Source organism: Mycolicibacterium sp. XJ1819 (genome assembly GCF_053483675.1).
The window spans coordinates 115,344-172,300 of record NZ_JBEFST010000004.1; the positions used below are offsets into that span (position 1 = coordinate 115,344).

Here is a 56,957-nt window from a genome sequence, read left to right on the forward strand (position 1 = left end):
TCTGGTCGGCCTCGCCGTGCACGCCGCGGTGGCCCGCCGCGCCCGCACCCCGGGTTAGAGTCACCGACATGGCGACAGCCGCGGCGGTGGTGGCCGATCTGCGTGCCGAGAGCGACGACCTCGACGCGCTGGTCGCCGACCTCACGCCCGACCGCTGGGCAACGCCGACCCCCGCCGCGGGCTGGACGATCGCCCACCAGATCGCTCATCTGTGGTGGACCGACCGCGTCGCGCTGACCAGCGTCACCGACGAGGCCGGGTTCGCCGCGGTGCTCGCGGAGGCGGCCAAGGACCCGACCGGGTTCGTCGACGCGGCCGCCGACGAACTGGCGACCACACCGCCCGACCGACTGCTCGCCGGATGGCGTGCCGACCGCACCCGCCTGCATGACGAGTTGCTCAACGTGGCTGAGGGCCGCAAGCTGCCGTGGTTCGGGCCGCCGATGAGCGCCGCGTCGATGGCGACCGCCCGGCTGATGGAGACCTGGGCGCACGGCCTCGACGTCGCCGACGCCCTGGGCGCGCGTCGGCCCGCCACCGCGCGGTTGAAGTCGATCGCGCACATCGGCGTGCGCACCCGCGATTTCGCGTTCACCATCAACGGGCTGACTCCCCCGCCGGAGCCGTTCCGGGTGGAGTTGCGCGCACCGGACGGTTCGACATGGACCTGGGGACCCGACGACGCTCCGCAACGGGTCACCGGATCAGCCGAGGACTTCTGCCTGCTCGTCACCCAGCGGCGGCCGCACACCGAACTGGACGTGACGGCCACCGGCGCGGACGCGCAGACCTGGCTGGGCATCGCGCAGGCGTTCGCCGGCCCGCCGGGGCCTGGTCGCTGAACCGCGCCGAGATTGCATCTACGCAGGAAAAGTTCGAGTAGCGGCCTGCTGGAATGCAATCTCGCGCGCGGTCAGAGTTCGTCGGCTCCGTCGGCCCTGCCGTCGCCGTCGCTGTCGGTCAGTTTGAGGTCCCAGCGGCCGTCGCCGTCGGTGTCGACGTAGGCGTGTGCGCCGGTCAGCGCCCGATCGGCCAGCCCGTCGCCGTCGACGTCGACCAACCTGTCGCTCTGGCCGTCGGCATCCACGTCGATCATCGGCCCGCCGTGGTGCTCGACCCCGTCGAGGCCGAACCACCGCAATCCCGGCCCGGCGCGGTCCACGCTGACCGCCCAGGTGCCCGTGCCGTCGTCGGAGAAATAGGCGACGCCCGAACCGTCCTGGGGGGAGAAATCCCGCACCAGGTGGTCGGCCACGCCGTCGGCGTCCAGGTCGGCCATCGCGTCGTCGACCAGGCCGTCATCGTCGAAATCCAGCCCCACCGCGTCGAACACGCCGTCGCCGTCCACATCGATATCCGGTGGCGCGGTCCAGATCGTGGCCGCGCCGTCCCCGTCGGCCAGGCAGTAGTCCATAACTTTCAGACGCGGCGCTACTGCCGGGCGTTCCACCACTTCATCAATTCGTCGACGGCCTCGTCGTGCGACAGCGGCCCCCGATCCAGCCGCAGCTCCTTGAGATACCGCCACGCCTCACCCACCTGTGGTCCCGCCGGGATCCCGAGGATCCGCATGATCTCGTTGCCGTCCAGATCCGGGCGCACCCGGGCGAGGTCCTCCCTCTCGGCCAGCTCCTCGATGCGGCGTTCGAGGTCGTCATAGGCCGCCCGCAGCCGGGCCGCGCGGCGCTTGTTGCGGGTGGTGCAGTCGGCGCGCACCAGTTTGTGCAGCTTGGGCAGCAGCGGGCCCGCATCGGTGACATAGCGGCGTACCGCCGAGTCGGTCCACTTGCCGCCGCCGTACCCGTGGAACCGCAGATGCAGGTACACCAGTTGGGAGACGTCCTCGATCATCTGCTTGGGGTACTTCAGCGCACGCAGCCGCTTGCGGGCCATCTTCGCGCCGACCACCTCGTGGTGGTGAAAGCTCACCCCGCCGTCGGGTTCGTGCCTGCGGGTGGCGGGCTTGCCGATGTCGTGCAGCAGCGCCGCCCACCGCAGCACCAGATCGGGGCCGTCGGGACCCTCCAGATCGATCGCCTGCCGCAGTACCGTCAGCGAGTGCCAATAGACGTCCTTGTGCTGGTGGTGCTCGTCGATGGCCATCCGCATCGCGCCTACCTCCGGCAGCACCACCTCGCCGAGGCCGGTCTGCACCATCAGGTCGATCCCCGCGACCGGGTCGTCGCCGAGGAGCAGCTTGTCCAGTTCGGCGGCCACCCGCTCGACGGAGATCCGACCCAGTTGCGGGGCCATCTCCACCAGTGCCTCGAGCACCCGCGGCGCGACGTCGAACTCCAGTTGTGAGACGAACCGCGCCGCGCGCAGCATCCGCAGCGGATCGTCACCGAACGACACCTCCGGGGCCGCCGGGGTGTCGAGCACCCTGGCGCGTACCGCGGCCAGGCCGCCGAGCGGATCGTGGAATTCGGTCGGGCCGTCGGCGGTGACCTGCACGGCCATCGCATTGACCGTGAAATCGCGTCGCACCAGGTCGCCCTCGAGCCGCTCGCCGAACCGCACCTCGGGATGGCGCGTCACCTGGTCGTAGGTGTCGGCGCGGAACGTGGTGATCTCCAGGCGGTGCTCGCCCCTGCCGACGCCGACGGTGCCGAACTCGATGCCGGTGTCCCACAGCGCGTCGGCCCACGGCCGCAGGAAGCGCTGCATCTGCTCGGGGGTGGCGTCGGTGGTGAAGTCCAGATCGCCGCGGGTCCGGCCGAGCAACGCGTCGCGCACGCTGCCGCCGACGAGGTAGAGCTCATGGCCGGCGTCAGCGAACACCCGGCCCAGGTCGCGCAGCAGGTCGCCATACCGGTTCAGCGCAACCTGCGCCGCGGCAAGCAGTTCGGCGTCGGAAGCTGTTTCGGGCACGTTCGGACAGCCTAATGTGCAACGGCTGCGTCACGACCGGTGAGTGCGGCGGGAGCGAATCGGCATGGCAGCTACTATCGCTTGGGTGTCGGACGGCGAACAGGCCAAACCACGACGGCGCCGCAGGCGCCGCCGCGGCCGACGCTCGGCAGGTCCGCCCGAAGCATCCACTGAGCTGGGCGTGTCGCCCACCCCGAACACCGTCCAGAACGGCCACAACGGCCACTCCCACGCCGCAGCCACCGACGGCCAACCCACCCCACAACCCAGCCGCCGCGGACAGCGGTCGCGGCCCCGCCGCCCACCCGACCGCCTGCGCACCGTGCACGAGACGTCGGCCGGCGGCCTGGTCGTCGACGGCATCGACGGCCCCAAGGACGACCAGGTGGCGGCCCTGATCGGGCGCCTGGACCGCCGCGGGCGGATGCTCTGGTCGCTGCCCAAGGGTCACATCGAACAGGGCGAAACCGCCGAACAGACCGCGATCCGCGAAGTCGCCGAGGAGACCGGGATCCGCGGCGACGTGCTGGCCGCCCTCGGCAGCATCGACTACTGGTTCGTCACCGAGGGACGCCGCGTGCACAAGACCGTGCACCACTATCTGTTGCGCTTCCGCGGCGGCGAGCTGTGCGACGAGGACGTCGAGGTCACCGAGGTGGCGTGGGTACCGCTCAAGGAGCTGCCGACCCGGCTGGCCTACGCCGACGAGCGCCGCCTCGCCGAGGTCGCCGACGAGCTGATCGACGTGTTGCACACCGACGGGCCGGGCGCGCTGCCGCCGCTGCCACCGACCTCGCCGCGGCGGCGGCCGCAAACGCATTCGCACACCCGCAACCGCCGTCGCGACGACCAGCCCACTCGGCGCACGAACGGTTGCGGCCAAGGACCGTGACTACCGCGGCGCGCCTACTCGTCGCGATCGGGCTGTTGGCGCTGTCGGTCGTGCCGATGGCGTGGCCCCGGCCCGCCGCGGCCCAGCCCGCGGAGACACCGTTTCTGCAGGTACGCATCGATCACGTCGATCCCGAGGTGGTGACCACCACCAGTGAGCCGCTGGTGACCATCACCGGCGCGGTGCTCAACGTCGGTGACCGCCCCGTGCGCGACGTGATGGTGCGCGTCGAGGACGCCGACGCGGTGACGTCGTCGACCGGGCTGCGCACCAACCTCGCCGGCAATGTGGACCAGTTCCAGCCGGTGGCCGATTTCGTCACGCTGGCACCGGAACTGGCTCGCGGACAAGAGATTCCGTTCCGGTTGAGTTATCCCCTGCGGTCCTCGGACCGGCCGTCGTTCAGCATCGACGAGCCCGGCGTGTACCCGGTGATGGTCAACGTCAACGGCACCCCCGACTACGGCGCGCCCGCCCGCCTCGACGACGCCCGCTTCCTGCTTCCGGTGCTCGGCGTGCCCGCCGATCCCGCCGACACCGCCGATTCGCTGACCGCGGTGGTGCCGCCCGACATCACCAAGCCGGTGCGGCTGACCATGCTGTGGCCGATCGCCGACGCGCCCAGGCTGGCGGCCGGGGTGCCGGGCGGCACCACACCGGTGCGGCTCGTCGACGACGAACTCGCGACGTCGCTGGCCACCGGAGGTCGGCTCGACACCCTGCTGTCGGCCGTCGAGTTCGCGACCAGCCCACCCGTCGACCCCGAGGGGGCCACCCGGATGGCCACCTGCCTGGCCGTCGACCCCGACCTGCTCATCACCGTCAACGCGATGACCGGCGGCTATGTCGTCAACGACGGTCCCGACGCCGGACCGGCCACCCCCACCCGGCCCGGTGCCGGCATGGACGCGGCGATCGCGTGGCTGGGCCGCCTGCGGGCGCTGGCCCAGCGGATGTGTGTGGCGTCGTCCCCGTATGCGCAGGCCGACGTCGATGCGCTGCACCGGGTCGGCCAACCGCAGCTCAACGCCATCGCCACCCGCACCGCCGGCGACATCGTCGACCAGATCCTCGGCGTCGCCTCGGTGCGCGGCGCGAGCCTGCTCGGGGCCGGGCCGCTGACCGGGCCCGCCGTGCAGCTGTTGTCCGCGCAGGGACCGACGGTCGCCGTCGGCGCCGCCGACCTGCCGGTGTTTGGTGACTCCGACGACGGCGGGTTCGTGGGGGCGCCGCAGACCGCCGACGTGACGCCGGTGCGCTACACGCCGCAGGTGGTCAGCGCCCCGTTCGACCCTGCGGTGGGCGCCGCGCTGGCCGCGATGGGCGCCGACCCGATCACCCCGTCGTATCTGGACCCCGCGCTCGACATCGCGCTGCAACACGATTCCCCGGTGGCGCGGCGCCAGTCCGCGGTCGGCGCGGTGCTGTGGCGGGTCCTGCGGCCCGACCTGGCGCCGCGCACGCAGATTCTGATGCCGCCGCCGACGTGGAGCGTGGGCCCCGAGGACGCGCAGGCGATCCTGACGACGGTGGCCACCGCGTTCAACGCCGGCCTGGCCCAACCGCGACCGCTGACCGAGGTGATCGCCGGCGGCAACGCCGTACCGCCCGGTGACGCCGCCCCGCTGCCCGACGCGGCACTGGGCAACCCGCGCGGCCATTTCGACGACGCGGTGGTGTCGGGCATCGGGACGGTCACCGACCGGCTGGCGGGCCTCACGGCCGCACTGACCACCGATGTGCGCACCGGTCTGACCGGTCTGGGCTACACCGCGCCGCTGCGCGAGGACATGCTGCGCGCGCTGAGCCAGTCGGTGCCCCCGGACGCCAGGAACGGCCTGGCCCAGCAGCGGCTGACGACCGTGGGCCGCACGGTCGACGATCTGTTCAACGCGGTGACCATCGTCAACCCCGGCGGGTCCTACACGCTGGCCACCGAGCGCAGCCCGTTGCCGTTGGCGCTGCGCAACAACCTGCCGGTGCCGATCCGGGTGCGCCTCGACGTCGCCGCACCACCGGGGATGACGGTCACCGACATGGGCGTCATCGAGTTGCCGCCGGGCTACCTGCCGCTGCGGGTGCCCATCGAGGTGCACTTCACCCAGCGCGTGGCCGTGGACGTGGCGCTGCGCACCGCCGAGGGGCTTCCGCTGGGCGAACAGGTGCGGTTGTCGCTGCACTCCAACGCCTACGGGCAGGTGTTGTTCATCATCACGCTGTCGGCCGGGGCCGTGCTGGTGCTGTTGGCGGGCCGCCGGCTGTGGCACCGGTTCCGCGGCCAACCCGACCGTGCCGATCTGGACCGTCCCGATCCGCTCGAGGTCGCGATGCACTTCGACGACGACGCCCGCGAGAGCGGCTCGCAGACGCCCTCGTCCGGCGGTAAGCAATGAGCACCTCGAGCCGGCGCAGCCGGCCGGCGCCCCCGCCACCCGCAGCCCCACCGCGGCTGCCCCGCGGGCCCGCACCGCGCCGCCGCGCCGGGCGGCCCGAACTGTCCGACGCCGCAGTGGTGTCGCGGTCGTGGGGGATGGGGCTGGCCACCCTGGTCAGCAGGCTCACTGGGTTCGCGCGCATCGTGCTGGTGGCGACCATCCTGGGCGCGGCGCTGTCCAGCGCGTTCTCGGTGGCCTACCAGTTGCCGAACCTGATCGCCGCGCTGGTGCTGGAGGCGACCTTCACCGCGATCTTCATTCCCGTGCTGGCGCGCGCCGAACGCGACGACCCCGACGGCGGTGCGGCGTTCGTGCGCCGCCTGGTCACCCTGGCCACCACGCTGCTTCTGATCACCACCGCGGTGTCCATCGCGACGGCGCCCACGCTCGTCGGGCTCATGCTGGGCAGTGAACCCGAGGTCAACCGGGCGCTGACCATCGCGTTCGCCTACCTGCTGCTGCCCCAGGTGTTGTTCTACGGGTTGTCGTCGGTGTTCATGGCGATCCTCAACACCCGCAACGTGTTCGGGCCGCCCGCCTGGGCGCCGGTGTGCAACAACATGGTGGCGTTGGCCACCCTCGGTTTGTATCTGGTTGTGCCCGGCAAGCTTTCGGTGGACCCGGTACAGATGGGCAATCCGAAGCTGCTGGTGCTCGGCCTCGGGATGACGCTGGGCACGGTCACCCAGGTGGTGGTGCTGCTGGTGGCCATCCGGCGGGAACGGATCAGCCTGCGGCCGATGTGGGGTATCGACGAGCGCCTCAAACAGTTCGGCGCGATGGCCGCGGCGATGCTGCTCTACGTGTTGATCAGCCAGGCGGGGCTGATCGTGGGGAACCGGATCGCCAGTGGCGCCGCGGCTTCCGGGCCGGCGATCTACAACTACACCTGGCTGATCCTGCAGTTGCCGTTCGGGATCATCGGCGTCACGGTGCTGACGGTGGTGATGCCGCGGCTGAGCCGCAACGCCGCCGCCAACGACACCGGTGCGGTGCTCGCCGACCTGTCGCTGGCCACCCGGCTGACGATGGTGACGTTGATCCCGATCGTGGCGATGATGACCGTCGGCGGCCCCGCCATCGGCAGCGCACTGTTTGCCTACGGCAACTTCGGCGAAACCGACGCCGGCTACCTCGGGATGGCGATCAGCCTGTCGGCGTTTACGCTGATCCCGTACGCCCTTGTGCTGCTTGTGCTTCGGGTGTTCTACGCCCGCCAGCAGCCGTGGATACCGATCGCGCTGATCGTGGTCATCACGACCGTGAAGATCGCCGCTTCGCTGGTCGCGCCGCACCTCACCGACGACCCCGACCTGGTGGCCGGCTACCTCGGAACGGCCAACGGCCTCGGCTTCTTGTCCGGCGCCACGGTCGGCTACGTGCTGCTGCGCAAAGCCCTCGACCCGCCGGACGGCCGGCTGATCAGCCTGCAGGTGGTGCGCACCATCCTGGTCACCATCGCGGCCTCGCTGGGCGCGGGTCTGCTCGCCCATGTCGCCGATCAACTGCTCGGGCTGGAGTCGCTGACCCGCAATTGGGGCGGTGCCGGTTCACTGCTGCGCCTGCTGGTGCTCGGGGTGATCATGGTGCCGATCATCGCCGGGGTCATGGTGGCCGCCCGGGTGCCCGAGGCGATGGCCGCGGTCGCGTTCGTCCGACGCCGCTTCGGTGCCGAGACGACGGTTGCCACCACCACCGCCGGACCTTCCGACAGCCCTCCGTCTACAGGCGCGCTCACGTACCCTGATCAGAGGAATTCGTCCGCGCACGGACGTCGGCACAGCCCGCCGGCCGTCCGGCGCGGACCCCCCGGCGCCATTGCCGGGGAGCCGACGCGGAAAGGACCAGCGGTGAGCGACGAATCCGCGGGCGACGCCGCGCCCCGTCCCGACGGCACCGCCACCACCAAGCTCCCGAGGTCGCGCGCCGACGACTTCGCACCCGACGTCCCCGCTGACGCCGCGTCGACCGCGGCCGGTGGCGACACCACCGAGTTCGCGGCCGAGGTGGCCAACGGCACCACACCGATGCCGGTGTCCGGCCGCCCGCCCGCCGATTACGGCGGGGACCCCACCCGCGAGTCTTTGCCGTTCGAGATCGCGCGTGAACCCGACATCGAGACCGCCACCTCCGACGAGGACGTCCACCTCATACCTGGGGCCAGCATCGCGGGCGGGCGTTACCGGTTGCTGGTGTTTCACGGCGGCCCGCCGACCCTGCAGTTCTGGCAGGCGCTGGACACCGCGCTCGACCGGCAGGTCGCGCTGACCTTCGTCGACCCGGACGCCACGCTGACCGACGACCAACTGCGGGAGATCTTGGCGCGCACGCAGAAGCTCGGCCGCATCGACATGCCCGGCATCGCCAGGGTGCTCGACGTCGTCAACACCGGATCGGGCGGTCTGGTGGTCTCGGAGTGGGTCCGGGGCGGGTCATTGGCCGAGGTGGCCGACACCGCGCCGTCGCCGATCGGTGGCGCCCGCGCGATCCAATCGCTGGCCGCAGCGGCCGAGGCGGCCCACCGCGCCGGTGTCGCACTGTCGATCGACCATCCCGGCCGAATCCGGGTCAGCATCGAGGGCGACGTGGTGCTGGCCTTTCCCGCCAGCCTGCCGGGCGCCAACCCCGACGACGACATCCGTGGGATCGGCGCGGCGCTCTACGCCCTGCTGATCAACCGCTGGCCGCTGCCGGAGACCGGGGTGCGCAGCGGGCTGGCACCCGCCGACGTCGACGCGGCGGGCCAGGCCGTCGAACCGCGCGTCGTCGACCGGCGCATCCCGTTTCAGATCTCGGCCGCCGCGGCCCGCGCCGTGCAGGAGGGCGGCGGCATCCGCAGCGCCCCGACGCTGCTGAACCTGCTGCAGCAGGCCACCGCGATCGCCGACCGCACCGAGTTGATCTCCCCGGTCGACGAGTCCGAGCCCGAACCCGAACCGGCCGCCTCCCGGTTGCTTCCGGACGACGACGACCCCGACGTCAGGGCACGCCGCCAACGGGCCCTGATGATCGGCCTCGGCGTCGGCGGTGCGGTCGTCGTCGTCGCGTTGATCGTGCTGGCCACCGTGCTCAGCCGGATCTTCGGCGACGTCGGTGACGGCCTGGGCGGCGATCAGCTCGGACTCAACCCGCCGACCTCCGCCGAAGCGGGTTCCGGTGGCAAGGTCGTCAAACCCGTTCAGGCGACGGTGTTTTCGCCGGAGGGTGAGGCCGATGCCCCGGCGATGGCGGGGCTGGCCATCGACGGCAACACGGCCACGGTGTGGCCCATCGACACCTACACCGACCCGGTGCCGTTCCCGAACTTCAAGAACGGCGTCGGCCTGATGTTGCAGCTGCCGCAGCCGACGACGCTGGGCGAGGTGACGATCAATCTGAACAGCACCGGCACCGCGGTCGAGATCCGCTCGGCGGACACCCCCAATCCGACGTCGCTGGCCGACACCACGGTGTTGACGCCGGCCACTCAGCTGCGGCCGGGCTCGAATACCATCAAGGTCGACAGCGCCTCGCCGACCTCCAACGTGCTGGTGTGGGTGTCGACGCTGGGCACCGTCGGCGGCGAGAGCCGCTCGGACATCGCCGAGATCACGCTGAAGGCCGCCGACTGAGTCTCGGCCATCCCCAGGCCCGCGAGAATGTGTCCGAAGGCACCCCCGGCGCCGTTTAGTGTTCGGCTGTGGGCACCTTCGGGGGGCAGGCCGAACACCATCGCAGCGACTCGGAGTTGCTTGCCGCCCACATCGCCGGCGACCGGTACGCCTTCGAGGAACTGTTCCAGCGCCACCAGCGTCAGCTCTACCGGCTGGCCGTGATCACCAGCCGTGACCTCGACGACGCCGCCGATGCGCTGCAGGACGCGATGCTCTCGGCGCACCGCCGGGCGCGCACTTTCCGTCACGACGCCGCGGTGAGCAGCTGGCTGTACCGCATCGTGGTGAACGCCTGCCTGGATCGGTTGCGGCGCAAGTACGCACGGCCCACGGGCGTGCTGCCCGACGACCGTCCCGGCGCCGACCCGACCTCTCAGGTGGACACCGCGATCGTGGTGGAACGTGCGCTGATGCGGCTGCCCGTCGAACAACGCGCGGCGGTGGTCGCGGTGGACATGCAGGGCTACTCCGTCGCCGAGACCGCCCGTATGCTCGGCGTTCCCGAGGGCACGGTGAAGAGCCGGTGCTCGCGGGCCCGCGCCAAGCTGGCCGACTCCCTGGGATACTTCGCACTGGCAGAGGGAGCCGCCGCGTCGGCGTCGTCGTCTCCCCGACCGTGATGGACACTGGCTGACGTCGAGGCGATCGGCGGGAGCAGCGATGGACAACGGCACGGACGACATCGATCCGGTCGTGCTCGAACGTGTCCGCGACGACCTGCAGACGCTCGGCGCCGGCGAGTCCAGCGCCCCTGACGTACCGCCGGCACTCACCGCCCGCATCCTTACGGCGCTGCGCGCTGCGCCAAACCCGGGCGCCGCGCCGGCCCATGCCCTGCCCCGGCCCCGGCTGCGTCGGGTGCAGTCGATCGGGCTCGTCGTCGGCATCGGCGCCGCGGTGCTCGGCGCGGTCATCGGTGTGCTGATGCTGGTCCACGAACCGGCTCCGCCTCCGCCGCGGACGTCCGGGCCGACGGCCGAACAGATCACCGTGTCCCGCCCGCCGCAGCCGATCCCCCTCGACGAGGCCCAGCTTGCGGCGTTGCTCACCCAACCGCCCGACTACGGCCCGCTCACCGATGCCCAGCGTCGCGCCTCGTGCCTGACCGGGCTGGGCTATGCGGCCACCGCCCCGGTGCTCGGGGCGCGGCAGGTGGACATGCACGGCAGGCCCGCCGTGCTGCTGTTGCTGCCCGGCGAACACGGCGAAGACGGCGAGGCGCAGACGGTGGTGGCCAAGGCGGTCGCGCCGACCTGCAACGCGGCGAGCACGGGGCTTCTGGCCGAAACCGTGGTCGCCGATCCGTAGTCTGTCCTGCGGGCCGCTGCGGGAACACGCAGGCCTACGCTGATGTTTGTACACATTGCCGGTGACAAGCGGCAGAAAGGGCCCCATGACCTCCTCATCCACGGTTCATGACGTGATCATCATCGGATCCGGCCCTGCCGGATACACCGCCGCGATCTACGCGGCCCGTGCGCAACTGGCTCCGCTGGTGTTCGAGGGCACCCAGTTCGGCGGTGCGCTGATGACCACCACCGAGGTGGAGAACTACCCCGGTTTCCGCGACGGCATCATGGGCCCCGAACTGATGGACCAGATGCGTGAGCAGGCTTTGCGGTTCGGCGCCGATCTGCGGATGGAGGACGTCGACGCCGTCGACCTGACCGGGCCGATCAAGTCCGTCACGGTCGCAGACGAGACCCACCGCGCCCGATCGGTCATCCTCGCGATGGGTGCGGCGGCGCGACACCTCGGTGTGCCCGGCGAGGAGGACCTGATCGGCATGGGGGTGAGCACGTGCGCCACCTGCGACGGGTTCTTCTTCCGCGACGAGGACATCATCGTGGTCGGCGGCGGCGACTCCGCCATGGAAGAGGCCACGTTCTTGACCAAGTTCGCCCGCAGCGTGACCATCGTGCACCGCCGCGAGGAGTTCCGCGCCTCCCGCATCATGCTGGACCGGGCGCGCGCCAACGAGAAGATCGCCTTCTTGACCAACACCCAGGTCGTCGCGATCGAGGGTGATCCGAAGGTCAGCGGGGTGCGGTTGCGCAACACCGTCACCGGTGAGGAATCCAAGCTCGACGTCACCGGGGTGTTCGTCGCGATCGGCCACGATCCCCGTTCCGAGCTGGTGCGCGGTCAGGTCGACCTGGATCCCGACGGCTACGTGCAGGTACAGGGCCGCACCAGCGCGACGTCGGTGGAGGGCGTGTTCGCTGCCGGCGACCTCGTCGACCGCGTGTACCGACAGGCCATCACCGCGGCGGGCACCGGCTGCTCGGCATCCATCGACGCCGAACGCTGGTTGGCCGAAATCGGTTCGGCCCCAAGCGATGAGGCTACCGAGACCCCTGTGAGTTAGGAGATTGATCATGGCAGAGACCAGCGCCAACACCGCGACGGTCACCGTCACCGACGACACGTTTTCCAGCGAGGTGCTGTCCAGCGGCACCCCCGTTCTGGTCGACTTCTGGGCCACCTGGTGCGGACCATGCAAGATGGTCGCGCCGGTGCTCGAGGAGATCGCCAAGGACAAGGCCGGTGCGCTGACCGTCGCCAAGCTCGACGTCGACGCCAACCCCGCCGCCGCGCGCGACTTCCAGGTGGTCTCGATCCCCACCATGATCCTGTTCAAGGACGGCGCCCCGGTGAAGCGGATCGTCGGCGCGAAGGGCAAGGCCGCACTGCTGCGCGAGCTCGAGGACGCCCTCTAGCGTCGTTCGGCGCTGTGGCCAGGTGCCGAGCGTGGAGAAGACGACGGGAATCGGCCCGTTTTCGTCACATCGGCCACGCTCGGCGGCCCTTGGCCGGACTCGGGCAACCGCCCAACATCCGCCCTGGGGTTTTCATGTTTCACCACGGTGTCTGAGACAATGCTGCCTAGCCTTGCTATGCCTCGTCGACGCAGATTCACCGTCGGCGACCAGTGACCGAAAGGCCGTCTATGTCGAGTCTGCGTCGCGGTGACCGTGGGGGTACGGTCACCGAGATCAGGGCTGCGCTTGCCGCGTTGGGGATGATCAGCAGCCCCGACGAGGATTTGACCACCGGAAAGCATGTCGCGGTCGATGTCTTCGACGACGAACTCGACCACGCGGTGCGCGCGTTCCAGCAGCACCGCGGTCTGCTGGTTGACGGCATCGTCGGCGAGGCCACCTACCGCGCGCTCAAGGAGGCGTCGTATCGGCTTGGTGCCCGCACGCTGAGCCATCAGTTCGGTGCGCCGATGTACGGCGACGACGTGGCCACGCTGCAAGCCCGGTTGCAGGATCTCGGGTTCTACACCGGCCTGGTCGACGGGCACTTCGGGCTGCAGACCCACAACGCCCTGATGTCCTACCAGCGCGAGTACGGGCTGTACCCCGATGGCATCTGCGGCCCAGAGACGTTGCGCTCCTTGTACTTTCTGGGCTCGCGGGTCACCGGCGGATCACCACATGCGATCCGCGAGGAAGAACTCGTGCGGCGCTCGGGCCCGCGGTTGTCGGGCAAGCGGATCATCGTCGACCCGGGCCGCGGCGGCGACGATCACGGGCTGATCATGCAGGGGCCCGAGGGGCCGATCAGCGAGGCCGACATCCTGTGGGATCTGGCCGCCAGGCTGGAGGGCCGGATGACCGCGATCGGCATGGACACCTTCCTGTCCCGGCCGGCGAACCGGGCGCCGTCGGATGCCGAACGTGCCGCGACCGCCAATACCGTCGGCGCCGATCTGATGATCAGTCTGCGTTGCGCCACTCAGGCCACTCCCGCCGCAAACGGGGTCGCCTCGTTCCACTTCGGCAACTCACACGGTTCGGTGTCCACCATCGGTCGCAACCTCGCCGATTTCATCCAACGAGAAGTGGTGGCGCGCACGGGATTGCGGGACTGCCGCGCACACGGCCGCACGTGGGATCTGCTGCGGCTGACCCGGATGCCCACGGTGCAGGTCGACGTCGGTTACATCACCAACCCCCACGACCGCGCCCTGCTGCTGGCCCCCCAATCCCGCGACTCGATCGCCGAGGGCATCCTGGCCGCGGTCAAGCGCCTCTACCTGCTCGGTAAAAACGACCGGCCCACAGGCACATTCACCTTCGCTGAACTACTCGCGCACGAACTGGCCGTGGAGAAGGCCGGCGGACGGGTCAGCCCGACCTGAGCTGAGCTCGGCTAGCAGCGGCCGGATCCGGCGCCGACCGGTTGCGGTAGTTGGGCGGTCTCCAGCAGTCGCTCCAACGCCGCCTCGACGTCGGCCTTCCAGCCCAGGCCCTGCTCGAGTTCCAGCCGCAGCCGCGGGAAGTACGGATGTGGCGCCACCACCTCGAAGCCGGCATCCTGCAACAGGTCGGCGTCGAGCACGCACTGCTCGACCGAACAGTCCCCGAGCACCTCGACCAGCGGACGCAGGACAGGTGAGATGACCCGTGGGTCATGCAGATCCGCCACATCTGCGGTGCGTCCGAACGCTTCGAGCGCCCGCACCCCGCGCCGCACGAGGTCGCCGACTACCCCCGCGAGCAGCGCGCGCGACAAATCGTCGATACCGTCACCGGATTCCACGCCCAACGTGGTGAGAAGCACCGCGTCGGCGCTGACCGGGCCGCTGGGAAAGTGCCGGGCCCGCGGCACCGCACCCGGCGGCGCATAGAACGCGTACCCGAGACAGTGCTCGTCACCGGTCAGCGTCACCGGCTCATCGGGGTCGGTCGAGTCCGGACATTGCACGGCCACCTGACCGCAGGCACCCCACTCCAGCATGACCATCGACAGCCAGGCCTCTTTCTCGAACTCGGGGTCCGACAACTGGTCGGACTGCGAGCCGCTCAGGGTCGACGGATCGACCTCCCAGTACACGCATCTGCGGGCGTGCTTGGGCAGCTGCTCGAACGCCTCGAGCCGCATTGGCGCAATTCGTGCCGACACTAAACTCCCCGGTCTCCGCGCGGTGCTGACGCGCACGGCTGCCACTCCAGGATAGAAGCCCGCGGCGAAGCTGGCTCGCTTTCGGCCCCGCGACGGACCTTCGGGCGTGCTGTCAGCGAAAGCCATTGGTGCACAAGGGGATTGCGTCGACAAGGCGCGCTTGTCGACGGCCGGTGCGGACCATCTGTCACAGTGACGTAATTACCGCGTGTGGTAGGTCACCGGTCTGCAGGGGCCATCAAGTCGACGAGCCGTTGCAAGTCGTCGACCGACCCGAACTCGACGACGATCTTGCCTTTGCGTTTGCCAAGGCTCACCGTGACCCGGGTGTCGAACGCTGTCGACAGCCGCTCAGCAACGTCCTGGAGGCCGGGCATCTGGATCGGCTTGCGCCGTGGCGCGGGGGGCGCTCCCCCGTCGCCGCGGTTGGCGAGGGTGACCGCCTCCTCGGTGGCCCGCACCGAGAGGCCCTCGGCGACGATGCGCGCCGCGAGTTCCTCCTGCAGTTCCGGACCGCCTTCGAGGGCCAACAGCGCCCGCGCATGCCCGGCCGACAGCACCCCGGCGGCCACCCGGCGCTGGACGGCAATGGGCAGCCGCAGCAGCCGGATCATGTTGGTGATCAGCGGCCGCGACCGCCCGATACGCGCGGCGAGTTCATCGTGGGTGACGCCGAACTCGTCGAGCAACTGCTGATAGGCGGCCGCCTCCTCCAAGGGGTTCAGCTGCACGCGGTGGATGTTCTCCAACAGGGCGTCGCGCAGCATGCTGTCATCGGCGGTCTCGCGCACGATCGCGGGAATGGTCGCGAGCCCAGCCTGCTGCGCCGCACGCCAGCGCCGCTCCCCCATGACGAGCTGATACTGCGGCGGAGCCGCTCCCGGGAGGGCGCGCACCACGATCGGCTGCATGAGGCCGAACTCCCGGATGGAGTGCACGAGTTCAGCGAGCGACTCCTCATCGAAGACCTGCCGGGGCTGCCGTGGGTTGGGCTCGATGGCCCCCGGATCGATCTCGCGGTACACGGCGCCGGCCGGGTTGGCCTCCGCTCCCCCGCCGATCACCACATCCGCGGCGGCCGTACCCATCCGCTGCCCAAGAGCGGACTGGTCGCTGTCCCCCGGCCCCGTGGGAATGAGCGATGCCAAGCCTCGGCCGAGGCCGCTGCGCTTGCGTGTCGGCTGGGTCATCTCGGTCTCCTTTGGGCGCGAGCACTCACCTGGGATGGTCCCGTCACCGGAGTGCTCATCGGTTGTCGGGTCCCTGCTGTCCGCGTTCGGCGATCTCGCGACTCGCGTCGAGGTAGCTCATCGCTCCCCGCGATCCGGGATCGTAGTCAATGATCGTCATGCCGTAGCCCGGTGCCTCGGACACCTTGACGCTGCGCGGGATCACCGTCCGCAGCACCTTGTCGCCGAAGTGGGCGCGGACGTCGTCGGCCACCTGATCGGCGAGTTTGGTGCGCCCGTCGTACATCGTCAATATCACGGTGGTGACGTTGAGTTCCGGGTTGAGATGCGACTTGACCATCTCGATGTTGCGCAACAACTGACCGACGCCTTCCAGCGCGTAGTACTCGCACTGGATCGGGATCAGCACCTCCGGCGCCGCGACCAGAGCATTGATGGTGAGCAGGCCCAGCGACGGTGGGCAGTCGATGAAGACGTAGTCGAAGTCGTAGTCCTGGAGCGAGGCGAGCGCATTGCGCAGGCGGCCCTCCCGGGCGACCATGCTGACCAATTCGATCTCCGCGCCCGCGAGATCGATCGTCGCGGGGACGCAGAACAGCCGCTCGCTGTGCGGGCTGCGCTGGAGGGCGTCGCGCAGCGGGATCTCACCGATCAGCACTTCATAGGAGGACGGGGTGCCCTCGCGATGCTCGACGCCCAACGCGGTGCTGGCATTGCCCTGCGGGTCGAGGTCGACGACCAGAACGTTGAGCCCCTGCAGGGCGAGCGCGGCGGCGATGTTCACGGCGGTGGTCGTCTTCCCGACACCGCCCTTCTGGTTGGCGATCGTGAAGATGCGCTGACGCCTGGGTCGCGGCAGGCCGGCCTTCGCGGCGGCGTGCAACAGTCGCACGGCGCGTTCGGCCTCGGCGCCGATCGGGGTGTCCACAGCGGGCTGCGGACCCCAGTCCTCGTTGGGAACGGGCGCGGCTTGTTGCCATGTTTCACGTGAAACATCGCGGCCGTCGGGGTCCATCGGGCGACTGCCCTCGGTGCTCGGCGTCATCGCCGCCTGCCGCCCTTCCGCCGGTCCGCGACCGGCGTCCGGCGTCGCGCCACGACGACGGTCGCGGGCGGGTCCAAGTACTCCGCGCAACATTGCACCACCCTTACATCCGTGGCCCCGAACGACGCCATCACACGCCGGTGCTCGCGGACCTCCTCCTCGGCGCGGGCCCCCTTCATGGCGAGCATCAGCCCCTCCGGGCGCACGAGCGGAATGCTCCACTTCGTGATCTTGTCCAGAGCCGCCACCGCCCTGGAGACCGCCGCGTCCATCTGCCCTACCTGCCGTCGTACCGCGGCGTCCTCGGCACGCCCGCGGACCACCGTCACCGCCGTCGGATCGAGATCGAGCTCCTCGATGACCTCGCGGAGGAACTCGCTTCGACGCAGCAGCGGTTCGATGAGGGTGACACGTAGATCTGGTCGCGCCAACGCCAACGGTATCCCCGGCAGGCCCGCTCCACTGCCGATGTCGGCGACTCGCGCGTTCGGTTCGAGAAGCTCACCGATCGCCGCGGAGTTGAGTAGGTGGCGTTCCCAGATTTTGTCCACCTCGCGCGGCCCGATCAGCCCGCGCTCGACCCCGGCCCCGGCCAGGATTTCCGCGTAGCGACGGGTGACGTCCAGACGAGCCCCGAACAGCGCCTCGGCCCCTGCAGGCGCCGCGGAGACCACGTCATGTTTCACGTGAAACATCCTCCGGATCTTCGCGACGACGGGCTGGTCGAATCACATGCGTGTAACTCTCAATCGCGGATGACGACCACGCGGCGCGAGGGCTCCACGCCCTCGCTCTCGCTGTGCACCCCGTCGACCGCAGCCACCGCGTCGTGCACGATCTTGCGCTCGAAGGGCGTCATCGGGGACAGCTCCTCGCGTTCACCGGTGTCGAGCACGCGGCGGGCCACCTTGTCGCCCAGCGCCGCCAACTCTTCCCGGCGGCGCCGGCGCCACCCGGCGATATCGAGCATCAACCGACTGCGGTCGCCGGTCTTCTGGTGCACCGCCAGCCGGGTCAGCTCCTGCAGCGCGTCGAGCACCTCGCCCTTGCGTCCCACCAGCTTGGTCAGATCGGTGCCACCGTCGATGCTCACCACCGCGCGGTCGCCCTCGACGTCCAGGTCGATGTCGCCGTCGAAGTCCAGGAGGTCAAGCAGCTCCTCGAGATAGTCGCCGGCGATCTCGCCCTCGGCGACCAAGCGCTCCTCCTGATCGTCCTCGGTGTCTTCGGGTTCGGTCTCGTCGATGGCCTCCGCGGTCGTCTCCTCGGGGGCATCCGCCGCCGACGAATCCGAAGTCGCCTCGTCGCTGCGCTCGCTGGTCTCAGCGTCCGTCATGTCTGTCTCCCTCATCCGCCGGAGATGGTTCCGGTCAACGTTTGCGTTTCTTCGGGCGCGCTCCCGGCCGGGGTGCGGCCCCCGGGCGAGGCGCGCGGTTGTTCGCGCTCGGTGCGGTCTTCTTCGGCCGTGCCCCGCCCGGCTTACCGTCGGTGGTCGCGTCAGAAGACTCCGAGGACTCGCCGGTCTCCGAAGACTCCGAAGACTCCGCCGCGGTCGCCTGGGCCGCGCCGGCAGGTCGGGCGGCACCGGCGCCCGGCGCCTTGCGCTTGCGCTTGGGCTTGGCCCCCGGCGGCGGCGCGTTCTGGGCGCGCCGTTCCAGCGCCTCCTGCTTCTTGGCTTCTTCTTCCTTGGCGATCATGCCGAACACGTAATGCTGCTGACCGAACGTCCAGATGTTGTTGGCCAGCCAGTACATGATGATGGCCAGTGGCAGGAACGGACCGCCGACGACGACGCCCAGCGGGAACACGTACAGCGCCAACTTGTTCATCAGCGCGGTCTGCGGATTCGCGGCCGCTTCCGGGCTCTGCCGGGCCACCGACGCCCGGCTGTTGAAGTAGGTCGCGATACCGGCCAGGATCATGATCGGCACCCCGACGGCGATCACCGCGCCGCGGTTGAAGACGGTGAACGCGTCCAGGCCCGTGTTCTGAATCATCCAGGCACCGATCGGGGCGCCGAACAGATTGGCGTCCAGGAAGTGCCCGACATCGGTGGCGCTGAAGACGTAGTTGGCCAGCGTCCGGTTCACCTCGGGGTCGAGATGCTGGGCACCGATGCCGTAGCCGCCGGTGCGGTTGAACGACCTCAGCACGTGGAACAGCCCGATGAACACCGGGATCTGCGCCAGCATCGGCAGACACCCGAGGATCGGGTTGAATCCGTGCTCGCGCTGCAGCTTCTGCATCTCCAGCGCCATCCGCTGGCGGTCCTTGCCGTACTTCTTCTGCAGCGCCTTGATCTGCGGCTGCAACTCCTGCATCTGCCGGGTGGTGCGGATCTGCTTGACGAACGGCTTGTAGAGGATCACGCGCAGCGTGAACACCAGGAACATCACCGACAGCGCCCAGGCGAAGAAGTTCGACGGCCCCAGCACGAAGGCGAACAGCTTGTACCAAACCCACATGATCGCCGAGACGGGGTAATAGATGATGTCGAGGCTGAACCAGTTAAACACGCGTCTCGCTCTCTTCTGGTGGCGCCGGGATGCCCCCGCTGCCGCCTGCGATGTTCGGATCGTCGGAGTTCTCGCCTGCGGCCGCGCACGATTCGGCCTCGCCGCCCTGACGCTCCGGTATCGGGTCCCATCCTCCCCTATGCCAGGGACCACACTTCAAAAGCCTCACCACCGCCAGCCATCCACCCTTGACCAACCCGTACTCACCGAGTGCGTCGACCGCGTACTGGCTACAGGTCGGGGTGAACCGGCACGTCGGCAACCGCAACGGCGAGATCGTATTGCGGTAGAGCTGGATGACGAAGATCAGCGCCCGTGCCGCCGTCGACCCCACTGACCGTGTCACTGCGACGCCTGGCTTCGGGATCTGGTGCGCCGCAGGGCCGTTCGCAGTTCCTGCTCGAGTCGAGCCGAGATTGCGTCGCGACTGCCGGGCAGTGCGCGGATCACCACCCGGTCGGCGGGGTCCAGATCTTCGATCACCGTGCGCGCGACATGGCGCAGCCGACGGGCCACTCGGTGCCTTTGCACCGCGCTGCCAACGGATTTCGACACCACCAGGCCGATCTTCGGGCCGTCCGTGCCGGCCTCCGGCCACCGCATCTTGTGCACGACGAGGTCGGGCTGCACTGCACGCATCCCTTGTCTGACGGTGGCACCGAATTCAGTCGATCGCGTCATCCGGTACCGCGCCGGAAGCACCGCCTCAGGTCCTGAGTCGACTCAGGCACTCAGTGAACGGCGGCCCTTGCGGCGACGACTCGACACGATCGCCCGGCCCGCCCGGGTCCGCATCCGCAGCCGGAACCCATGCACCCGCGCGCGGCGCCGGTTGTTCGGCTGGAAAGTCCGCTTGCCCTTGGCCACGGCTGTCTCTCCTCAATCCAGTGGCGTCCACGCCCCACCAGATGAAGCCTCATCCGAGTGGAACGCATTCGCCGCTTGTAAGCTCTGCGTCTCGCTTGCTAACCGGCGCGGTCCCCGGTCTCCGCCGGGTCGCAGCCGTGCCGCCACGTTCGGGCGACTGTTCGAGGGTACTGACGAGTTTTGCCTGGGTCAAACCTGATCAAACCACCCCGATGCGCACCGCAAACGGTTGACAACTGCCACACCTGTCACGCCGTCGTCGCCCGGCAAAATCTACCCCCAGGCAATGTTGCCGAACGGTTGGCACCCGCCCAGAAAACTGTTAGCTTCTGCCAATGCCGATTCGATAACGAAACGGCGACGGACCACGAAGCGAGGGTGACTTCAAGTCGCGAGCCCACAGATTTTTCAGCACTGTGACGAGCCCCGGCCCACGGTTACCCCGCCGGTAGACAACAGAACGACGACGACTGTCGGTTATCCACAGCTTGTGGATAACTATGTGGACAGTTCGTCATCGTTCCTTTGGTCGTCTTCATATCGACTCAAAGGGGGCACGTGTCATTGACAACTGACCCCGATGCCCCGTTCGTCGCCGTCTGGAACACCGTCGTCGCCGAACTCAACGGAGACATTCGCCCGGAGACTCCGCACAACGGCGACACTCCCACCCCACCACTGACCCCCCAGCAAAGAGCGTGGTTGAAGCTGGTCAAACCCCTCGTCATCACCGAGGGCTTTGCCCTGTTGTCGGTGCCGACCCCGTTCGTCCAGAACGAGATCGAACGACACCTGCGCGAGCCGATCATCAATGCGCTCAGCCGCCATCTCGGCCAGCGCGTCGAACTCGGGGTGCGCATCGCCGCGCCCGACGAACCCGACGACACCATCAACGGCGCCGCCGCCGCTACCGACATCGACGAGATCGACGAGGACTCCGAAGCGCTCGCCAGCGCCGAGGAAAGCTGGCCCACCTACTTCTCCAGCCGCGGCCAGGGCCCGGCCGCCGACCAGGCCGTCGCGGTCAACCTCAACCGCCGCTACACCTTCGAGACGTTCGTGATCGGCGCCTCCAACAGGTTCGCTCACGCGGCGACGCTGGCGATTGCTGAGGCGCCGGCGCGCGCCTACAACCCGCTGTTCATCTGGGGCGAATCCGGGCTGGGCAAGACCCACCTGCTACACGCCGCGGGAAACTACGCGCAGCGCCTGTTTCCCGGCATGCGCGTCAAGTACGTCTCCACCGAAGAGTTCACCAACGACTTCATCAACTCACTTCGCGACGACCGCAAGGCGTCGTTCAAGCGCAGCTACCGCGACATCGATGTGTTGTTGGTCGACGACATACAGTTCATCGAGGGCAAGGAAGGTATTCAGGAGGAGTTCTTCCATACCTTCAACACCTTGCACAACGCCAACAAACAGATCGTCATCTCCTCGGACCGGCCGCCCAAACAGCTCGCGACCCTCGAGGACCGGTTGCGCACCCGCTTCGAGTGGGGCCTGATCACCGACGTCCAGCCACCCGAACTCGAGACCCGCATCGCGATCCTGCGCAAGAAGGCCCAGATGGATCGACTCGATGTGCCCGGCGATGTGCTCGAACTGATCGCCAGCAGCATCGAGCGCAACATCCGCGAACTCGAGGGTGCGCTGATCCGGGTGACGGCGTTCGCGTCGCTGAACAAGACGCCCATCGACCGCTCTCTGGCCGAAATCGTGCTGCGCGATCTGATCTCCGATCCCAGCACCATGCAGATCAGCACGGCCGCGATCATGGCCGCCACCGCGGAGTACTTCCAGACCACCGTCGAGGAGCTTCGCGGGCCGGGCAAGACCAGGGCCCTGGCGCAGTCCCGACAGATCGCGATGTACCTGTGCCGCGAACTCACCGACCTGTCGCTGCCCAAGATCGGTCAGGCGTTCGGTCGCGACCACACCACCGTCATGTACGCCGAGAAGAAGATCCGCGGCGAGATGGCCGAGCGGCGTGAAATCTTCGACCATGTCAAGGAACTCACCACCCGGATCCGCCAGCGCGCCAAGCGCTGAATGACCGCGTTCCCGCCTCCGGGCGCCGAAATTTCAAAAAACTTCTGTACCGCCGGTCTCTCCTGTCACAGCTGTGGGCTGTGCACACCGCTGTGGAGAACCTGGGACCAATCTGGGCATGACCGGCTTCGCGGTCCACACCACCGTCGATCTCCACAGCCACCACCTCGGCCGCGCCCCCACACTCCACAGACCATTCACACCCAGACACACCGCGCGGTCAGGCCCGATACCCGTCCATCCCCAATCTCCACAGCCCCTAATACTGTTGCTTGGTTATCTCTAAGGGTTTCTTCTCTGAAGACAGCACCTGGGGACGCACCGTGCGGCACGGTTGCCACCCGGTCCGCCCGCTCGGTTGTCAGGCCGATCGATTAGCTTTCAAGTTGAGCCGGAAAGCTCTACGGTGTTTCATCGACAGCCGTTACGGTCGTCGCGACGCACCGCAGACGCGTTCCGAGACACCGAGAAACCGCTGCTTAACGCTTATTGTGAGATTTATCGAAGGGACCCGATGGACGTGTCGACGACAACGGTTGGTCTCACCGATCTGAAGTTCCGGCTGGTGCGCGAGGACTTCGCCGATGCCGTGGCCTGGGTGGCCAGGAGTCTGCCGAACCGGCCGACCGTTCCGGTGCTGGCCGGTGTGCTGTTGACCGGCTCCGACGACGGTTTGACGATCTCCGGATTCGACTACGAAGTGTCCGCCGAAGTACAGGTCGCCGCCGAAATAGCCTCTCCCGGAAGTGTTTTGGTTTCCGGGCGGTTGTTGTCCGACATCACCCGGGCGTTGCCGGCCAAGCCCGTCGACGTCAGCGTCGAAGGCACCCGGGTGTCGTTGACCTGCGGCAGTTCCAGGTTTTCGCTGCCGACGATGGCGGTGGAGGACTACCCGACCCTGCCCACCCTTCCAGAGGAGACCGGGGTGATTTCCTCGGAACTGTTCGCCGAAGCGATCGGTCAGGTCGCGGTGGCCGCCGGCCGTGACGACACGTTGCCGATGCTGACCGGTATCCGTGTCGAGATTTCCGGCGAGAAGGTCGTTTTGGCCGCCACCGACCGGTTCCGCCTCGCGGTGCGGGAGCTGACCTGGTCCACGGAATCGGCCGACATCGAAGCCGCGGTGCTGGTGCCGGCCAAGACACTGGCCGAGGCGGCCAGGGCCGGTGCCGACGGAGCCGACGTGCACCTGTCGCTCGGCGCGGGCGCCACCGTCGGCAAGGAGGGGCTGCTCGGCATTCGCAGCAACGGCAAGCGCAGCACCACCCGCCTGCTCGACGCGGAGTTTCCGAAGTTCCGCCAACTGCTGCCCACCGAGCACACCGCGGTCGCGACGATCGGTGTCGCAGAACTCACCGAAGCCATCAAGCGGGTGGCGCTGGTCGCCGACCGGGGTGCGCAGGTGCGGATGGAGTTCGGCGACGACGTGCTGCGGCTGTCGGCGGGCGCCGACGACGTGGGGCGCGCCGAGGAGGACCTGCCGGTGTCCTTCGTCGGCGAGCCGTTGACCATCGCGTTCAACCCGACGTATCTGACCGACGGGTTGAGCTCGTTGCATTCCGAGCGGGTGACGTTCGGTTTCACCACGCCGAGCCGGCCGGCGGTGTTGCGTCCGGCCGGCGAGGATGATGGACAGCAGAGTGACACGGGTCCGTTTCCCGCCATCCAGACCGATTACGTCTACCTGTTGATGCCGGTACGGCTTCCCGGCTGACCGCCACGAGAGGGGCGCGCATGCAATTGGGTCTGGTCGGCCTGGGCAAGATGGGTTTCAACATGCGGGAACGCTTGCGGGAGGGCGGGCACCAAGTCGTCGGTTACGACCCCAGACCCGAAGTCACCGATGTGCCGACGCTCGCCGCGCTGGCCGCGGCCCTCGACACGCCGCGGGTGGTGTGGGTGATGGTGCCCTCGGGTCCGATCACCAACCAGACCATCCGGTCGCTTGCCGAGGAACTCACCGAGGGCGACCTCGTCATCGACGGCGGCAACTCGCGCTACACCGAGGACGCACCGCACGCGAAACTGTTGGGCGAGAAAGGAATCGCGTTCATCGACGCGGGCGTGTCCGGTGGTGTCTGGGGCCTCAACGAGGGTTACGGGTTGATGGTCGGCGGCAGTAGCGCCGACGTCGAGCGCGCGATGCCGATTTTCGACACGTTGCGGCCGGCCGGCGCTCGGGAAGACGGTTTCGTGCACGCCGGACCGGTCGGTGCCGGCCACTACGCGAAGATGGTGCACAACGGCATCGAGTACGGCCTGATGATGGCCTACGCCGAGGGTTATGAGTTGTTGGCGGCCGAGGAACTGATCACCGACACGCAGGCGGTGATCCAGGCCTGGACCAACGGCACGGTGGTGCGGTCCTGGTTGCAGCAATTGCTGGCCAAGGCCCTCAAGGAGGACCCGGACTTCGATGCGATCAGCGGCTACACCGAGGATTCCGGTGAGGGCCGTTGGACGGTCGAGGAGGCCATCCGCCACCGGGTGCCGATGCCGGTGATCGCCGCCTCGCTGTTCGCGCGGTTCGCTTCCCGCCAGGAGGATTCCCCGTCGATGAAGGCGGTTTCGGCGTTGCGTAACCAGTTCGGCGGGCACGCGGTCAAACGGGTCAGCGAGTCGGGCTAGGTCCCGCGGCGAGGAGTAGGAAACCGATGCACGTCCGCCACCTCGGGTTACAGGACTTCCGGTCGTGGGCGCGCGCCGAGATCGACCTGGATCCGGGCCGGACGGTGTTCGTCGGACCCAACGGGTACGGCAAGACGAATCTCGTTGAGGCGCTGTGGTATTCAGCTACCTTGGGATCACACCGGGTGGCCACCGATGCGCCGTTGATCCGCGCGGGAGCTGAGCGAGCGGTGATCTCCACGATCATCGTCAACGACGGACGGGAGTTGGCGGTCGACCTGGAAGTCAACGCCGGGCGCGCAAACAAGGCGCGACTGAACAGGTCGCCGGTGCGGGCCGCCCGCGAGATCCTGGGGGCGTTGCGCGCGGTGTTGTTCGCCCCGGAGGACCTTTCCTTGGTGCGCGGCGACCCCGCCGATCGGCGTCGCTACCTCGACGAACTGGCCACCACCCGGCGGCCCCGGATCGCGGCGGTGCGCGCCGACTACGACAAGGTCATTCGCCAGCGCACCGCGTTGCTGAAGTCCGCGGGCGGTGCGCGAGCCCACGGCGACCGCGGTGTGCTCGACACCCTCGACGTGTGGGACGGTCACCTCGCCGCGCACGGTGCGCAGCTCATTGCGGCCCGGGTGGAACTGGTCAACCAGTTGGCCCCGGAGGTGGAAAAGGCCTACCAGTTGTTGGCGCCGGCCTCGCGGCCCGCGTCGATCCGCTACCGCAGCGGGGTGGACGTCGTCGAAGAGGAAGCCGCCGCGGGCAACGATGCCGTCGAGGTGTACGAGGCCGCGCTGCTCGACGCGCTGAGCCGGCGTCGGGGCGCCGAACTGGAGCGCGGGGTGTGCCTGGTCGGCCCACACCGCGATGATCTGGAGCTACGGCTGGGCGATCTGGTTGCGAAAGGCTTTGCCAGCCATGGCGAATCGTGGTCGATGGCGTTGGCGCTGCGGCTTGCCGCCTACGAATTGTTGCGCACCGACGGCGGTGATCCGGTGCTGCTGCTCGACGACGTGTTCGCCGAATTGGACAACGCGCGCCGCCATGCGCTGGCCGGGGTGGCCGAATCGGCTGAGCAGGTGTTGGTGACCGCGGCCGTGCACGAGGACATCCCAGCCGGCTGGGACGCGCGGCGGATCGAGGTTGTGATGCGGGACGACGATGAGGGGCGGATTTCGGTGGTGCAGTCATGACCGACAACGTGGAACCGCCGGCTCACCTGGCGCATCTAAAGGGCATGGATCTGGTGCGGCGCACCCTCGAGGAGGCCCGCGGGGCGGCCCGTCAACAAGGTAAGGACGTCGGCCGTGGTCGAGGGTCTCCCCCGCGCAGGGTGGCCGGATCGAGCCGTCGGCGCTGGTCAGGTCCCGGTCCTGACGCCCGTGACCCGCAGCCGCTGGCGGCGGTGGCCCGCGATCTGGCGCGTAGCCGCGGCTGGTCGGGCCGGGTCGCACAGGGGTCGGTTTTCGGTCGGTGGCCCGCGGTGGTCGGTGAGCAGATCGCCGCGCATGCCAGCCCGACGACGCTGACCGACGGGGTGTTGACCATCGCGGCGGAGTCCACGGCGTGGGCGACCCAGTTGCGGATGGTGCAGGCACAGCTGCTGGCGAAGATCGCGGCCGCGGTCGGGGACGGGGTGGTGACCTCCTTGAAGATCGTGGGTCCGGTGGCGCCGTCCTGGCGCAAGGGCCGCTTCCACATCTCCGGGCGCGGCCCCCGCGACACCTACGGCTGACGGCTGATTCGGTGATGGTCTCAGAGCCGCCAGGACGCCGCCGAGGCCGTCCTCAAGCGTCTTGTGGCACCTCAGATCGAAAAATCTCACCAACGACGCAAATAGCTATGTGGAAACGCCGCCTCAGAATCGGTGCTGGCGGTACTTACCGGTAGACTGGTCGCATGAGTTGCCGGCGGTGACCGATTGCCGCCAGAGCCCCACCCCCAAGAAAGTAGGGAAACTTCCGCCCGTGGCCGCTGCGAAGAAGAAAGATTATGGCGCCGACGCCATCACCGTGCTCGAAGGATTGGAGGCGGTCCGCAAGCGTCCCGGCATGTACATCGGCTCCACCGGCGAACGCGGCCTGCACCACCTGGTATGGGAGGTGGTCGACAACGCCGTCGATGAAGCGATGGCCGGCTACGCCACCAAGGTCGAGGTCCGTCTGCTGGAGGACCGCGGTGTCGAGGTCACCGACGACGGCCGCGGCATCCCGGTGGAGATGCACGCCAGCGGCGCACCCACCGTCGACGTGGTGATGACCCAGTTGCACGCCGGCGGCAAGTTCGGCGGCGAGCACAGCGGCTACAACGTCAGCGGCGGCCTGCACGGCGTGGGTGTCTCGGTGGTCAATGCACTGTCGACGCGGCTCGAGGTCGACATCTGCCGCGACGGCTACGAATGGCATCAGTACTACGAGAAGGCCCAACCGGGCACGCTCAAGCAGGGCGAGAAGACCAAGAAGACCGGGACCACGGTGCGGTTCTGGGCCGACCCCGAGGTGTTCGAGACCACCTATTACGACTTCGAGACCGTGGAACGCCGGCTGCGGGAGATGGCCTTCCTCAACAAGGGCCTGACCATCACCCTGGTCGACGAGCGCGTCGCGCCCGAAGAAGTCACCGACGACGTGGTCAGCGACACCGCCGATGCGCCCAAGACCGCGGAGGAACACGCCGCCGAGGCTGCCGTACCGCAGAAGGTCAAACACCGCACCTTCCACTACCCCGGCGGGCTGGTGGACTTCGTCAAGCACATCAACCGCACGAAGACGCCGATCCACCAGAGCATCATCGATTTCGAGGGTAAGGGCGACGGCCACGAGGTCGAGGTCGCGATGCAGTGGAACGCCGGCTACTCGGAGTCGGTGCACACCTTCGCCAACACCATCAACACCCATGAGGGCGGCACCCACGAGGAGGGCTTCCGCGCGGCGCTCACCACCGTGGTGAACAAGTACGCCAAGGACAAGAAGCTGCTCAAGGACAAGGACCCCAACCTCACCGGCGACGACATCCGCGAGGGTCTTGCCGCGGTCATCTCGGTCAAGGTGGCCGAACCGCAGTTCGAGGGCCAGACCAAGACCAAGCTGGGTAACACCGAGGTCAAGTCGTTTGTGCAGCGGATCTGCAACGAGCAGATCAGCCACTGGTTCGAGGCCAACCCGTCTGAGGCCAAAGTTGTTGTCAACAAGGCGGTCTCGTCAGCACAGGCGCGGATCGCGGCACGCAAGGCCCGCGAGTTGGTGCGGCGCAAGAGCGCAACCGACATCGGTGGGCTGCCGGGCAAGCTGGCCGACTGCCGGTCCACCGATCCAAGCAAGTCGGAGCTCTACATCGTCGAGGGTGACTCCGCGGGCGGTTCGGCCAAGAGCGGCCGCGACTCGATGTTCCAGGCGATCCTGCCGCTGCGCGGCAAGATCATCAACGTCGAGAAGTCCCGCATCGACCGGGTGCTGAAAAACACTGAGGTGCAGGCGATCATCACTGCGCTCGGCACCGGCATCCACGACGAGTTCGACATCTCCAAGCTGCGTTACCACAAGATCGTGCTGATGGCCGACGCCGACGTCGACGGACAGCACATCGCCACGCTGCTGCTGACGCTGCTGTTCCGGTTCATGAAGCCGTTGATCGAGAACGGTCATGTATACCTGGCACAGCCGCCGCTGTACAAGCTCAAATGGCAACGCGCCGAACCGGAATTCGCCTACTCCGACCGTGAGCGCGACGCGCTGCTCGAAGAGGGCCGCAAGGCCGGTAAGAAGATCAACGTCGAGGACGGTATCCAGCGCTACAAGGGCCTGGGTGAGATGGACGCCAAGGAACTGTGGGAAACCACCATGGATCCGTCGGTACGGGTACTGCGCCAGGTCACCCTGGACGACGCCGCCGCTGCGGACGAATTGTTCTCGATCCTGATGGGCGAGGACGTCGAGGCGCGCCGCAGCTTCATCACCCGTAACGCCAAAGACGTTCGTTTCCTAGACGTTTAACTCACATTAGGGCTGAAACATGACTGATACTCTGCCGCCCGAAGGCGACCGCATCGAACCGGTCGACATCCAGCACGAGATGCAGCGCAGCTACATCGACTACGCGATGAGCGTGATCGTGGGCCGCGCGTTGCCGGAGGTGCGCGACGGCCTCAAGCCGGTGCACCGCCGCGTGCTCTACGCGATGTACGACTCCGGTTTCCGTCCGGACCGCGGCCACGCGAAGTCCGCGCGCTCGGTGGCCGAGACGATGGGCAACTATCACCCCCACGGTGACGCGTCGATCTACGACACCCTGGTCCGGATGGCCCAACCGTGGTCGCTGCGCTACCCCCTGGTGGACGGGCAGGGCAACTTCGGCTCACCGGGCAACGACCCGCCGGCCGCAATGAGGTACTGCGTCACCGGCGACGCATTGGTCGCGTTGCCCGAACACCGCACCGTCCGCATCGCCGACATCGTGCCGGGAGCGCGGCCCGACACCGATAACGTCATCGACCTCAAGGTGCTCGATCGACACGGCAATCCCGTTGTCGCCGAACGGTTGTTCCACTCGGGCGAGCACGCCACCTACACGGTGCGCACGGTCGAGGGGCACGCGGTGACCGGTACGGCCAACCACCCGTTGCTGTGCCTGGTGGACCTGGCGGGGGTGCCGACGCTGCTGTGGAAGCTGATCGAGGAGATCCGCGCGGACGACATCGTCGTGATGCACGCCGAGAGTACGGTTTCTGACGAGAATCGGCGAAATTCCGTCATCAACCGTACGCTCGAGTCATTTCAAGACCGGTACGGCGACGATCCGGACGCCCAAACCATCGTCGACGAGCTCACCGACGGCCGGTTTCATTACGCGCGCGTGGCTTCGGTCACCGAAGCCGGAGTCCAACCGGTTTACAGTCTCCGCGTCGACACTGACGACCACTCGTTCATCACCAACGGGTTTGTCAGCCACAACACCGAGGCGCGGTTGACACCGCTGGCGATGGAGATGTTGCGCGAAATCGACGAGGAGACAGTCGATTTCGTTCCCAACTATGACGGGCGTGTACAGGAGCCGACAGTACTGCCGAGCCGGTTCCCCAACCTGCTCGCCAACGGCTCCGGCGGCATCGCCGTCGGGATGGCCACCAACATCCCGCCGCACAACCTGCGCGAGCTGGCCGAGGCGGTGTACTGGTGCCTGGAGAACCCCGAGGCTGATGAGGAGGCCACGCTCACGGCGGTCTGCGAATGCGTCAAGGGACCCGACTTCCCCACCGCGGGCTTGATCGTTGGCAGCCAAGGCATCTCGGACGCCTACACCACCGGACGCGGTTCGATCCGGATGCGCGGCGTTGTCGAGATCGAGGAGGACAGCCGCGGCCGCACCGGCATCGTCATCACCGAGCTGCCCTATCAGGTCAACCACGACAACTTCATCACCTCGATCGCCGAACAGGTCCGCGACGGAAAGCTGGCGGGCATCGCCAACATCGAGGACCAGTCCAGCGACCGGGTGGGCCTGCGCATCGTCATCGAGCTCAAGCGCGACGCGATCGCCAAGGTGGTGCTGAACAACCTCTACAAGCACACCCAGTTGCAGACCAGCTTCGGCGCCAACATGCTCTCGATCGTCGACGGTGTCCCCCGCACGTTGCGGCTGGACCAGATGATCCGGCACTACGTCAACCACCAACTTGACGTCATCGTCCGGCGCACCACCTACCGGTTGCGCAAGGCCAACGAACGCGCCCACATCCTGCGCGGTCTGGTCAAGGCGCTCGACGCGCTCGACGAGGTGATCGCGTTGATCCGCGCCTCGGAAACCGTCGACGTCGCTCGCGAGGGCCTGATCGAGCTGCTGGACATCGACGAGATCCAGGCGCAGGCGATTCTGGACATGCAGCTGCGCCGGCTGGCCGCCCTGGAACGGCAGAAGATCGTCGACGACCTGGCCAAGATCGAGGCCGAGATCGCCGACCTCGAGGACATCCTGGCCAAGCCGGAGCGTCAGCGCGCGATCGTGCGTGACGAACTCAAGGAGATCGCCGACAAGTACGGCGACGACCGCCGCAGCCGCATCGTGGCCGCCGACGGCGATGTCAGCGACGAAGACCTCATCGCGCGTGAGGACGTCGTCGTCACGATCACCGAGACCGGCTACGCCAAGCGCACGAAGACCGACCTGTACCGCAGCCAGAAGCGCGGCGGCAAGGGGGTACAGGGCGCTGGGCTCAAACAGGACGACATCGTCAACCACTTCTTCGTCTGCTCGACCCACGACTGGATCCTGTTCTTCACCACCCAGGGTCGGGTGTACCGCGCGAAGGCCTATGACCTGCCCGAGGCGTCGCGCACGGCGCGCGGACAGCACGTCGCCAACCTGTTGGCGTTCCAACCCGAGGAACGCATCGCGCAGGTGATTCAGCTCAAGAGCTACGAGGACGCGCCGTATCTGGTGCTGGCCACCCGCAACGGCCTGGTCAAGAAGTCGCGCCTGACCGACTTCGACTCCAACCGCTCGGGCGGCATCGTCGCGATCAACCTGCGCGAGGGCGACGAGTTGGTGGGTGCGGTGCTGTGCTCCGCGGAGGACGACCTGCTGCTGGTGTCGGCCAAGGGGCAGTCGATCCGGTTCTCAGCTACCGACGAGGCGCTGCGGCCGATGGGCCGCGCGACCTCCGGCGTACAGGGCATGCGATTCAACACCGACGACGAGCTGTTGTCGCTGAACGTCGTGCGTCCGGACACATATCTGCTGGTCGCCACGTCCGGCGGCTACGCCAAGCGCACCGCCATCGACGAGTACCCGGTTCAGGGCCGCGGCGGCAAAGGGGTGTTGACGGTTCAGTACGACAAGCGACGTGGCAGTCTTGTCGGAGCGTTGATCGTCGATGACGACACCGAGTTGTACGCGATCACCTCCGGTGGTGGTGTCATCCGGACGGCGGCTCGCCAGGTTCGCAAGGCCGGGCGGCAGACCAAGGGCGTTCGGTTGATGAACCTGGGTGAGGGCGACACACTGGTGGCCATCGCACGCAACGCCGAGGAAGGCGACAGCACCGACGAGGTCAACACCGACGTCGGTGAGTGACGGTGGCGCGACTAGTGAGGAGCCGTAGGTGAGCTCACCGAACGAGCCGGGCTACCCCCGCGGGGGCGACGGCGGCGGAAACGGCGCAGTCCCCGGTCCGGCCCACGGCGCGGAGCGCAACGCCGAACCGGCCGATGTGCCGCCGTGGCAGCGGGGCCAGGCGGCACGCGGGGCCAAACCGCCCCCGCGCGCCCAGGAGGCGCCGGCCCGCCACGAACCGGCCCGCGGCACGGGCAACGCCCCTGGACACGGTCAGCCCGCAGACGCCCGGCTGAACCGCTTCCTTTCCGGCGGGGCGCCCTCGCCCGAGAAGGACGCTCCCCCGCGCGGCGAACGCACCGAAACCGTGCGCACCACCGAGGGCGGGCGGCCGGACGGGGTGCGGCCCGAGCAGTACGCCAGCGAGATACCCGATCTGTCCGGCCCCATGCCGCGGCCGCCGCAGCGCAAACCGCCCCAGGACCAACAGCGCGGGGCCACGGAACCGGTGAACCGGCCCGCGCCGGGCGGGCGGCTCCAGGTGGGCGCCCGCCAACGCGGCCCGGTCCGGGCCACCATGCAGATCCGCCACGTCGACCCGTGGAGCACGCTCAAGGTGTCGCTGGTGCTGTCGGTCGCGCTGTTCTTCGTGTGGATGATCGCCGTGGCGCTGCTCTATCTGGTGCTGGGCGGCATGGGCGTGTGGAGCAAGCTCAACAGCAATGTCGGCGACCTGCTGACCAGTGCCAGCGGTAGCGCCGGCGGTGAACTGGTGTCCAGCGGAACGATCTTCGGCGGTGCGGTGTTGATCGGTCTGGTGAACATCGTGCTGTTGACGGCGATGGCGACGCTCGGGGCGTTCATCTACAACCTCACCACCGACATCGTCGGAGGTGTGGAAGTCACCTTGGCCGATCGCGACTGAGTTTGGGCCGCAGCCTGCGGTTGCGGTAATCTCGTCGCTCGGCCACACCCGGCATCCGGGGCTATAGCTCAGGCGGTTAGAGCGCTTCGCTGATAACGAAGAGGTCGGAGGTTCGAGTCCTCCTAGCCCCACGGAAAGGTTTACCTCATGAGGCTGGCGCTGCTGCTCGCCACCGCGGTCGCGGCGGTCGCCGCGCTGGCGGTCTGGCGGTCGCGGCACGGCGTCGAGGTGTGGCACGTCGCCGCCGACGCGCCGTCCTAGTACAACTCGGGGCCTTAGCTCAGTTGGTAGAGCGCTGCCTTTGCAAGGCAGAAGTCAGGGGTTCGAATCCCCTAGGCTCCACAATTCGTCTGGGGGCAAGCTGTTGGGTGCGAACCGCATGGGCTCACTCGACCGCCGACGTTTCGAACCCCCAGACTCGGGCTGAGGCTGCGCACCGACGCCCTCCGGGCCCCGGCCCTCGAAACGAGGACCACCCAGGGCTTTGAACCTGACCTGCGGAAAGCCAAACCTTTGAGGTTTTGTAACCCAAGTTCTCCAGCTGTAGCGGCAGATCACCTGTAAGCGATCTGCGCGCACGCGGCCATCGATGGGCAGCGCTTCAGAACCCAGTCACCATCACCGCCTGGCGCCCCCACCGGGGCGTAGATGCGCTGCGCATCGTCTCGGTACGGAGCCAACTCGAAGGGCTGTCCTGCACTGCCGATCTCCGTGGTGCGGCCGTCGCTGAATTCGACGACGAGGGTGAACTTGCAGGCGCACTCGGTGGTCGTCGCGATCGTGTTGAAGCCGATGGGTTCACCGCGTTGCAGCGAGACGGTGTTCTCGCGGAAGTAGTGCTTGTCGGTGACGTTCTCGCGGTCGTCCAGGACCCGCGCGCTCAGGTCCTCGCTGTCGAGGTCGAAACCCATCTGCAGATTCGGCAGGTTCCCCTGGGGCGGGAAGAAGATCATCGTGCCCTTGAACGCCGGCTTGCGCTCGGTGATCACCGCGTGGATGTCCCGGATGCGCACGGTCGCGTTCTGCTGACCCGTCAGGGTGAACCCGATCGAACTCTTGGAGCCGGATCTGAACTCGCCTGAAGATGTGAAAAGGACACTCCCAGTGGGGAAGGCCGACGGAAGAACTTGCGCCGAGCCGTACGGGTCGCCCTCGGATTCGTGCAGCGCCCTGCTGTCGAGGTCGACGACGTCCGGCGAAATGAGGTTGGCCTGGCCGTCGGGACTGGAAGTGCCCCACACATCTTCGACCAGAACCGGCGCGGTGCGCGCGTCCTCGTCACGCTGGTGCTGTGCGACCGCCTCCTGGGAGGCAACCTCCTGCGAGGGCGCCAGCACGTAGGTGCCGATGACGCCGAGCATGGCGACAAGGACCGTTGCCATCCCGCCGGCGACAGCCTTGGCGCCTTTGCGGTCGAGCAGGCGGCCGATCCTCGACCGAGGCTCCGGCGCTACGCCGGGCGCCAAGTACATCGGCGCCGGAGGATAGCCGGGGTACGAGGCCGGAGGGGGTGGCTGCGTGCCGTACGGAGGTCCGGGCTGCGAGGACGGCGGCGGTCCGCCATACCCGTAGCCAGGCCCGTTCGGCGCCGCTGGATGCTGGTACGGCGACCGCGGGGGCGGCGGATAGACGGGCGCCTGTTCGGCCGAACGCGGGTCATTCTGCGGACGTCGCCACTGCGCGTCGGGTCCGCCGGGCGGAGTTGTCATGCGGGAGTTCCTTCTGCTCTCACGTGTCAGGCGGTCGTCCCGGGCCTGGCTCGACAAGAATACGACCGGCGGCGGCGTCGTGTTTGCCGAAAGGGCTTACCAATTTTGCTTGAGATGAAGATGGTCGGACGCCCGTGGATGGGCCGCCGCATACCGCAGACCACCTTTGGCGAAGCCGGCCGCAGCAGAGAGGACGACCCAGCGACGAGTGCCAGGCGCCAAGCACGTTTGCCGCCGCCGCCGGCGTTTAGGGCTTCGGCGTGACGTCCACGCTCGGCGGCAGCGTCGAGGGCTCCGGCTGGATCGATCGCCGCACGATCGAGAACACCACCGCTCCCCCGGCCAACGCCGCCACGCCGACCGCGACGAGCAGCAGCGGATGCCTGCGCCGTCGTGCCCGCGCCTTCTTCAACGACGCCGGCAGCTGCGAGACCACTTCCTGGGCAGCGGCGATCTCGTGGGCGATGGCGTCTTGCGCAGTGGCCAAATCCGCGCGCAGCTGCTCGGCGGCCCTGCCCTTGCGATACCGATCACCGGCCCACGACGCCGTGGACGCCACCGACTGCATTCCCACCCCCAGCGCTCCCCTGGTGATGTCGACCGGGCCGACTGCGGTGTACTTCAGCCCGCGTCCCAGCCGCTGGCTCGGGGACAACCGCGCATCCGTCGTCACGCTCATGGTGTACCTCTTTCACCGAACGGGGGATCGATACCAGCCTGCCACCAATGGCTAGCCAGCGGTGCCCGTTGGGCGCCGAACCGGACGTGGCACACTGACATGCCGTGACGAGCCCCATTCAGACAGCCACAGCCACGCTGCACACCAACCGCGGTGACATCAAGATCGCACTGTTCGGAAACCATGCGCCCAAGACAGTCGCGAACTTCGTGGGACTGGCCCAGGGCACCAAGGAGTACAACGCCGAGAACGCCTCGGGCGGATCCTCGGGTCCGTTCTACGACGGCATGGTCTTTCACCGCGTCATCGAGGGGTTCATGATCCAGGGTGGCGACCCCACGGGCACCGGCCGCGGCGGGCCGGGCTACGAGTTCGCCGACGAGTTCCACCCCGAATTGCAGTTCGACAAGCCCTATCTGCTCGCCATGGCCAATCGTGGGCCGGGCACCAACGGCTCGCAGTTCTTCATCACGGTGGGCAAGACCCCGCACCTCAACCGCAAGCACACCATCTTTGGTGAGGTGGTCGATCCCGAGTCGCAAAAGGTAGTCGACGCGATCGCCACCACGGCGACCGATCGCAACGACCGGCCGACAGAAGCCGTGGTCGTCGAATCCATCACCGTCGGCTGACGTCGTTCCCCGCGTCCGACGGCCCCGCGTAGCCGGCGGCGGTCAGCGCGTCGAGCACGTGTAGCGGGTCGGTGCCCAGATCCCATCGGGTGAACACCAGCAGTCGACCGTCGACGCAATCGATTTCCAGCAGTCGCACCGTGCGTGCGATCCTGCGGAATTCGGTGATGCGGATCAGCTTGATGTCGTCGCGCCGCAGCAGCGTGGTGCGCCACCAACCGCGACTTACCAAAGCGTCTTTTCTGATTGCTAGCTTCGGCCGGGCTCGCCACGAGAGGATTGCAAACGCAACCAATCCGGCCGCGGCCAGACCCACCAACAGGCGGCCCGGCACGTCTGTGATCAGTGTCACACCGGCTACAGCCAAGATCAGACCGAGGACGCCGCACGCCACGATGCCCGGCGCGGCCGGACTCCATTCAGTTTGCTGCATGGCTTATCCACACCCCTTTACCGCGAGTTATGGGGTTATCCACAGGTGCTATCCCCAATGGGGATGAATCACATCGGTGTGATCTGGTGAACGCGAGGTTGCTGAACAGGTAACGCGCAAAGTCAGAGATGAATTCATGCCGCGTGCGGTCTGCGCTCAACGCCACCGCATGGTGAGCAGCAAGCCGGTGATCATGAAAGCAAACGCGATCGCGTAATTCCACGGGCCCAGTTCGGCCATGAACGGAATCGCCTGCGATGCCAGTTGGAAGACGATCAGCCACAGCAACCCGAAAATCATCAGGCCGACGAACAGGACCACGAACCAGGTGCTCGACGGACCGGCCTTGACCTTGACCGGGGTCCGGCTCACCGGGTTGATGGTGAAGTCGTTCTTCTTGCGAACCTTGGACTTGGGCATGGGTACCTTCGCGGACAGTCGGGCGTCGCACCCGTCGCCGGTGCGACAACGAACAGGTCAGTGCGACGATGTACCCACGAGCCTAACGTAGGTGTCAGGCAGGGAGAGCCACCGATGGAACCACAGCATCCGCAGGTCACGCGGCAGCGCACGTCCGCGTGGCGGTTCGGCGTGCCCGTGGTGTGCCTGTTGGCGGGGCTGCTGTTGGCCGCCACCCACGCCGTTGCGGGCGGCGACGAGATCAGGCGCAGCGACGCCCCGCGCCTCGTCGACCTCGTCCGCGAGACCCAACAGTCGGTGGATCGGCTCAGCGCGGAACGCGAATCCCTCACGGCCACCCTCGGCGCCCACCACGGCGGCTCACCGGGCACCGCCGCCGCGCTCACCGCGATCACCGACCGCGCCGGCCTGCTCGCGGAGGGGGCGGGGCTGGATCCGATGCGCGGTCCCGGCCTGGTGGTGACGCTCAACGACGCCCAGCGCGACGCGGAGGGCCGGTTCCCCCGGGACGCCTCCCCCGACGACCTGGTGGTACACCAGCAGGACATCGACGCCGTGCTCAACGCGCTGTGGAGCGCGGGCGCGGAGGGCATCCAGATGCAGGATCAACGGATCATCGGGACTTCTGCGCCGCGGTGTGTGGGCAACACCCTGCTGCTGAACGGGCGAACCTACAGCCCGCCCTACGTCATCACCGCGATCGGCGACGCCGCCGCCATGAAAGCCGCGCTCGCAGACTCGCCGCTGGTGTCGCTGTACCGCCAGTACGTGGTGCGGTTCGGCCTGGGCTATACCGAGGAACCGCGCGCGACGGTCGAGCTCGTGGGCTACACCGAGCCGGTGCGGATGCGCTACGCCAAGCCCGCCGCGCCCGTCGGCTACTGAGCGGTTTGGGCGTGCAGGGTTGCGCTGAGCGCGACCGCCCACGCCGAAATCGCCGAGGATCGCAGCGGTAACCTGGTCGGATGCAGGTCCTCGTCGTCGACAACTACGACAGCTTCGTGTTCAACCTGGTGCAGTACCTCGGCCAGCTCGGGGTGGACGCACAGGTGTGGCGCAACGACGACCCCCGACTGTGCACCGAAGCCGACGTCACGCGGGCGGCCGAAACCTTCGACGGCATCCTGCTCAGCCCCGGCCCCGGCACCCCGGAGCGCGCCGGCGCGTCGATCCCGCTCGTCAAGGCATGCGCGACAACGCAGACCCCACTGCTGGGCGTGTGCCTCGGGCACCAGGCCATCGGCGTGGCGTTCGGCGGCACCGTCGACCGCGCGCCCGAACTGCTGCACGGCAAAACCAGCACAGTGCATCATTCCAATACCGGTGTGCTGCAGGGGCTTCGGAATCCGTTCACGGCGACGAGGTATCACTCGCTGACCATCCTGCCCGACACGGTGCCCGCCGAGCTCGAGGTCATCGCGCGCACCCAGGGCGGCGTCATCATGGCGGTGCGGCACGTCGACCTGCCGATCCACGGCGTGCAGTTCCATCCGGAGTCGATCCTGACCGAGGGCGGCCACCGGATGCTGGCCAACTGGCTGGGGTACTGCGGCGCCGCGCCCGACGAGACGCTGGTGCGGCGACTCGAGGACGAGGTGGCCGGCGCGATCCAAGACGGCCGGGCGGCGGCTACGACGCGAAGTTCAGCGTGATCCTGCTGCCGAAGTTCACCGCCGAACCCGCCGCCGGGTTCTGACCGACCACCGCGTTGGTGCGCTGCCCGCTGTTCTGCACATCCGCCCCCTTGTCCAGCACGCCGGTCCAGCCCAGCGCCCGCAGCCGTGGTTCGGCATCGGTCCAGAACATGCCGGTGAGGTCGGGCATCACGAACTGATTGCCGCGGGACACCTGCAGCTGGATCAGGGTGTCCACCGGAACCTCTTGTCCGGCAGGCGGATTGGATCCGATCAGTTGACCCGCGGGACTGGGGCTGTCCACGTCGACCGGCACGGATTTGGTGAAGCCCGAGGCGTTGAGGATCTGCTGGGCGCTCTCCACCGTCTGCCCCTTGACGTCGGGGATGGGCAGGGTCTCGGGCCCGGCACCGAGGATGATCGTGATCTCGTTGGTGATCGCGGAGGTCTGATTGGCCGGCGGGTTGGTGCCGAGCACCTTGTCTTTCATCTCCGGCGTCGACGGTGACGACGACGGCTTGAACCTCTCGAAGCCGGCGTCGGTGAGCTTGCGCACCGCATCGGCGTAGGCCAGGCTGCGCACGTCGGGGATCTCGCGCTGTTCAGGACCGGTGGAGACGTTGATCGTGATCTCCTTGCCGGCGTCGACCGACGAATCGGCGTTCGGGTCGGTGCTGATCACATGGTCGGGGGGCACGGTGGAGTCCGGCTTCTGCAGGGTGCGGGTCTTGAATCCGCGGTTCTGCAGTTCGGCGATCGCGTCGGCGGAGGCCTGGCCGCTCACATCGGGCACCTGCACCTGGCGGGTGTCACCCCCGAACACGTTGATCGCCAGCGTCACCACCACGGTCAGCACGGCCAGCACCGCGACCGCGACCAGCCAGCGGCCCACCGAGCCGCGGCGCTCCCGCTCGGCGTACGGGGGTGCGGGGCGCTCGACCGGATCGATCTGCTCGGTGCGCTGATGCGGTGCCGCCAGCAGCGAACTGCGCTCGGCGTCGGTGAGGACCTTCGGGGCCTCCGGCGCTTCACCGCTGTGCACCCGCACCAAATCGGCGCGCATCTCCGCAGCGGTCTGATAGCGGTTGTCGGGGTTCTTGGCCAGCGCCTTGAGGACGACCGCGTCCAGCTCGGGCGGAATGTCGGGGTTGCGTTGCGACGGCGGCACCGGGTCCTCGCGGACGTGTTGGTAAGCCACCGCGACGGGCGAGTCGCCGATGAAAGGTGGTTCACCGACCAGGATTTCGTACAGCACGCAGCCCAGCGAGTAGACATCGGAGCGGGCGTCGACCTTCTCACCGCGGGCCTGTTCTGGCGAGAGGTACTGCGCGGTGCCGATCACCGCGGCGGTCTGGGTGACGCTGTTGGCGTCGGCGATCGCGCGGGCGATGCCGAAGTCCATCACCTTCACCGCGCCGGTCTTGCTGATCATGATGTTCGCCGGCTTGACGTCGCGGTGGATGATGCCGTGCTGGTGGCTGAAGTTGAGCGCCTGGCATGCGTCGGCGATGACCTCGATGGCCCGCTTCGGCGGCATCGGCCCCTCGTTGTGCACGATGTCGCGCAGCGTCACGCCGTCGACGTACTCCATCACGATGTAGGGCAGCGGTCCGGCGGGCGTCTCGGCCTCACCGGTGTCGTACACCGCGACGATCGCGGGGTGATTCAGCGCGGCCGCGTTCTGCGCCTCACGGCGGAAGCGCAGGTAGAAGCTCGGATCGCGGGCGAGGTCGGCGCGCAGCACCTTGATGGCGACGTCACGGTGCAGCCGCTGATCACGCGCGAGGTGGACCTCGGACATGCCGCCGAAGCCCAGGATCTCGCCGAGCTCATACCGATCGGAGAGGTGTTGGGGGGTGGTCATTGCAGTGTCTGTTCTGGGGTTGACTTGCGCGCGACGTCATTGCGGGTTACCCAAAATTCTTCCGCACCAAGAGCGGCACCCCCCACCCCATCTCTGCGATCGTTGGGCAGCGGCATCGCCGTCGGCGAATAGGGCGTGGTCTGGGTGATGGTGTCGGTGACGGTCGGCGGCGGCGGGACCTGGCGGTCCTTGCGGTCCTGGGCGTTGAGCACGATCAGGACCGCGATGACGATCGCCAGCGCGCCCAGCACGCCCGCGGCCCACAGCAGCGCCCGCTGACCCGAGGAGAACGTGCGGCGCGGCGGGGGAGTGCGGTGGGTGCCGGTGACGGGTCGGGCCCGGGCAGCGGTGACCGGCGCGCGTCCGGTCACGTCGGCGGCCGCGCGGGCCTGCGCGGCCGAGGGCACCGCGGTGGGGGCGGCACGTCCGATCGCGGGCGCCTGATTGGGCCGGGGCGGACGCCGGCCCGACCGCACCGCGGCCACCGCGTCGGCGAACTGGCCACCGGAGCGGTAGCGCATGCCGGGGTTCTTCACCAGGGTGATCTCGATGAGCTCACGCACGTTGGGCGGCAGGTCGGCAGGCAGCGGCGGCGGTGTCTCCTTGATGTGCTTCATCGCGACCGTGAGGGCGCCGTCGCCGGTGAACGGCCGCTTACCCGAAACCGATTCGTAGCCAACGACTCCCAGCGAGTAGACATCGCTGGCGGCGGTGGCGTCGTGACCGAGCGCCTGCTCGGGCGCGATGTACTGGGCGGTGCCCATCACCATGCCCGTCTGGGTGACGGGCGCGGCGTCGACGGCCTTGGCGATGCCGAAGTCGGTGAGCTTGACCTGGCCGGTCGGCGTGATCAGGATGTTGCCGGGTTTGACATCGCGGTGCACCAACCCGGCGCTGTGAGCGACCTGCAGGGCGCGGCCGGTCTGCTCGAGCATGTCCAGCGCGTGCCGCAGCGACAACCGTCCGGTGCGTTTGAGCACCGAGTTCAGCGGTTCGCCGTTGACGAGTTCCATCACCAGGTATGCGGTGCGGCCCTCGCCGTCCATCTCGGTCTCGCCGTAGTCGTAGACGCCGGCGATGCCCGGATGGTTGAGCATCGCGACGGTGCGGGCCTCGGCCCGGAACCGCTCGACGAACTCGGGGTCGGTGGAGTACTCGGCCTTGAGCACCTTGACCGCCACCCGCCTGCCCAACCGGGAGTCGAGGCCCTCCCAGACCTGACCCATGCCGCCGGTGGCGATGAGCCGCTGCAGCCGGTATCGGCCGGACAGCGTCACCCCCACGCGGGCGGTCATGATCCCTCCCGCAGCGCGGCGGCGATGGTGGCCCGTCCGATAGGGGCGGCCAGCGCCCCACCGGTCGCCGACAGCCGGTTGCCGCCGTTCTCCACCAAGACGGCGACGGCCACCTTGGGAGTCTGAGCGGGGGCGAAGGCGATGTACCAGGCATGCGGCGGGGTGTTGCGCGGATCGGTGCCGTGCTCCGCTGTGCCGGTCTTGGATGCGATCTGCACGCCGGCAATGGCTCCCTTCTGCTGCGTCACCTGCTCGGCGGCAACCATCAGATCCGTCAGTGTATCTGCGACCTGCTGCGACACCGCCCGGCGCTCTTCGGTCGGCGCCGTCGTGGCGATGTTGGCGAGGTCGGGTCCCTTCAGGCTATCGACCAGATACGGCCGCATGGCCACTCCGTCGTTGGCGATGGTCGCGGCGACCATGGCGTTCTGCAGCGGCGTGACCGCGACGTCCTTCTGCCCGATGCTCGACATTCCCAGCGCCGCGGCGTCGGCGATGGGCCCGACGGTGGACTCGACGACCTGCAGCGGAATCGGCGGGGGAGGGGTGTCCAGCCCGAACGCCGACGCCGTCGATTTCAGCGCGTCGGCGCCGGTGTCCAGGCCGAGTTCGACGAACGCGGTGTTGCACGACCTGGCGAAGGCCTGGCGCAGCGAGGTGCTCGGGGCGTCGCCGCAGGACGCGCCGCCGAAGTTCTCCAGCGTCGCGGTGCTGTCGGGCAGCGGGATGCGCGACTGCGACGTGAGCTGGGTGCCCGGCGTGGCCCCGCGCTGCAGCGCGGCCGCGGTGGTGACCACCTTGAACGTCGAGCCGGGCGGGTAGGTCTCCGCGATCGCACGGTTCAGCAGCGGTGACTCCGGGTTGTCACGCAGCTTCTCCCAGGTCTCGGCCTGCTCCTCGGTGTCGTGGGTGGCCAGCAGGTTGGGGTCATAGGACGGTGAGGACACCAGCGCGAGGATCTTTCCGGTGGACGGCTCGATCGCCACCACCGAGCCCTTGCACGGCCCGTCGCAGCCGTCCTCCATCGCGTCCCAGGCCGCCTGCTGCACCCGGGGGTTGATCGTGGTGTCGACGTTGCCGCCGCGCGGGTCACGGCCGGTGAAGAAGTCGGCCAACCGCCGCCCGAACAGCCGCTCGTCGGAGCCGTTGAGGATGCCGTCCTCGGCGCGCTCCAGGCCGCTACTGGAGTAGCGCAGCGAGTAGAACCCGGTGACCGGGGCGTAGACCAGCGGGTCCGGATACACCCGCAGGAAGCGGAACCGGCCCTCGGTGGACACCGAGTAGGCCAGCAGTTGTCCGCTCGCCGAGATCTGGCCCCGCTGGCGCGAATACTCGTCGAGCAGCACGCGCTGGTTGCGGGGGTCGGAGCGCAGCCCGTCGGCGGTGAAGACCTGGGTGACGGTGGCGTTGCCCAACAGCAGCACGACCAGGACCATGACCGTGACGGCGATGCGGCGCAGCGAGGTGTTCATACCTTCTCGATCACCTCGGTGCTGGCGGCCGCGATCGGCGTGGATCCCTGCGCGGTGGGGACGATCGGGCGGCGCGCGGAGTGCGAGATCCGCACCAGGATCGCCAGCAGCACGTAGTTGGCCACCAGCGACGAACCGCCGTAGGACATCCACGGTGTGGTCAGCCCGGTCAACGGAATCAGCTTCGTCACCCCGCCGACGACGATGAACAATTGGATCGCCAGCGTGGAGGCCAGGCCGGCGGCCAGCAGCTTGCCGAAGCTGTCGCGCACGGCGATCGCGGTGCGCAGGCCGCGGATGATGACGATCGTGTAGAGCATCAGCACGGCAGCCAACCCGACCAGGCCCAGTTCCTCCCCGACCGCGGCGATGATGAAGTCCGTCGACGCCGCGGGCACGGTGTCGGGCTGCCCGTTGCCCAGACCGGTGCCGAAGATGCCGCCGGTGGCGAAGCTGAACATCGACTGCACCATCTGGTAGCCGGCGCCCTCGGGGTCGGCGAACGGGTCCAGCCAGTTCTGCACCCGGATCCGGACGTGGTCGAAAACGTAATATGCCGCAACGCTTCCCGCCGCGAACAGCGTCAGGCCGATGATCACCCAACTGAACCGGTCGGTGGCCACATAGACCAGCACCAGAAACGACGCGTACAACAGCAGCGACGTGCCGAGATCCTTCTCGAAGACCATCACCGCCACCGAGGCGATCCAGGCCGCCAGCAGCGGCGCCAGGTCACGTGGCCGGGGCAGATCCATGCCGAGGACGTGCTTGCCGGCGCTGGTGAACACGCTTCGCTTGGACACCAGCACCGCGGCGAAGAAGATGAGCAACAGGATCTTGGAAAACTCGGCCGGCTGAATTGAGAAGCCGGGCAAGCGGATCCAGATCTTGGCGCCGTTCTGCTCGGAGAGCGACGCCGGCAGCAACGCGGGAATGATCAGCAGGACAAGCCCGGTCAGACCGCACACGTATCCGTAGCGCGACAGCAGCCGATGGTCTCGCAGGAAGATCACGACCAACGAGAACCCGAGCACCCCGACCAGCGTCCACAACGTCTGCTGATTGGCGGTGCCGCCCAGACCCTCGCGAACCAGTCCGTCCTGTGACAGGTCGAGACGGTGAATCATCACCAGCCCCAAGCCATTCAGCAGGGCGACCACCGGTAACAGCAGCGGGTCGGCGTAGGGCGCGAACCGCCGCACCGCCAGATGCGCACCGGTGAACAGCGCCAGGTAGGCCACCGTGTACTGGGCCAGATCCCAGCTCAGCGACTGCTCCTGATTGGCCTCGACCAGCAGCAGTGCCACCGTCGTGATGACCGCGGCGAAGCCGAGCAGAAACAGTTCGGCGTTGCGACGGGTGGGCAGCGGCGGCGTCACCGCCACCGCTGCCTGCGGCTGGGTGGTCATGACGCTTCCCGGCAGGTGATCCCCGGCTCCTGCACGGGCGGCGGTAGCGCGGTGACGGTGGGCGGCGGCGGTACGGGCGACGGCGGCGGGGGCGGCGCGGGAGACTGCGGGTCAGGCGGCGGCGCAGGGGCAGGCGAGGCCGGCGCGGGTGACGGTGCCACCGTGCGCGGCGTCTCCGGCGCGGGGGTGCGGTCACCGGGGCGTTCCGGGCCTTCGGTGTCGGACGCCGGCGGCGGGGTGCCGGGCGTATTGTTGGGCACCCCAGGGGATCTCGTCGGTGCGGGGGAGTGCGGCGCGGTGGTGCGCTCGGGCTGCGGGGGACGGCAGATCGGCAGCAGTGAGTCGCGGGCCAGCTGGTTGATCTGACCGATCGCGTCTTCCTCGGAGCCCGTCGGCAGACCGGCCATCACCTGGCGCTGTTCGGCCTGCTTGAGATCGCTGACCCGAAAAGGGGAGCAGCCGCGTGCCGGCTGGTCGGGGCCGATGAGGGTGAGTTCGTCGCGGGCAGTCAGGCAGCCCTTCCGATACGGCTCCTGCAGCGAATACCCGAGGATCGAGCCGGGCACGCCGCGCATGATCGACACGATGCCGTCGTGCGCGCTGACGTAGTAGTTGCTGCGCACGATCTCGCGCCCGATCGCCAGGCCGGCCAGCAGCACCAGAACCAGAAGCACCGCGGCGATGATGATGCGGCGGCGCGACCGAGTCGGCGGCGCAGGGTCTTCCGGTTCCGGCAGCGCGCGCTTGACCTCGTTGCGCCGCGGGTTGAATGCCGACGCGCGGCCCGCCGAGGTGTTGGGCGGGGCGACCTGCCCGTCCTCTCCGGACACGGCGCCGGCGATGATGGGTTGGGTTTGGCCGTAGTCGTAGTCGACGACGTCGGCGACCACCACGGTGACGTTGTCGGGGCCGCCGCCGCGAAGCGCCAGTTCGATCAGCCGGTCGGCGCTCTCGCCGACGTCGGGAATCTGCAGCGCCTCGAGGATGGTGTCCTGGCTGACGGGGTCCGACAGACCGTCCGAGCACAACAGGTAGCGGTCGCCGGCGCGGGCCTCGCGCACGATCAGCGTGGGTTCGACCTCGTGGCCGGTGAGCGCACGCATGATCAGCGAGCGCTGCGGGTGGCTGTGGGCCTCCTCGGCGGTGATGCGGCCCTCGTCGACGAGGGTCTGGACGAAGGTGTCGTCCTTGGTGATCTGGGTCAACTCGCCGTCGCGCAGCAGGTAGCCCCGCGAGTCCCCGATGTGCACGAGCCCAAGTCGGTTGCCCGCGAACAGGATCGCGGTCAGCGTGGTGCCCATGCCTTCGAGTTCGGGGTCGGCCTCGACGTGCGCGGCGATCGCGGCGTTGCCCTCGCGCACCGCGGCGTCGAGCTGGCTGAGCAGGTCGCCGCCCGGCTCGTCGTCGTCGAGATGGGCCAGCGCGGCGATGACCAGTTGAGAGGCCACCTCGCCTGCGGCGTGGCCGCCCATGCCGTCGGCGAGCGCGAGCAGCCGGGCCCCCGCGTACACGGAGTCCTCGTTGTTGGCTCGGACCAGGCCGCGGTCACTGCGCGCGGCGTAACGAAGCACGAGGGCCATTACGCTGTCCCCCTGGCCTTTCGGCCGGGGGTGCGCCTGCGCGTGCGCGCGATCATGGGCGCAACTCGATCACTGTCTTGCCGATCCGCACCGGGGTGCCGATTGGAACGCGTACCGCCGTCGTCACCTTCGCCCTGTCGAGGTATGTGCCGTTGGTCGATCCTAGATCTTCGACGTACCACTCCGACCCACGAGGCGAGAGCCTGGCATGCCGGGTGGACGCGTAATCGTCGGTGAGCACCAGCGTCGAGTCGTCGGCGCGGCCGATCAGCACGGGCTGGCTACCCAACGTGATGCGCGTGCCCGACAGCGCACCCTCGGTCACCACCAGTTGCCGCGCCACGTGCCGGCGGCCCCGGTTGGGCAGCAGGGAGCCGCGCAGCGGCAGTCCGCGACGGACCATGACGGCACCGGTGGGTGCGTAGATATCGGTCCGCAGAATCCGTAGCACCGACCAGATGAACAGCCACAGCAGCAGCAGAAAACCGACGCGCGTCAGTTGCAGTACCAGACCCTGCATCTGACGTCCTCTCCGTCCCCGTCCCATCCACGATGTGTAGGCAACACAGTGAACTCGCTACCTTAAGCAACGTCACGATACTTGGGCGGCCAACGACACGAGGCTGAAGCGAACGCTCCCGAGCCCGAAACCGGCCGATTCCTCAGCTTTTCGTAGCTTTTCGGTCGTTGCTCAGTGGACCCGGACGATGATCTCGGAGTGGCCGACGCGGATGACGTCACCGTCGGCGAGCTGCCACTCCTGGACCGGCGCGTTGTTGACCGTGGTGCCGTTGGTGGAATTGAGGTCCTGCAGCAACGCCACCTGACCGTCCCAGCGGATCTCCAGATGCCTGCGGGAGACCCCGGTGTCCGGCAGGCGGAACTGCGCGTCCTGGCCACGCCCGATGATGTTGGCGCCCTCGCGGAGCTGGTAGGTGCGGCCGCTGCCGTCGTCGAGTTGCAGCGTGACGGTGGCGCCGCCGGCCGCGTAGTCCCCGCCGCCGTAGCCGTATCCGCCCTGCTGGCCGTAGTCGTAGCCGGCGGCGGGCTCGCCGTAACCGGGCTCGGCGTAGCCGGCGCCCGCCGGTTCGCCGTAGCGGCCGTAGTCGGCCTGCGGCGGGTAGCCCTGGTCCTGGCGGCCGTAGGCCTGCCCGCCGTAGCCGCCCTGGTCGGGATAGCCGCCCTGGTCCGGGTAGCCGCCCTGGTCGGGGTATGCGGGGCGCGGTTCGGGACGTCCGTAACCGCCGTCGTCGGGACGGCCCGGCGGGCGACCGTAGTCGTAGTCACCCTGCGGGGCGCCGTAGCCGGGCTGACCGCCCTGCGGGGGGCCGTAGCCGCCGGGGGCCGGCCGGTAACCCTGGTCGGGGTAGCCGGGCGCGGGAGGCGGGCCACCGTATCCGGGCGGTGGGCGCTGCTCGTAGGACGGCGGGGGATAGCCCTGGTCGGGATAGCCGCCCTGGTCCGGATAACCGCCCTGGTCGGGGTAACCACCCGGACGCGGCGGGGGCGGCGGATAGCCGCCCTGGTCCGGTGGCGGGGGGTACGGGGCGCGGGGGTCGGCGGCGCCTCGGTCGTCGGGCGGTGGGCCGTAGCGGTCGTCCTGAGGGCGGTCCTGGGGATGTCCGGGGGGACCGTCTTGGGGACGGTCGTAGTACTCGTCGGCGGGCCGCCCCGGTCCCTGGCCGCCGCGGTAGGTCGGATTGTCGCTCATCGGTACTCCTGATTCTGCGTTGGACGAGAGTTCTCCAGGTGGGGCGGGGTCACCCGTGGTCGAGTCGGGATTGACGGCGCCTCGCGCGCGAAACTGGCCGGTGTGCAGGCTGGATGACTGCTCGAACCTGACGACCACATCACCATACGTTTGCCACCCCTGCTCATGGATGTAACCCTCCAAGTGCTTGGCGAACGTCGCCGATGTGAGGTCCGGGTCGGCGCTCACTTTCTGATAGTCAGGCACACTGAGGGTAATGACGTAGACGTTCGGCGCCAAAATGTGGCCGCCGAGCATTTCCCGTGCACCGGTGTCGGCTTCCCGGCGAAGCATCGCTTCAACCTCTTGCGGGACGATCGATCCGCCGAAGACCCGGGCGAAGGCGTCGCCGACGGTGGCTTCCAGCTTGCGTTCGATGCGGTCGACTAGACCCATGTCACCGCCCGCCTCGCTTGTCGTTATCCGTCGGCAATTCGTCTGCTGCCGGGCAGCCGCGTGTCGCCTGGCCACATACTTGATTGCATGGTATCGGCCCAGCGCAGCGGCGCGGGACCTACAGAACTCTGAGAATCGGATCGCGGCAGGTCAAGGCGCCGATCTTGGACTCGCGAGACCGGGCTGGCGGGCCGGTGCCGCGGGTCGGTACGGTTGGGGAGCGGGCCGCCGTGCGTGATAGGCTCCCGCGGTTGTTGGGGCGAGTGGCGGAATGGCAGACGCGCTGGCTTCAGGTGCCAGTGTCCTTCGGGACGTGGGGGTTCAAGTCCCCCTTCGCCCACAATCGACGATTTCGGCGTGATTACCTGCGACCCGCGCAGGTTTTCACGCCCGAATCGCCACTGCCGAACGGTATGCCTGAGCCGAAAGTTCAGGCGGCACGGTAACTTTGCCAAGATGCGGCGTGCACTTTTAGCCCTGGTTATTGCGGTGATGCTGCCGTTGGCGGCATGCACCTCTGTTGTCGACGGCACCCCGACGAAGCCCGTCGGCGCGGCGGCGGTGATCGACTTCGACCAACTCGACGTGGGGCCGTACCCCACCTCGCCGCGCGAGCCGCTGGGGGTGGCTGGCAATGCGCGGGCCGGCCGCATCCTCGAGGCGCAGCGGATGGCCAACCACGTCGTCGGCCCGTGGGAGGTCGACTCGGCGCTCACCGAATCGTTCGGGTTCGGCGCCCTCGCGCTGCCCGCGCCCGAGGCGATGCTGCTGATCGGACCGGTGCAACTGGGCGCGGTGGCCGCCCGACACAACTTCATCAACGGCTTCGCCTCGGCGCGCACCCAGAAGAACAAGAAGCTGTTGATGAACGCGGTGCTGCGATTCCCCGACGACGCCACCGCGAAATCCGCCGCGACCGCCTTCGGCGAGACCGCGATGCGCCAGCGCGGGGCGGACGGGCCCGCGCAGGAGACCGAGATCCCCGGCCACGCCGAGGCCAGGGCCAGCGCCTACACCGCGACCGACCGCACGGCGGGCAAATTCTTCGCCGCGCGCTCGTTCATCGCCCACGGGCCCTACGTGTTGATGCAGCAGGCGCAGTCGACCGACCGGCCGGAAACCGCCACGGAGTTGATCGCGAAGACCATCGATCTACAGGGGCCGATGATCGGCGACTTCCGCGCGACCGACCCCGCCGAGTTCTCCGACATCAGCATCGACCCGACCGGCCTGCTGGCACGCACCATCCCGATGGACGGCCGCGAAGCCACCGTCACCCAGAACACCACCTACGAGCGGCAGGGCGCGCTGCACTTCCAGAGCGACCCGGCGCGCTCGGCAAAGTTGTTCTCCGCCACCGGAACCGACGTGGTGGCCATGGCGCGCACAAACGTCTACGAGGCCGATGACGCCGAGGCGGCGCTCGACATCGTCGAGGAGTTCAACGCCGAGGTCGAACCGGACGCGACGCCGGCCACGCCGGTGCGCAACATGCCCGACAGCCGCTGCCTGCGCCTGCAGGAGGGCGGCTTCTACTGCCTGGTGACCGCGGATCGCTACGCCGTCGAGACCAGCGCGCCGACGCTGTTGGGCGCCCAGCAGTTGGCGGCCGCGCAGTACGTCATGTTGATGAGCTAGCCACAGCCCGGGCTGCGCCGAGACGACGCCGACCTGACAGGATCTGTGACCGTGGGTAAGAACGAGCGGGCGAAGATCGTCATGTCCGATGAGGAGATCGCCGAATTCATCGAACGCAGCCGGACCGCGACGCTGGCGACCGTGCTGCCCGACGGGCGGCCGCACCTGGTCGCGATGTGGTATGCGGTGCTCGACGGCGAGATCTGGTTCGAGACCAAGGCCAAATCGCAGAAGGCGGTCAACCTGCGTCGCAACCCGACGGTCACCGTGATGGTCGAGGACGGGCACACCTACGACACCCTGCGCGGGGTGTCGATCGACGGCCGGGCCGAAATCGTCGACGACCCGGACACCACACTGCGCGTGGGCATCAACGTCTGGGAGCGCTACACCGGACCCTATTCCGACGACATGCGGCCGTTCGTCGACCAGATGATGCGCAACCGGATCTGCGTGCGGGTGGTGCCGCTGCGCACCCGCAGCTGGGATCACCGCAAGCTGGGCATGCCCGAGATGCCCCTCGGCGGCAGCACCGCGAAGTACCTGGAGGCGTGATGGATCCCAGCAAGCGGCCCGAGCAGCTCAACTCGCCGTGGGTCACCACGATGATGAAGTACGCGAGCAAGGCCCACACTTGGCTGTACCGCCGCTCCGGCGGCAGGATCGGCGCCAACTGGCGCGTCGGCGCCGGCCTGCGCAAACCGGTGCCCACGCTGCTGCTCGAACACACCGGGCGTAAGTCCGGCCGACGACTGGTCGCGCCGCTGGTGTACATCGAAGACGGCCAGGACATCGTCGTGGTGGCGTCTCAGGGCGGCCGCGACGATCACCCGCAGTGGTACCGCAACCTGGTGGCCAACCCCGACGCCCACGTCGAGATCGGGAAGGACCGCAAACCCGTGCGGGCGCAGACCGCTTCGGCCGAGGAGCGGACCCGGCTGTGGCCCAAGCTGGTCGAGGCCTACGCCGACTTCGACACCTATCAGAGCTGGGCCGACCGCGAGATTCCCGTGGTCATCCTCAAACCCCGCTGACGCCGCACTGCGACCTAGCTCACATTGAGTTCGGCCCTCCCCGCGCGACGGGTAGCCAGTCGGCAGGTGCACCCAAGCGCCGACCATCCGTCAACGCTGAAGGGGCGAATATCGATGACGACCACTACCCACACCGAAACAACCTTGCTCGCGCAGTTGCGCGCGATCCTGGACCTCACCCACACCGAGATTCAGGTCGCCGAGACGCGGGTGACGCAGGCCCGCACCGAGGCGGTGCGCCGTGAACTGTTGCAGAACGCCGAGCACGGCCGCATCCGCGCCGAGGCGATCGAGAAGGCGATCCGCGATCTCGGCGGCTTCCCCGACACCGTGGGCCCGCTGCTGGGCCGGGCCGCCGCCGCGGTCAAGGCGCTGGCCGAACAGGCCCAGCCGTTCGACGAGGCCCTGCTGGGCGATCTGGCGCTGGAAAATCAGTTGCTCGACCGCGCCCGCTACATCAAGGCGCTCGCGGTCTCGGCGAAGCGCAAGGACATCGAGGACCTGGCCGAGCGCCTGAACACCGCGCATTCGGCGACGGTGACCTGGCTGACGACCGTGCTGGCCGAGGACGCCCTCGGCGGTCCGGCCGCGCTGCAGCGCACGCCGTTGCAGGCCGCGGCGGGCACCGCGGTCAAGCTGGCGTACATGCCGGGGCAGTGGTCGGCGCAGTCCGTCGAGCGGGTCGCCGACCTGGTCCGCTCCGCCGGCCCGGCCGTCGACGACTTGATCCGCCGTGCCCAGCACGCCGGTGAGGTCGCGCTCAAGGCGCTGGGCGCCTCCCGCGATGCGGCGCTGCAGAGCGCCGAGTCGGTGGCCCGCAACGAGGGCGCCGAGCAGACGGCCGATGCGCTGCACAGGGCGCGCGCCGCGGGCGGTGTGCTCGACGCCGACGAGCTGGCGATCCCGGATTACGACGAGCTCAACCTCACCGAGGCCGTCGCCGCGGTCAAGGAGCTCGAGGACCCGGCCGACATCCGGGCGATCATCGCCTACGAGGAGATGCACAAGAACCGGCAGCGGTTGGTGTCGGCCGCGCAGACGCGCATCGCCGAGATCGCCCAGGAGGTCGTCGGCATCAGCTGACCTCCACCGGCACGAAGCACCCCGCGGCCCACGTCGCGGGGTGCTCGCTTTTTCGGTCAGCCGCGGTACGGCGGGTCGAAGCCCGGATTGGACAGCGCGGTGGCCACGCCGCTGCCGATCGGCCCGTATTCGTCGACGATGGCCGCGGTGCCGGTGGCCACCCCGTCATGGCTGTAGTGCGTCAGCGCCGCCAGCCCCAGGTAGGCGCCCTTGGGCAGCCGCGCCAGCGTCAACGTGTAGTCGGCGTTGATGAACTGCAACCCGCTGGGCCCGAAATGGGTCAGCGAACTGACCATGTCGCCGACCATCGCCGCCCGGGTGAACGCGCTGAGTTGCGCGCCCTCCACGAGCGGGCGCACATCGCGGGACCAGACGTGCTTGGGTCCGGAATGGCGCCAGCCGCCCAACCCGAAGCCGTCGTCGGGGTCGTGGGACTCGGCGCCGTAGGTCCACACCAAAAACGGCAGGCCCCGCGGGACCGGGTCGGGCATCGGCGGCAGCGGGGGCATGGTCACCGGCGAGGTCCAGATCGTGTCGGCCGGCTGCTCACCGCGGCGCAGGAACAGCGCGTTGGCGCGGGCCACCACGGTGTCGTCCTGGGTCATCACCGCGTCGGCGAGCCGGAGCCGCCGGCCCGAGCGCACGACGGTCGTCTCCACCCGCACCGGGGCGAGCGCAGCGGGCCGGAACAAGTCGACGGTCAACCGGGCGGGCTGGAAGTCGGGGTCGCCGGCGTCGCGTTCGAGCACGTGCCCGAGCAGCCCTCCGACGAAGTTGCCGCTGATCGTCTGACCCCACGGCCCCCGCGTGACGGGCTTGGGGACGAACGCGTCGCCGTCGGTGTCGAAACTTGCCGTCGCCATCGCGACGACGATAGCTGGCCAGGCGTTCTAGCGATTCGCCAGCCAGGCCTTGACGTCGTCGGACACCGGGTCGACGTCGGAGGCCAGTTCCTGATGCTTCTCGGTGTAGTTCGCCACCATCTCGCAGACCGGCACGATCCGCAGGCCGGCGCCGCGGGTCTGTCGCAGCGCGTCGCCGATCAGGATCGTCGCCAGCCCCCGACCCTGAAACTCCTCATCGACCTCGGTGTGCGGAAAGATCCGCTGGCCGCCCCGGTCGACGATCTCGGTGAAGCCCGCGAGCTTCCCGTCGACCGAGATGGTGAAGCGGTCGGACTCCTGGGTGACGGTGGTCGGCGCGCCGGTCTTGTCGGTGGTGGTCATCCTTCAGCTATACCCCTGGATTGGGCCGCGGACGCAACCGGGCGTTCGGCAGCGGCGGGGCGGGCAGGCGCGACACCTCCCCGCGGTAGCCCTGAACCGCCCCGAACCGGTCGGCGCCGTCCTCCCACAATTGGCGATAGCCGGCGATCTCGTCGTGGCTGCGGCCGACGAAGTTCCACCACATCAGCAGCTGTTCGGGAAACGGCGGGCCGCCCAGAAGTAGGATTCGGGCCGGGCCCGCGCCCCGGTTCTGCACGGTCAGCCGCGCGCGCCCGGCGCCCTGGAAGGCCAGGTCGGCCACGTCGAGGGGGTGGTCGCCGACGACGACGTCACCCTGGTCGAGCAGCACGCCGTGCTCGAACGCCGGGTCGACGTCGACGGCCCACACCGCCCCGGGTGCGAGGTCGACCTGAGCGCCGAGCAGCGGGGTGAAGGTGGGCACCGGGGAGCGTTCACCCGCGAGCTCACCGAGGAACACCCGCGCGATCGCGCCCTCGCCGACCGCGCGGGGGACGGGTGCGTGGTGTGCGAAGTCGCGGTCGGTGTCGCGGTCGGAGTCGGGCAGGGCGACCCAGAGTTGCACGCCGTGCAGGGTGTCGGTCGCGGTCGTCGAGACCTCGGAGTGACAGATGCCCGCACCCGCGGTCATCAGGTTCAGCTCGCCGGGGCGCACCATGGCGTGCACACCGGCGCTGTCGCGGTGTTCGACCTCGCCGCTGAACAGCCAGCTCGCCGTCTGCAGCCCGGTGTGCGGATGCGGCGGCACGTCCATCCCGACGCCACCTTGCACAGCGTGCGGGCCGTAGTGGTCGACGAAGCACCACGCCCCGATCAGTGAGCGCTCGCGCTGCGGCAGGGTCCGTCGCACCCGGATCGCCCGCGGCCCCCCGAGCGGCACCTCGCGCGGGTGCAGCACCCCGCCGAACGGTGATGCCTCACAGACAACTTCGGCCGGCGACGGGTCAGTGTTGCTCACCGCCTCACCGTAGGCCTCAGCGCGGTGCGGCCATCGCCGAACGGAGCACCTCGAGGTCGTGGTCGCCGATCTTGAACACCCCGAACCGGAACTTGTAGCCCCACCGGGTGGTGTCCTCGATGAAGTCGAGGTGTTCCAGCAGCGGCCGGATCGGCGTCTGCGTGCAGGGCAGGAAATCTACGCTGCGACGCCAGGGGTGAAATTCGGGCGACAGGGTGTCCTGATACGCCTCGTCGTCGACCACCTGACCGATCGCGGTGAACGCCTGTAGCGGCTCACCGTCGGGGTAAGTGGTGCGCGGGGAGTAGAAGACGATCCAGTCCCCGCGCGCCATCCTGCGCAGCATCGTCGGCTTGCCGTTGTTGGCTTGGGTGAAGCGGCCGCGCACGCCGAGCTCGACGTGGTCACGGCTTGCCGTGTTGATCCAATTCGTCATGCCCGCACGGTAGGAGCGCGGGCCGACACAACCACCGCCCGCGCGGCGGTGCCTGTGGATAACGTCGGGTCGCCGCGCGGCCGATAGCATCGGACGCCATGCCCGACGAGCCCATCCGCGACGACCTCGCCGCGGTGTTGCGCCGCCGTGCGCTCACCGAGGACGAGGCACGGCCCGAAGCGGTGGCGCGACGGCACGCCGCCAACGGCCGCACCGCGCGGGAGAACATCGCCGCCCTCGTCGACGCCGGCTCGTTCGTCGAGTACGGCCGGTTCGCGATCGCGGCCCAGCGCCATCGCCGCGTCCTCGACGACCTGATCGCCCGCACCCCCGCGGACGGTCTGGTGGCCGGCACCGCACGGGTCAACGGCGACCTGTTCGACCGCCAACGCGCCGCATGCGCTGTGCTGTCTTACGACTACACGGTGCTCGCCGGCACCCAGGGTGCGTTGGGCCACCGCAAGAAGGACCGCCTGTTCGAACTGATCGAGCGGATGCGGTTGCCGACAGTGTTCTTCGCCGAGGGCGGCGGCGGACGACCGGGCGACACCGACATCCCGGTGGTCTCGGCGCTGGACGCCCGGGCGTTCAAGTTGTGGGCGGCGCTGTCGGGCGTCGTGCCCCGCATCGCGGTGGTCAAGGGTCGCTGCTTTGCGGGCAACGCGGTGATCGCCGGATGCTCGGATCTGATCGTGGCGACCGAGGACGCGTCGATCGGCATGGGCGGGCCCGCGATGATCGCGGGCGGCGGACTCGGCGACGTGCACCCCGACGAGGTGGGACCGATTGCGGTGCAGGAGCCCAACGGCGTCGTCGACGTGGTGGTCGGCGACGAGGCCGAGGCGGTCGAGGTGACCAAACGCCTGTTGAGCTACTTCCAGGGTCCGATCGGGCCGGGGCAGGTCGCAGATCAAACCCGGTTGCGCACAATGGTTCCCGAACGCGCCCGGCGCGCATACCCGATCGCGCCGATCATCGAGACGCTGGCCGACCAGGCCTCGGTGACGTTCCTGCGGCCGCGTTTCGCCACGGAGTTGGTGACCGCGCTGGCGCGAATCGACGGCCGCGCGGTCGGTGTCATCGCGAACAACACCATGGTGATGGCGGGCGCGATCACCGCCGCCGCGTCCGACAAGGCGGCCCGGTTCCTGCAACTGTGCGACGCGTTCGGGATTCCGGTCGTCTCGCTGGTCGACTGTCCCGGCTACATGGTGGGCCCCGCCGCAGAAGCAGAAGCGTTGGTGCGCCGCGCATCTCGCATGCTGGTCGCGGGCGCAGCACTGACCGTACCCCTCGTTGCGGTCGTGCTGCGCCGCGGCTACGGACTCGGCGCGCAGGCGATGGTCGGGGGCAGCCTGCACGAGCCCGTGCTGACCGTCGCGTGGGCAGGTGCGCATCTGGGACCGATGGGCTTGGAAGGCGCGGTGCGGCTGGGGCTGCGCAAGGAACTCGAGGCGATTGCCGACGACGAGGAACGCGAAGAGCGGGTGCGGCAGGCCACCGCGGCCGCGCAGGACAACGCCAAGGCGCTCAATGCCGCCCAGCTGTTCGAGATCGACGACGTGATCGACCCGGCCGAGACCCGCAGCCTCATCATCGACACGCTGTCGGCGGCGACCGGCCACCGACGCGAGCCCGGCCCTCGTTTCGTCGACACCTGGTAGTCGACCGGGTCAGGCCGATTCCGCATACAGGCGGCGGGCGCGCACCGGGTATCCGTTGCGCTCGGCCAGCGACTTCAACTGGCGCAGGGCAAACGTGCGTCCCCGGCCGGACTCCGGGATGAAGATGCCAGCCCACAGGCCCTCGGCTCGGGGCAACTCGCAGGCCTCGCGCGCACACATCCAACGTCGCGGGCATGCCCGGCAGACCGACTTGGCGGCTTCGTCGGCCCTCGTGGTCCACCGCTCGGGGTCGCGGGTGCATGCCCCGACGGGAGTCTCCGTCCAGTGCGTGGTGCTCATGGTGTCGCTCCTTCTGCGCGATCTGCGGCAGTGCGCCGGCAATGCGGCAAAGCTAGCGCAATAACCGTAGCGATGCAACGGTTTAAAGCGGAAAACTACACGGCTGGACTTGCGAGCGGCACTCTGGCGGGCCCTTGAGCTGGATATAGTAGATGAAACCCCGGGAATCAAACCGTAGCGTTGCGGCAGCCAGCGCTACGGAAATAAGCCGGGTCGACACGACGGTTCCGGACCCAAGGCGTAGCGCTGACCGTAGCTTTGGTTACGATGCACGCAACGTTCACCACGGGCCCGACCC

At 68.6% G+C, this 56,957-nt stretch carries 53 protein-coding genes and 3 tRNA genes (1 of these 56 only partly in view); 29 read left to right on the forward strand and 27 right to left on the reverse strand.

The features are described 5' to 3' along the window. Together ABQE89_RS05765 and ABQE89_RS05770 are read left to right on the forward strand one after the other, a co-directional pair. On the forward strand, positions 1–58 hold the 3' portion of the coding sequence (locus tag ABQE89_RS05765) for an MFS transporter (RefSeq protein ID WP_448415025.1). 1,226 nt of this gene lie to the left of the window's left edge; only the last 58 of its 1,284 coding nucleotides appear in the window; its start codon lies off the left edge, out of view; its stop codon occupies positions 56–58. A 10-nt stretch (positions 59–68) separates the two neighbouring features. Beyond that, positions 69–842 carry a TIGR03084 family metal-binding protein gene (locus ABQE89_RS05770; RefSeq protein WP_448415027.1) on the forward strand — a complete coding sequence of 258 codons (774 nt, stop codon included), beginning with the start codon at positions 69–71 and terminating at the stop codon, positions 840–842. Between the two features lie 71 nt (positions 843–913). Here the strand turns inward: ABQE89_RS05770 and ABQE89_RS05775 are convergent, their stop codons facing one another. Further along, positions 914–1,414: a pullulanase gene (locus ABQE89_RS05775; RefSeq protein ID WP_448415029.1), complete on the reverse strand. Its 501-nt coding sequence runs from the start codon at positions 1,412–1,414 to the stop codon at positions 914–916. Between the two features lie 17 nt (positions 1,415–1,431). Beyond that, positions 1,432–2,871, reverse strand: coding sequence for a CCA tRNA nucleotidyltransferase (locus tag ABQE89_RS05780; RefSeq protein ID WP_448415031.1), 1,440 nt, complete (start codon positions 2,869–2,871; stop codon positions 1,432–1,434). A gap of 85 nt (positions 2,872–2,956) precedes the next feature. Here ABQE89_RS05780 and ABQE89_RS05785 point away from each other — a divergent pair, with 85 nt between their 5' ends. The 8 genes from ABQE89_RS05785 (at position 2,957) to ABQE89_RS05820 (ending at position 14,001) form a co-directional block, all read left to right on the forward strand. Beyond that, positions 2,957–3,763, forward strand: a complete 807-nt coding sequence (locus tag ABQE89_RS05785; RefSeq protein WP_448415033.1) for an NUDIX hydrolase — start codon at positions 2,957–2,959, stop codon at positions 3,761–3,763. 56 nt (positions 3,764–3,819) lie between these two features. After that, positions 3,820–6,156 (forward strand): hypothetical protein, encoded by a 2,337-nt coding sequence (locus ABQE89_RS05790; protein WP_448415276.1) that lies wholly within the window; start codon positions 3,820–3,822, stop codon positions 6,154–6,156. Further along, entirely contained in the window at positions 6,153–9,809 is a 3,657-nt protein-coding gene (gene murJ, locus ABQE89_RS05795) for a murein biosynthesis integral membrane protein MurJ (RefSeq protein WP_448415035.1), read from the forward strand. The genes ABQE89_RS05790 and murJ overlap by 4 nt, the downstream gene beginning before the upstream one ends. Before the next feature lie 68 nt (positions 9,810–9,877). Continuing rightward, positions 9,878–10,471 (forward strand): RNA polymerase sigma factor SigM, encoded by a 594-nt coding sequence (gene sigM / locus ABQE89_RS05800; RefSeq protein ID WP_448415037.1) that lies wholly within the window; start codon positions 9,878–9,880, stop codon positions 10,469–10,471. 40 nt (positions 10,472–10,511) lie between these two features. After that, positions 10,512–11,159, forward strand: coding sequence for an RsmA family anti-sigma factor (locus ABQE89_RS05805; protein WP_448415039.1), 648 nt, complete (start codon positions 10,512–10,514; stop codon positions 11,157–11,159). A gap of 85 nt (positions 11,160–11,244) precedes the next feature. Beyond that, the gene (gene trxB, locus ABQE89_RS05810) at positions 11,245–12,219 is read left to right on the forward strand and encodes a thioredoxin-disulfide reductase (RefSeq protein WP_448415041.1); all 975 of its coding nucleotides are present in this window, start codon (positions 11,245–11,247) and stop codon (positions 12,217–12,219) included. A gap of 10 nt (positions 12,220–12,229) precedes the next feature. Further along, positions 12,230–12,571, forward strand: coding sequence for a thioredoxin (gene trxA, locus ABQE89_RS05815; protein ID WP_448415043.1), 342 nt, complete (start codon positions 12,230–12,232; stop codon positions 12,569–12,571). Positions 12,572–12,801: 230 nt separating this feature from the next. Continuing rightward, positions 12,802–14,001, forward strand: coding sequence for an N-acetylmuramoyl-L-alanine amidase (locus ABQE89_RS05820; RefSeq protein ID WP_448415045.1), 1,200 nt, complete (start codon positions 12,802–12,804; stop codon positions 13,999–14,001). Positions 14,002–14,012: 11 nt separating this feature from the next. On the opposite strand, the gene ABQE89_RS05825 is transcribed toward ABQE89_RS05820, so the two are convergent. The 9 genes from ABQE89_RS05825 to rpmH all read right to left on the reverse strand — a co-directional run bounded on the left by ABQE89_RS05825 (position 14,013) and on the right by rpmH (position 20,383). Next, positions 14,013–14,765: an acetyltransferase gene (locus ABQE89_RS05825; RefSeq protein ID WP_448415047.1), complete on the reverse strand. Its 753-nt coding sequence runs from the start codon at positions 14,763–14,765 to the stop codon at positions 14,013–14,015. Between the two features lie 218 nt (positions 14,766–14,983). Further along, a complete protein-coding gene (locus tag ABQE89_RS05830; protein ID WP_448415049.1) occupies positions 14,984–15,955 on the reverse strand; it encodes a ParB/RepB/Spo0J family partition protein in 972 nt (323 codons plus the stop codon). A gap of 55 nt (positions 15,956–16,010) precedes the next feature. Further along, positions 16,011–17,000, reverse strand: coding sequence for a ParA family protein (locus ABQE89_RS05835; protein ID WP_448415051.1), 990 nt, complete (start codon positions 16,998–17,000; stop codon positions 16,011–16,013). Beyond that, entirely contained in the window at positions 16,997–17,686 is a 690-nt protein-coding gene (gene rsmG, locus ABQE89_RS05840) for a 16S rRNA (guanine(527)-N(7))-methyltransferase RsmG (RefSeq protein WP_448415053.1), read from the reverse strand. The genes ABQE89_RS05835 and rsmG overlap by 4 nt, the downstream gene beginning before the upstream one ends. Positions 17,687–17,745: 59 nt before the next feature. Next, a complete protein-coding gene (locus tag ABQE89_RS05845; protein WP_448415055.1) occupies positions 17,746–18,336 on the reverse strand; it encodes a Jag family protein in 591 nt (196 codons plus the stop codon). A gap of 34 nt (positions 18,337–18,370) precedes the next feature. Beyond that, positions 18,371–19,516, reverse strand: a complete 1,146-nt coding sequence (yidC, locus tag ABQE89_RS05850; RefSeq protein ID WP_448415057.1) for a membrane protein insertase YidC — start codon at positions 19,514–19,516, stop codon at positions 18,371–18,373. Further along, complete coding sequence (gene yidD, locus ABQE89_RS05855) at positions 19,509–19,883, reverse strand: membrane protein insertion efficiency factor YidD (protein ID WP_448415278.1); 375 nt, start codon at positions 19,881–19,883, stop codon at positions 19,509–19,511. The genes yidC and yidD overlap by 8 nt, the downstream gene beginning before the upstream one ends. Beyond that, on the reverse strand, positions 19,859–20,218 hold the full coding sequence (gene rnpA, locus ABQE89_RS05860; RefSeq protein WP_448415059.1) for a ribonuclease P protein component: 360 nt from the start codon (positions 20,216–20,218) through the stop codon (positions 19,859–19,861). Before rnpA ends, yidD begins: the two co-directional genes overlap by 25 nt. Before the next feature lie 21 nt (positions 20,219–20,239). Further along, positions 20,240–20,383, reverse strand: coding sequence for a 50S ribosomal protein L34 (gene rpmH / locus ABQE89_RS05865; RefSeq protein WP_448415061.1), 144 nt, complete (start codon positions 20,381–20,383; stop codon positions 20,240–20,242). A gap of 564 nt (positions 20,384–20,947) precedes the next feature. On the opposite strand from rpmH, the gene dnaA reads away from it, so the two are divergent. The 10 genes from dnaA (at position 20,948) to ABQE89_RS05915 (ending at position 33,371) form a co-directional block, all read left to right on the forward strand. Continuing rightward, complete coding sequence (dnaA, locus tag ABQE89_RS05870; protein ID WP_448415280.1) at positions 20,948–22,435, forward strand: chromosomal replication initiator protein DnaA; 1,488 nt, start codon at positions 20,948–20,950, stop codon at positions 22,433–22,435. 520 nt (positions 22,436–22,955) lie between these two features. Beyond that, the gene (gene dnaN / locus ABQE89_RS05875; RefSeq protein ID WP_448415064.1) at positions 22,956–24,149 is read left to right on the forward strand and encodes a DNA polymerase III subunit beta; all 1,194 of its coding nucleotides are present in this window, start codon (positions 22,956–22,958) and stop codon (positions 24,147–24,149) included. Between the two features lie 20 nt (positions 24,150–24,169). Then, positions 24,170–25,063, forward strand: coding sequence for a phosphogluconate dehydrogenase (NAD(+)-dependent, decarboxylating) (gene gnd, locus ABQE89_RS05880; protein WP_448415066.1), 894 nt, complete (start codon positions 24,170–24,172; stop codon positions 25,061–25,063). A gap of 26 nt (positions 25,064–25,089) precedes the next feature. After that, complete coding sequence (recF, locus tag ABQE89_RS05885; protein ID WP_448415068.1) at positions 25,090–26,250, forward strand: DNA replication/repair protein RecF; 1,161 nt, start codon at positions 25,090–25,092, stop codon at positions 26,248–26,250. Next, positions 26,247–26,792 carry a DUF721 family protein gene (locus tag ABQE89_RS05890; protein WP_448415070.1) on the forward strand — a complete coding sequence of 182 codons (546 nt, stop codon included), beginning with the start codon at positions 26,247–26,249 and terminating at the stop codon, positions 26,790–26,792. Before recF ends, ABQE89_RS05890 begins: the two co-directional genes overlap by 4 nt. Positions 26,793–27,024: 232 nt before the next feature. Continuing rightward, entirely contained in the window at positions 27,025–29,049 is a 2,025-nt protein-coding gene (gene gyrB, locus ABQE89_RS05895) for a DNA topoisomerase (ATP-hydrolyzing) subunit B (RefSeq protein ID WP_448415072.1), read from the forward strand. 19 nt (positions 29,050–29,068) lie between these two features. Continuing rightward, positions 29,069–32,125 carry an intein-containing DNA gyrase subunit A gene (gene gyrA, locus ABQE89_RS05900; protein ID WP_448415074.1) on the forward strand — a complete coding sequence of 1,019 codons (3,057 nt, stop codon included), beginning with the start codon at positions 29,069–29,071 and terminating at the stop codon, positions 32,123–32,125. A 28-nt stretch (positions 32,126–32,153) separates the two neighbouring features. Beyond that, on the forward strand, positions 32,154–33,029 hold the full coding sequence (locus tag ABQE89_RS05905) for a DUF3566 domain-containing protein (protein WP_448415076.1): 876 nt from the start codon (positions 32,154–32,156) through the stop codon (positions 33,027–33,029). 57 nt (positions 33,030–33,086) lie between these two features. Continuing rightward, positions 33,087–33,160, forward strand: a tRNA-Ile gene (locus ABQE89_RS05910). 138 nt (positions 33,161–33,298) lie between these two features. Further along, positions 33,299–33,371 (forward strand) — tRNA-Ala (locus ABQE89_RS05915). A 212-nt stretch (positions 33,372–33,583) separates the two neighbouring features. On the opposite strand, the gene ABQE89_RS05920 is transcribed toward ABQE89_RS05915, so the two are convergent. Together ABQE89_RS05920 and cwsA are read right to left on the reverse strand one after the other, a co-directional pair. Then, complete coding sequence (locus ABQE89_RS05920) at positions 33,584–34,738, reverse strand: hypothetical protein (RefSeq protein ID WP_448415078.1); 1,155 nt, start codon at positions 34,736–34,738, stop codon at positions 33,584–33,586. A gap of 247 nt (positions 34,739–34,985) precedes the next feature. Further along, positions 34,986–35,417, reverse strand: coding sequence for a cell wall synthesis protein CwsA (cwsA, locus tag ABQE89_RS05925; RefSeq protein ID WP_448415080.1), 432 nt, complete (start codon positions 35,415–35,417; stop codon positions 34,986–34,988). Between the two features lie 104 nt (positions 35,418–35,521). Here cwsA and ABQE89_RS05930 point away from each other — a divergent pair, with 104 nt between their 5' ends. Continuing rightward, the gene (locus ABQE89_RS05930) at positions 35,522–36,049 is read left to right on the forward strand and encodes a peptidylprolyl isomerase (RefSeq protein WP_448415082.1); all 528 of its coding nucleotides are present in this window, start codon (positions 35,522–35,524) and stop codon (positions 36,047–36,049) included. Here the strand turns inward: ABQE89_RS05930 and ABQE89_RS05935 are convergent. After that, positions 36,036–36,482 (reverse strand): PH domain-containing protein, encoded by a 447-nt coding sequence (locus ABQE89_RS05935; RefSeq protein WP_448415084.1) that lies wholly within the window; start codon positions 36,480–36,482, stop codon positions 36,036–36,038. The genes ABQE89_RS05930 and ABQE89_RS05935 overlap by 14 nt on opposite strands. A gap of 156 nt (positions 36,483–36,638) precedes the next feature. Beyond that, positions 36,639–36,902 (reverse strand): cell division protein CrgA, encoded by a 264-nt coding sequence (gene crgA / locus ABQE89_RS05940; RefSeq protein ID WP_448415086.1) that lies wholly within the window; start codon positions 36,900–36,902, stop codon positions 36,639–36,641. Positions 36,903–37,016: 114 nt separating this feature from the next. Between crgA and ABQE89_RS05945 the strand changes: the two genes are divergently transcribed. Together ABQE89_RS05945 and ABQE89_RS05950 are read left to right on the forward strand one after the other, a co-directional pair. Continuing rightward, positions 37,017–37,787 carry a DUF881 domain-containing protein gene (locus tag ABQE89_RS05945; RefSeq protein ID WP_448415088.1) on the forward strand — a complete coding sequence of 257 codons (771 nt, stop codon included), beginning with the start codon at positions 37,017–37,019 and terminating at the stop codon, positions 37,785–37,787. 80 nt (positions 37,788–37,867) lie between these two features. Then, complete coding sequence (locus ABQE89_RS05950; protein WP_448415090.1) at positions 37,868–38,554, forward strand: aminodeoxychorismate/anthranilate synthase component II; 687 nt, start codon at positions 37,868–37,870, stop codon at positions 38,552–38,554. Here ABQE89_RS05950 and pknB read toward each other — a convergent pair. The 7 genes from pknB to ABQE89_RS05985 all read right to left on the reverse strand — a co-directional run bounded on the left by pknB (position 38,532) and on the right by ABQE89_RS05985 (position 48,302). Next, positions 38,532–40,400: a Stk1 family PASTA domain-containing Ser/Thr kinase gene (gene pknB, locus ABQE89_RS05955; RefSeq protein WP_448415092.1), complete on the reverse strand. Its 1,869-nt coding sequence runs from the start codon at positions 40,398–40,400 to the stop codon at positions 38,532–38,534. The genes ABQE89_RS05950 and pknB overlap by 23 nt on opposite strands. Beyond that, positions 40,397–41,695 (reverse strand): protein kinase domain-containing protein, encoded by a 1,299-nt coding sequence (locus tag ABQE89_RS05960; protein WP_448415094.1) that lies wholly within the window; start codon positions 41,693–41,695, stop codon positions 40,397–40,399. Before ABQE89_RS05960 ends, pknB begins: the two co-directional genes overlap by 4 nt. Beyond that, a complete protein-coding gene (gene pbpA / locus ABQE89_RS05965) occupies positions 41,692–43,167 on the reverse strand; it encodes a D,D-transpeptidase PbpA (protein WP_448415096.1) in 1,476 nt (491 codons plus the stop codon). The genes ABQE89_RS05960 and pbpA overlap by 4 nt, the downstream gene beginning before the upstream one ends. Then, positions 43,164–44,576, reverse strand: a complete 1,413-nt coding sequence (locus ABQE89_RS05970; RefSeq protein WP_448415098.1) for a peptidoglycan glycosyltransferase RodA — start codon at positions 44,574–44,576, stop codon at positions 43,164–43,166. Before ABQE89_RS05970 ends, pbpA begins: the two co-directional genes overlap by 4 nt. Further along, positions 44,573–46,156, reverse strand: a complete 1,584-nt coding sequence (locus ABQE89_RS05975) for a PP2C family protein-serine/threonine phosphatase (RefSeq protein ID WP_448415100.1) — start codon at positions 46,154–46,156, stop codon at positions 44,573–44,575. The genes ABQE89_RS05970 and ABQE89_RS05975 overlap by 4 nt, the downstream gene beginning before the upstream one ends. 52 nt (positions 46,157–46,208) lie before the next feature. Then, positions 46,209–46,676, reverse strand: a complete 468-nt coding sequence (locus ABQE89_RS05980) for an FHA domain-containing protein FhaB/FipA (protein WP_448415102.1) — start codon at positions 46,674–46,676, stop codon at positions 46,209–46,211. A 171-nt stretch (positions 46,677–46,847) separates the two neighbouring features. Continuing rightward, positions 46,848–48,302: an FHA domain-containing protein gene (locus ABQE89_RS05985; protein WP_448415104.1), complete on the reverse strand. Its 1,455-nt coding sequence runs from the start codon at positions 48,300–48,302 to the stop codon at positions 46,848–46,850. Positions 48,303–48,559: 257 nt separating this feature from the next. On the opposite strand from ABQE89_RS05985, the gene ABQE89_RS05990 reads away from it, so the two are divergent. The 5 genes from ABQE89_RS05990 (at position 48,560) to ABQE89_RS06010 (ending at position 52,057) form a co-directional block, all read left to right on the forward strand. Next, a tRNA-Leu gene (locus ABQE89_RS05990) sits at positions 48,560–48,642 on the forward strand. A gap of 116 nt (positions 48,643–48,758) precedes the next feature. Next, positions 48,759–49,940 carry a DUF7373 family lipoprotein gene (locus ABQE89_RS05995; RefSeq protein WP_448415106.1) on the forward strand — a complete coding sequence of 394 codons (1,182 nt, stop codon included), beginning with the start codon at positions 48,759–48,761 and terminating at the stop codon, positions 49,938–49,940. A 51-nt stretch (positions 49,941–49,991) separates the two neighbouring features. Then, positions 49,992–50,495, forward strand: a complete 504-nt coding sequence (locus tag ABQE89_RS06000; protein ID WP_448415107.1) for a pyridoxamine 5'-phosphate oxidase family protein — start codon at positions 49,992–49,994, stop codon at positions 50,493–50,495. Then, the gene (locus ABQE89_RS06005) at positions 50,495–50,974 is read left to right on the forward strand and encodes a nitroreductase family deazaflavin-dependent oxidoreductase (RefSeq protein ID WP_448415109.1); all 480 of its coding nucleotides are present in this window, start codon (positions 50,495–50,497) and stop codon (positions 50,972–50,974) included. Before ABQE89_RS06000 ends, ABQE89_RS06005 begins: the two co-directional genes overlap by 1 nt. Before the next feature lie 114 nt (positions 50,975–51,088). Then, a complete protein-coding gene (locus tag ABQE89_RS06010; protein ID WP_448415111.1) occupies positions 51,089–52,057 on the forward strand; it encodes a coiled-coil domain-containing protein in 969 nt (322 codons plus the stop codon). Between the two features lie 56 nt (positions 52,058–52,113). Here the strand turns inward: ABQE89_RS06010 and ABQE89_RS06015 are convergent, their stop codons facing one another. From ABQE89_RS06015 to ABQE89_RS06030, 4 genes are read right to left on the reverse strand one after another with little or no spacing between them, the layout of a single operon-like run. Beyond that, positions 52,114–52,920, reverse strand: a complete 807-nt coding sequence (locus tag ABQE89_RS06015; protein ID WP_448415112.1) for a thioesterase family protein — start codon at positions 52,918–52,920, stop codon at positions 52,114–52,116. Positions 52,921–52,947: 27 nt separating this feature from the next. Next, entirely contained in the window at positions 52,948–53,283 is a 336-nt protein-coding gene (locus tag ABQE89_RS06020; protein ID WP_448415114.1) for a GNAT family N-acetyltransferase, read from the reverse strand. 7 nt (positions 53,284–53,290) lie between these two features. Next, entirely contained in the window at positions 53,291–54,259 is a 969-nt protein-coding gene (locus ABQE89_RS06025; protein ID WP_448415115.1) for a pirin family protein, read from the reverse strand. A gap of 16 nt (positions 54,260–54,275) precedes the next feature. Further along, entirely contained in the window at positions 54,276–54,695 is a 420-nt protein-coding gene (locus tag ABQE89_RS06030) for an EVE domain-containing protein (RefSeq protein WP_448415117.1), read from the reverse strand. A gap of 98 nt (positions 54,696–54,793) precedes the next feature. Between ABQE89_RS06030 and ABQE89_RS06035 the strand changes: the two genes are divergently transcribed. Next, the gene (locus tag ABQE89_RS06035; RefSeq protein WP_448415119.1) at positions 54,794–56,359 is read left to right on the forward strand and encodes an acyl-CoA carboxylase subunit beta; all 1,566 of its coding nucleotides are present in this window, start codon (positions 54,794–54,796) and stop codon (positions 56,357–56,359) included. Positions 56,360–56,368: 9 nt separating this feature from the next. Here ABQE89_RS06035 and ABQE89_RS06040 read toward each other — a convergent pair whose 3' ends face one another. Continuing rightward, positions 56,369–56,659 (reverse strand): WhiB family transcriptional regulator, encoded by a 291-nt coding sequence (locus ABQE89_RS06040; RefSeq protein WP_448415121.1) that lies wholly within the window; start codon positions 56,657–56,659, stop codon positions 56,369–56,371. Positions 56,660–56,957 lie beyond the last annotated feature (298 nt).

Bases quoted from the DNA above. Each gene is read 5' to 3' on its own strand.
- ABQE89_RS05830 (WP_448415049.1), bottom strand. From the start codon at position 15,955: ATGACCCAGCCGACACGCAAGCGCAGCGGCCTCGGCCGAGGCTTGGCA.
- pknB (WP_448415092.1), bottom strand. From the start codon at position 40,400: ATGACCACCCCCCAACACCTCTCCGATCGGTATGAGCTCGGCGAGATC.
- ABQE89_RS05995 (WP_448415106.1), top strand. From the start codon at position 48,759: ATGCGGCGTGCACTTTTAGCCCTGGTTATTGCGGTGATGCTGCCGTTG.
- ABQE89_RS05920 (WP_448415078.1), bottom strand. From the start codon at position 34,738: ATGACAACTCCGCCCGGCGGACCCGACGCGCAGTGGCGACGTCCGCAG.
- ABQE89_RS05960 (WP_448415094.1), bottom strand. From the start codon at position 41,695: ATGACCGCCCGCGTGGGGGTGACGCTGTCCGGCCGATACCGGCTGCAG.
- ABQE89_RS05775 (WP_448415029.1), bottom strand. From the start codon at position 1,414: ATGGACTACTGCCTGGCCGACGGGGACGGCGCGGCCACGATCTGGACC.
- gnd (WP_448415066.1), top strand. From the start codon at position 24,170: ATGCAATTGGGTCTGGTCGGCCTGGGCAAGATGGGTTTCAACATGCGG.
- ABQE89_RS05845 (WP_448415055.1), bottom strand. From the start codon at position 18,336: ATGACGGACGCTGAGACCAGCGAGCGCAGCGACGAGGCGACTTCGGAT.
- murJ (WP_448415035.1), top strand. From the start codon at position 6,153: ATGAGCACCTCGAGCCGGCGCAGCCGGCCGGCGCCCCCGCCACCCGCA.
- ABQE89_RS05945 (WP_448415088.1), top strand. From the start codon at position 37,017: ATGGAACCACAGCATCCGCAGGTCACGCGGCAGCGCACGTCCGCGTGG.
- ABQE89_RS05835 (WP_448415051.1), bottom strand. From the start codon at position 17,000: ATGACGCCGAGCACCGAGGGCAGTCGCCCGATGGACCCCGACGGCCGC.
- ABQE89_RS06040 (WP_448415121.1), bottom strand. From the start codon at position 56,659: ATGAGCACCACGCACTGGACGGAGACTCCCGTCGGGGCATGCACCCGC.
- ABQE89_RS05890 (WP_448415070.1), top strand. From the start codon at position 26,247: ATGACCGACAACGTGGAACCGCCGGCTCACCTGGCGCATCTAAAGGGC.
- gyrA (WP_448415074.1), top strand. From the start codon at position 29,069: ATGACTGATACTCTGCCGCCCGAAGGCGACCGCATCGAACCGGTCGAC.
- ABQE89_RS05935 (WP_448415084.1), bottom strand. From the start codon at position 36,482: ATGCAGCAAACTGAATGGAGTCCGGCCGCGCCGGGCATCGTGGCGTGC.
- crgA (WP_448415086.1), bottom strand. From the start codon at position 36,902: ATGCCCAAGTCCAAGGTTCGCAAGAAGAACGACTTCACCATCAACCCG.
- ABQE89_RS05975 (WP_448415100.1), bottom strand. From the start codon at position 46,156: ATGGCCCTCGTGCTTCGTTACGCCGCGCGCAGTGACCGCGGCCTGGTC.
- ABQE89_RS06020 (WP_448415114.1), bottom strand. From the start codon at position 53,283: ATGACCACCACCGACAAGACCGGCGCGCCGACCACCGTCACCCAGGAG.
- ABQE89_RS05985 (WP_448415104.1), bottom strand. From the start codon at position 48,302: ATGGGTCTAGTCGACCGCATCGAACGCAAGCTGGAAGCCACCGTCGGC.
- ABQE89_RS05820 (WP_448415045.1), top strand. From the start codon at position 12,802: ATGTCGAGTCTGCGTCGCGGTGACCGTGGGGGTACGGTCACCGAGATC.
- ABQE89_RS06010 (WP_448415111.1), top strand. From the start codon at position 51,089: ATGACGACCACTACCCACACCGAAACAACCTTGCTCGCGCAGTTGCGC.
- ABQE89_RS06030 (WP_448415117.1), bottom strand. From the start codon at position 54,695: ATGACGAATTGGATCAACACGGCAAGCCGTGACCACGTCGAGCTCGGC.
- ABQE89_RS06035 (WP_448415119.1), top strand. From the start codon at position 54,794: ATGCCCGACGAGCCCATCCGCGACGACCTCGCCGCGGTGTTGCGCCGC.
- ABQE89_RS05950 (WP_448415090.1), top strand. From the start codon at position 37,868: ATGCAGGTCCTCGTCGTCGACAACTACGACAGCTTCGTGTTCAACCTG.
- ABQE89_RS05805 (WP_448415039.1), top strand. From the start codon at position 10,512: ATGGACAACGGCACGGACGACATCGATCCGGTCGTGCTCGAACGTGTC.
- ABQE89_RS05770 (WP_448415027.1), top strand. From the start codon at position 69: ATGGCGACAGCCGCGGCGGTGGTGGCCGATCTGCGTGCCGAGAGCGAC.
- recF (WP_448415068.1), top strand. From the start codon at position 25,090: ATGCACGTCCGCCACCTCGGGTTACAGGACTTCCGGTCGTGGGCGCGC.
- ABQE89_RS06015 (WP_448415112.1), bottom strand. From the start codon at position 52,920: ATGGCGACGGCAAGTTTCGACACCGACGGCGACGCGTTCGTCCCCAAG.
- ABQE89_RS05980 (WP_448415102.1), bottom strand. From the start codon at position 46,676: ATGCAGGGTCTGGTACTGCAACTGACGCGCGTCGGTTTTCTGCTGCTG.
- ABQE89_RS06005 (WP_448415109.1), top strand. From the start codon at position 50,495: ATGGATCCCAGCAAGCGGCCCGAGCAGCTCAACTCGCCGTGGGTCACC.
- ABQE89_RS05790 (WP_448415276.1), top strand. From the start codon at position 3,820: ATGGCGTGGCCCCGGCCCGCCGCGGCCCAGCCCGCGGAGACACCGTTT.
- trxB (WP_448415041.1), top strand. From the start codon at position 11,245: ATGACCTCCTCATCCACGGTTCATGACGTGATCATCATCGGATCCGGC.
- ABQE89_RS05970 (WP_448415098.1), bottom strand. From the start codon at position 44,576: ATGACCACCCAGCCGCAGGCAGCGGTGGCGGTGACGCCGCCGCTGCCC.
- trxA (WP_448415043.1), top strand. From the start codon at position 12,230: ATGGCAGAGACCAGCGCCAACACCGCGACGGTCACCGTCACCGACGAC.
- pbpA (WP_448415096.1), bottom strand. From the start codon at position 43,167: ATGAACACCTCGCTGCGCCGCATCGCCGTCACGGTCATGGTCCTGGTC.
- cwsA (WP_448415080.1), bottom strand. From the start codon at position 35,417: ATGAGCGTGACGACGGATGCGCGGTTGTCCCCGAGCCAGCGGCTGGGA.